Annotated in this window: 55 protein-coding genes (2 of these 55 only partly in view); 24 read left to right on the plus strand and 31 right to left on the minus strand. The window is 48.7% G+C overall.

The window, feature by feature from the left end; all coding sequences use genetic code 11:
• The 3 genes in view from OIK42_RS01645 to OIK42_RS01655 are tightly spaced (at most 34 nt apart) and all read right to left on the minus strand, a layout consistent with a single transcriptional unit that may run on beyond the window.
• A protein-coding gene (locus OIK42_RS01645) for an acyl carrier protein (RefSeq protein WP_273637815.1) crosses the window boundary here: on the minus strand, positions 1–35 show its 5' portion. The gene continues 220 nt to the left of window position 1, outside the view; only the first 35 of its 255 coding nucleotides appear in the window; its start codon is at positions 33–35; the stop codon falls past the left edge of the window.
• Positions 36–45: 10 nt separating this feature from the next.
• Positions 46–852: a lysophospholipid acyltransferase family protein gene (locus tag OIK42_RS01650; RefSeq protein ID WP_273637817.1), complete on the minus strand. Its 807-nt coding sequence runs from the start codon at positions 850–852 to the stop codon at positions 46–48.
• 34 nt (positions 853–886) lie between these two features.
• Positions 887–1,828 (minus strand): chorismate transformation FkbO/Hyg5 family protein, encoded by a 942-nt coding sequence (locus OIK42_RS01655; RefSeq protein WP_273637819.1) that lies wholly within the window; start codon positions 1,826–1,828, stop codon positions 887–889.
• Between the two features lie 258 nt (positions 1,829–2,086).
• Here OIK42_RS01655 and OIK42_RS01660 point away from each other — a divergent pair, with 258 nt between their 5' ends.
• A complete protein-coding gene (locus OIK42_RS01660; RefSeq protein ID WP_273637821.1) occupies positions 2,087–3,457 on the plus strand; it encodes an AMP-binding protein in 1,371 nt (456 codons plus the stop codon).
• A 162-nt stretch (positions 3,458–3,619) separates the two neighbouring features.
• Here OIK42_RS01660 and OIK42_RS01665 read toward each other — a convergent pair whose 3' ends face one another.
• From OIK42_RS01665 to OIK42_RS01710, 10 genes are read right to left on the minus strand one after another with little or no spacing between them, the layout of a single operon-like run.
• On the minus strand, positions 3,620–4,855 hold the full coding sequence (locus OIK42_RS01665) for a beta-ketoacyl-ACP synthase (protein WP_273637823.1): 1,236 nt from the start codon (positions 4,853–4,855) through the stop codon (positions 3,620–3,622).
• Between the two features lie 12 nt (positions 4,856–4,867).
• Complete coding sequence (locus tag OIK42_RS01670; RefSeq protein ID WP_273637824.1) at positions 4,868–5,320, minus strand: hotdog family protein; 453 nt, start codon at positions 5,318–5,320, stop codon at positions 4,868–4,870.
• Complete coding sequence (locus tag OIK42_RS01675) at positions 5,320–6,324, minus strand: lysophospholipid acyltransferase family protein (protein WP_273637825.1); 1,005 nt, start codon at positions 6,322–6,324, stop codon at positions 5,320–5,322. The genes OIK42_RS01670 and OIK42_RS01675 overlap by 1 nt, the downstream gene beginning before the upstream one ends.
• 5 nt (positions 6,325–6,329) lie before the next feature.
• Complete coding sequence (locus tag OIK42_RS01680; RefSeq protein ID WP_273637827.1) at positions 6,330–7,079, minus strand: glycosyltransferase family 2 protein; 750 nt, start codon at positions 7,077–7,079, stop codon at positions 6,330–6,332.
• A complete protein-coding gene (locus tag OIK42_RS01685) occupies positions 7,076–7,462 on the minus strand; it encodes an ApeI family dehydratase (protein WP_273637829.1) in 387 nt (128 codons plus the stop codon). Before OIK42_RS01685 ends, OIK42_RS01680 begins: the two co-directional genes overlap by 4 nt.
• Entirely contained in the window at positions 7,455–8,045 is a 591-nt protein-coding gene (locus OIK42_RS01690; protein WP_273637831.1) for a COG4648 family protein, read from the minus strand. The genes OIK42_RS01685 and OIK42_RS01690 overlap by 8 nt, the downstream gene beginning before the upstream one ends.
• Positions 8,045–9,616, minus strand: coding sequence for an NAD(P)/FAD-dependent oxidoreductase (locus tag OIK42_RS01695; protein ID WP_273637833.1), 1,572 nt, complete (start codon positions 9,614–9,616; stop codon positions 8,045–8,047). Before OIK42_RS01695 ends, OIK42_RS01690 begins: the two co-directional genes overlap by 1 nt.
• A 7-nt stretch (positions 9,617–9,623) precedes the next feature.
• Complete coding sequence (locus OIK42_RS01700; RefSeq protein ID WP_273637835.1) at positions 9,624–10,436, minus strand: beta-ketoacyl synthase chain length factor; 813 nt, start codon at positions 10,434–10,436, stop codon at positions 9,624–9,626.
• A 1-nt stretch (position 10,437) separates the two neighbouring features.
• Positions 10,438–11,616, minus strand: coding sequence for a beta-ketoacyl-ACP synthase (locus OIK42_RS01705; RefSeq protein WP_273637836.1), 1,179 nt, complete (start codon positions 11,614–11,616; stop codon positions 10,438–10,440).
• 55 nt (positions 11,617–11,671) lie between these two features.
• Positions 11,672–11,935, minus strand: a complete 264-nt coding sequence (locus tag OIK42_RS01710; RefSeq protein WP_273637838.1) for a phosphopantetheine-binding protein — start codon at positions 11,933–11,935, stop codon at positions 11,672–11,674.
• Between the two features lie 89 nt (positions 11,936–12,024).
• On the opposite strand from OIK42_RS01710, the gene OIK42_RS01715 reads away from it, so the two are divergent.
• Both OIK42_RS01715 and OIK42_RS01720 read left to right on the plus strand, forming a co-directional pair.
• Positions 12,025–12,813: a 4'-phosphopantetheinyl transferase family protein gene (locus OIK42_RS01715; RefSeq protein ID WP_374211834.1), complete on the plus strand. Its 789-nt coding sequence runs from the start codon at positions 12,025–12,027 to the stop codon at positions 12,811–12,813.
• Positions 12,814–12,902: 89 nt separating this feature from the next.
• Positions 12,903–13,817: a MaoC family dehydratase gene (locus tag OIK42_RS01720; protein ID WP_273637842.1), complete on the plus strand. Its 915-nt coding sequence runs from the start codon at positions 12,903–12,905 to the stop codon at positions 13,815–13,817.
• Between the two features lie 25 nt (positions 13,818–13,842).
• Here the strand turns inward: OIK42_RS01720 and OIK42_RS01725 are convergent, their stop codons facing one another.
• Both OIK42_RS01725 and OIK42_RS01730 read right to left on the minus strand, forming a co-directional pair.
• Entirely contained in the window at positions 13,843–14,058 is a 216-nt protein-coding gene (locus OIK42_RS01725; RefSeq protein ID WP_273637843.1) for a hypothetical protein, read from the minus strand.
• Entirely contained in the window at positions 14,058–14,297 is a 240-nt protein-coding gene (locus OIK42_RS01730; protein ID WP_273637844.1) for a hypothetical protein, read from the minus strand. The genes OIK42_RS01725 and OIK42_RS01730 overlap by 1 nt, the downstream gene beginning before the upstream one ends.
• 583 nt (positions 14,298–14,880) lie before the next feature.
• Between OIK42_RS01730 and katG the strand changes: the two genes are divergently transcribed.
• Entirely contained in the window at positions 14,881–17,127 is a 2,247-nt protein-coding gene (gene katG, locus OIK42_RS01735; RefSeq protein ID WP_273637845.1) for a catalase/peroxidase HPI, read from the plus strand.
• 220 nt (positions 17,128–17,347) lie between these two features.
• The gene (locus OIK42_RS01740; protein ID WP_273637846.1) at positions 17,348–17,539 is read left to right on the plus strand and encodes a hypothetical protein; all 192 of its coding nucleotides are present in this window, start codon (positions 17,348–17,350) and stop codon (positions 17,537–17,539) included.
• 266 nt (positions 17,540–17,805) lie between these two features.
• Here OIK42_RS01740 and OIK42_RS01745 read toward each other — a convergent pair whose 3' ends face one another.
• Positions 17,806–18,189, minus strand: coding sequence for a DUF3224 domain-containing protein (locus OIK42_RS01745; RefSeq protein ID WP_273637848.1), 384 nt, complete (start codon positions 18,187–18,189; stop codon positions 17,806–17,808).
• An 88-nt stretch (positions 18,190–18,277) separates the two neighbouring features.
• Between OIK42_RS01745 and OIK42_RS01750 the strand changes: the two genes are divergently transcribed.
• Complete coding sequence (locus tag OIK42_RS01750) at positions 18,278–19,084, plus strand: AraC family transcriptional regulator (RefSeq protein WP_273637850.1); 807 nt, start codon at positions 18,278–18,280, stop codon at positions 19,082–19,084.
• Between the two features lie 187 nt (positions 19,085–19,271).
• Here the strand turns inward: OIK42_RS01750 and OIK42_RS01755 are convergent, their stop codons facing one another.
• Positions 19,272–19,799: an NADPH-dependent FMN reductase gene (locus OIK42_RS01755; RefSeq protein ID WP_273637852.1), complete on the minus strand. Its 528-nt coding sequence runs from the start codon at positions 19,797–19,799 to the stop codon at positions 19,272–19,274.
• Between the two features lie 682 nt (positions 19,800–20,481).
• On the opposite strand from OIK42_RS01755, the gene OIK42_RS01760 reads away from it, so the two are divergent.
• From OIK42_RS01760 to OIK42_RS01770, 3 genes are read left to right on the plus strand one after another with little or no spacing between them, the layout of a single operon-like run.
• Positions 20,482–21,636, plus strand: coding sequence for an NAD(P) transhydrogenase subunit alpha (locus tag OIK42_RS01760; protein WP_273637854.1), 1,155 nt, complete (start codon positions 20,482–20,484; stop codon positions 21,634–21,636).
• 3 nt (positions 21,637–21,639) lie between these two features.
• Entirely contained in the window at positions 21,640–21,921 is a 282-nt protein-coding gene (locus OIK42_RS01765) for an NAD(P) transhydrogenase subunit alpha part 2 (protein ID WP_273637856.1), read from the plus strand.
• A 12-nt stretch (positions 21,922–21,933) separates the two neighbouring features.
• The gene (locus tag OIK42_RS01770) at positions 21,934–23,322 is read left to right on the plus strand and encodes an NAD(P)(+) transhydrogenase (Re/Si-specific) subunit beta (protein ID WP_273637857.1); all 1,389 of its coding nucleotides are present in this window, start codon (positions 21,934–21,936) and stop codon (positions 23,320–23,322) included.
• A 41-nt stretch (positions 23,323–23,363) separates the two neighbouring features.
• Here the strand turns inward: OIK42_RS01770 and glpK are convergent, their stop codons facing one another.
• From glpK to OIK42_RS01785, 3 genes are all read right to left on the minus strand, one after another.
• On the minus strand, positions 23,364–24,860 hold the full coding sequence (glpK, locus tag OIK42_RS01775) for a glycerol kinase GlpK (RefSeq protein WP_273637858.1): 1,497 nt from the start codon (positions 24,858–24,860) through the stop codon (positions 23,364–23,366).
• Positions 24,861–25,002: 142 nt separating this feature from the next.
• Positions 25,003–25,734, minus strand: coding sequence for a MauE/DoxX family redox-associated membrane protein (locus OIK42_RS01780; RefSeq protein ID WP_273637859.1), 732 nt, complete (start codon positions 25,732–25,734; stop codon positions 25,003–25,005).
• A 232-nt stretch (positions 25,735–25,966) separates the two neighbouring features.
• Positions 25,967–26,464 carry an Lrp/AsnC family transcriptional regulator gene (locus OIK42_RS01785; RefSeq protein ID WP_273637861.1) on the minus strand — a complete coding sequence of 166 codons (498 nt, stop codon included), beginning with the start codon at positions 26,462–26,464 and terminating at the stop codon, positions 25,967–25,969.
• Positions 26,465–26,601: 137 nt separating this feature from the next.
• Here OIK42_RS01785 and OIK42_RS01790 point away from each other — a divergent pair, with 137 nt between their 5' ends.
• The 3 genes from OIK42_RS01790 to OIK42_RS01800 are packed head-to-tail and all read left to right on the plus strand — an operon-like array spanning position 26,602 to position 30,529.
• On the plus strand, positions 26,602–27,876 hold the full coding sequence (locus OIK42_RS01790) for a purine-cytosine permease family protein (RefSeq protein WP_273637864.1): 1,275 nt from the start codon (positions 26,602–26,604) through the stop codon (positions 27,874–27,876).
• 3 nt (positions 27,877–27,879) lie between these two features.
• Positions 27,880–29,445, plus strand: a complete 1,566-nt coding sequence (locus OIK42_RS01795; protein ID WP_273637866.1) for a hydantoinase/oxoprolinase N-terminal domain-containing protein — start codon at positions 27,880–27,882, stop codon at positions 29,443–29,445.
• A 1-nt stretch (position 29,446) separates the two neighbouring features.
• Positions 29,447–30,529, plus strand: coding sequence for an S-methyl thiohydantoin desulfurase family protein (locus OIK42_RS01800; RefSeq protein WP_273637868.1), 1,083 nt, complete (start codon positions 29,447–29,449; stop codon positions 30,527–30,529).
• A gap of 9 nt (positions 30,530–30,538) precedes the next feature.
• Here OIK42_RS01800 and OIK42_RS01805 read toward each other — a convergent pair whose 3' ends face one another.
• Positions 30,539–30,916, minus strand: a complete 378-nt coding sequence (locus tag OIK42_RS01805) for a DUF3224 domain-containing protein (protein ID WP_273637870.1) — start codon at positions 30,914–30,916, stop codon at positions 30,539–30,541.
• 293 nt (positions 30,917–31,209) lie between these two features.
• Here OIK42_RS01805 and speA point away from each other — a divergent pair, with 293 nt between their 5' ends.
• Complete coding sequence (gene speA / locus OIK42_RS01810) at positions 31,210–33,138, plus strand: biosynthetic arginine decarboxylase (RefSeq protein WP_273637871.1); 1,929 nt, start codon at positions 31,210–31,212, stop codon at positions 33,136–33,138.
• Position 33,139: 1 nt separating this feature from the next.
• Here the strand turns inward: speA and OIK42_RS01815 are convergent, their stop codons facing one another.
• A complete protein-coding gene (locus tag OIK42_RS01815) occupies positions 33,140–34,297 on the minus strand; it encodes a serine hydrolase domain-containing protein (RefSeq protein ID WP_374211835.1) in 1,158 nt (385 codons plus the stop codon).
• A 198-nt stretch (positions 34,298–34,495) separates the two neighbouring features.
• Here OIK42_RS01815 and OIK42_RS01820 point away from each other — a divergent pair, with 198 nt between their 5' ends.
• Genes OIK42_RS01820 through OIK42_RS01830 form a run of 3 tightly spaced genes read left to right on the plus strand, consistent with a single transcriptional unit; the run spans position 34,496 to position 37,281 of the window.
• Complete coding sequence (locus OIK42_RS01820) at positions 34,496–35,929, plus strand: DNA-3-methyladenine glycosylase 2 family protein (protein ID WP_273637872.1); 1,434 nt, start codon at positions 34,496–34,498, stop codon at positions 35,927–35,929.
• Entirely contained in the window at positions 35,926–36,384 is a 459-nt protein-coding gene (locus OIK42_RS01825; protein WP_273637874.1) for a methylated-DNA--[protein]-cysteine S-methyltransferase, read from the plus strand. Before OIK42_RS01820 ends, OIK42_RS01825 begins: the two co-directional genes overlap by 4 nt.
• Positions 36,385–37,281 (plus strand): DMT family transporter, encoded by an 897-nt coding sequence (locus OIK42_RS01830; protein WP_273637876.1) that lies wholly within the window; start codon positions 36,385–36,387, stop codon positions 37,279–37,281.
• Here the strand turns inward: OIK42_RS01830 and OIK42_RS01835 are convergent.
• Complete coding sequence (locus OIK42_RS01835; RefSeq protein WP_273637877.1) at positions 37,267–38,691, minus strand: sensor domain-containing diguanylate cyclase; 1,425 nt, start codon at positions 38,689–38,691, stop codon at positions 37,267–37,269. The genes OIK42_RS01830 and OIK42_RS01835 overlap by 15 nt on opposite strands.
• Positions 38,692–38,886: 195 nt before the next feature.
• On the opposite strand from OIK42_RS01835, the gene glmU reads away from it, so the two are divergent.
• The 4 genes from glmU to glmS all read left to right on the plus strand — a co-directional run bounded on the left by glmU (position 38,887) and on the right by glmS (position 43,837).
• Positions 38,887–40,257, plus strand: a complete 1,371-nt coding sequence (gene glmU / locus OIK42_RS01840; RefSeq protein WP_273637879.1) for a bifunctional UDP-N-acetylglucosamine diphosphorylase/glucosamine-1-phosphate N-acetyltransferase GlmU — start codon at positions 38,887–38,889, stop codon at positions 40,255–40,257.
• Positions 40,254–41,330, plus strand: coding sequence for a Gfo/Idh/MocA family protein (locus tag OIK42_RS01845; RefSeq protein WP_273637881.1), 1,077 nt, complete (start codon positions 40,254–40,256; stop codon positions 41,328–41,330). Before glmU ends, OIK42_RS01845 begins: the two co-directional genes overlap by 4 nt.
• Positions 41,317–41,862, plus strand: coding sequence for a DUF6942 family protein (locus OIK42_RS01850; protein WP_273637883.1), 546 nt, complete (start codon positions 41,317–41,319; stop codon positions 41,860–41,862). Before OIK42_RS01845 ends, OIK42_RS01850 begins: the two co-directional genes overlap by 14 nt.
• 142 nt (positions 41,863–42,004) lie before the next feature.
• Positions 42,005–43,837 (plus strand): glutamine--fructose-6-phosphate transaminase (isomerizing), encoded by a 1,833-nt coding sequence (gene glmS, locus OIK42_RS01855; protein ID WP_273637884.1) that lies wholly within the window; start codon positions 42,005–42,007, stop codon positions 43,835–43,837.
• Positions 43,838–44,001: 164 nt separating this feature from the next.
• Here the strand turns inward: glmS and OIK42_RS01860 are convergent, their stop codons facing one another.
• From OIK42_RS01860 to OIK42_RS01875, 4 genes are all read right to left on the minus strand, one after another.
• Positions 44,002–45,837: a response regulator receiver domain gene (locus OIK42_RS01860; protein WP_273637886.1), complete on the minus strand. Its 1,836-nt coding sequence runs from the start codon at positions 45,835–45,837 to the stop codon at positions 44,002–44,004.
• Positions 45,830–48,799 carry an ATP-binding protein gene (locus OIK42_RS01865; RefSeq protein ID WP_273637887.1) on the minus strand — a complete coding sequence of 990 codons (2,970 nt, stop codon included), beginning with the start codon at positions 48,797–48,799 and terminating at the stop codon, positions 45,830–45,832. The genes OIK42_RS01860 and OIK42_RS01865 overlap by 8 nt, the downstream gene beginning before the upstream one ends.
• On the minus strand, positions 48,796–49,932 hold the full coding sequence (locus OIK42_RS01870; RefSeq protein ID WP_273637889.1) for a DNA cytosine methyltransferase: 1,137 nt from the start codon (positions 49,930–49,932) through the stop codon (positions 48,796–48,798). The genes OIK42_RS01865 and OIK42_RS01870 overlap by 4 nt, the downstream gene beginning before the upstream one ends.
• Before the next feature lie 315 nt (positions 49,933–50,247).
• A complete protein-coding gene (locus OIK42_RS01875) occupies positions 50,248–51,156 on the minus strand; it encodes a transporter substrate-binding domain-containing protein (RefSeq protein WP_273637891.1) in 909 nt (302 codons plus the stop codon).
• 147 nt (positions 51,157–51,303) lie between these two features.
• Here OIK42_RS01875 and OIK42_RS01880 point away from each other — a divergent pair, with 147 nt between their 5' ends.
• Together OIK42_RS01880 and OIK42_RS01885 are read left to right on the plus strand one after the other, a co-directional pair.
• The gene (locus OIK42_RS01880; RefSeq protein WP_273637893.1) at positions 51,304–51,567 is read left to right on the plus strand and encodes a hypothetical protein; all 264 of its coding nucleotides are present in this window, start codon (positions 51,304–51,306) and stop codon (positions 51,565–51,567) included.
• Positions 51,568–51,667: 100 nt separating this feature from the next.
• Complete coding sequence (locus OIK42_RS01885; RefSeq protein ID WP_273637895.1) at positions 51,668–53,434, plus strand: glycoside hydrolase family 2 protein; 1,767 nt, start codon at positions 51,668–51,670, stop codon at positions 53,432–53,434.
• Positions 53,435–53,493: 59 nt separating this feature from the next.
• On the opposite strand, the gene OIK42_RS01890 is transcribed toward OIK42_RS01885, so the two are convergent.
• A complete protein-coding gene (locus OIK42_RS01890) occupies positions 53,494–54,177 on the minus strand; it encodes a type 1 glutamine amidotransferase domain-containing protein (RefSeq protein WP_273637897.1) in 684 nt (227 codons plus the stop codon).
• Positions 54,178–54,460: 283 nt separating this feature from the next.
• Here OIK42_RS01890 and OIK42_RS01895 point away from each other — a divergent pair, with 283 nt between their 5' ends.
• Entirely contained in the window at positions 54,461–54,709 is a 249-nt protein-coding gene (locus OIK42_RS01895) for a hypothetical protein (protein ID WP_273637899.1), read from the plus strand.
• Positions 54,710–54,785: 76 nt separating this feature from the next.
• Entirely contained in the window at positions 54,786–54,968 is a 183-nt protein-coding gene (locus OIK42_RS01900; RefSeq protein WP_273637900.1) for a hypothetical protein, read from the plus strand.
• Positions 54,969–55,010: 42 nt separating this feature from the next.
• On the opposite strand, the gene OIK42_RS01905 is transcribed toward OIK42_RS01900, so the two are convergent.
• From OIK42_RS01905 to OIK42_RS01915, 3 genes are all read right to left on the minus strand, one after another.
• Complete coding sequence (locus OIK42_RS01905; RefSeq protein ID WP_273637901.1) at positions 55,011–55,709, minus strand: DUF3313 family protein; 699 nt, start codon at positions 55,707–55,709, stop codon at positions 55,011–55,013.
• Between the two features lie 239 nt (positions 55,710–55,948).
• Positions 55,949–57,115, minus strand: a complete 1,167-nt coding sequence (locus OIK42_RS01910; RefSeq protein ID WP_273637903.1) for a serine hydrolase domain-containing protein — start codon at positions 57,113–57,115, stop codon at positions 55,949–55,951.
• Positions 57,116–57,162: 47 nt separating this feature from the next.
• Positions 57,163–57,671: the 3' portion of a M15 family metallopeptidase gene (locus OIK42_RS01915; protein WP_273637905.1), read on the minus strand. The gene runs 238 nt beyond the window's last position; the window shows 509 of its 747 coding nt (coding positions 239–747); its start codon lies beyond the right edge, outside the window; the stop codon is at positions 57,163–57,165.

Consider the following 57,671-nt stretch of genomic DNA (forward strand, 5'->3'; position numbering starts at 1 on the left):
ACTTGTTGAAGAATATTTTCTTTGTCTGCATTCATTGCTAATTCACTAAATCTTGTTGTCAGGGTTTACGTCTTTAGTTGAGGCCGCACTAAGCTGGCGCTCGTAATAATTTTCTAAATGACGCGTGAGTTGTCTGTATTGTTTCGGTCTGGACTGGCTTGTGTCAATACAATCTTCAAGCGTAATCAGCTTTTGAGATGTTAATGTAAAAGCCGGGCCACCAGGGGGAATATCGTACCATTTATCGCCTTTCCTGAGTGCTCTGGGGTGACACTCAATAACGACCGGCATAATGGCGGCATTGACCGCGACCGCCATATTGGCCGCGCCGCGTTTAAAGCGGATGATATTATCGTCCTTGGTGCGAGTGCCTTCCGGAAAGATCAAAATGTTCTCGCCTGCTTGCAGTCTGGCCGCTGCTATAGGCAGCACTTGCTCTGCATGATTGGGGATATAGCCGGCCTGACGGACGACGGCGCCGGTAAAAACACTTTCCCAGACGCTACTTTTTACAAAACAACACATCTGTTCGTTTACTGCCAGCAATAACACCACGTCAATGAGTGAGGGGTGATTGGCAATCACTATATGTCCACAACGGGCTTGTTTCATCGACTCAACGTTAAATTTGTACCTGATAAGGCCAAAAAATCGCATAATTCTGATGAAGGTTAAACAACCTTTGTGAACACTCCAGCGAATCATACGTTGTCTTTTGGCGGCAGGTATAAAAGGCAACGGACTCAGTAAACGAAAAAACACCCCGACAATCAGGGCCCCGAGGCCAAACAGCGCATAGCAAAGCGCCGCGGAACTAATCTGCCAAACCTTACCTAAGCGGGAGAATTGCATAATCAGAGTCCGCCGCTATGACATGGGCGAATAGCTACAGGCAAACACATTCAATTTCGACCAGAAGTTCTTTGCGGCAGATGTCGGCAATGGTAAAGACCATCTGTACACTGGGATAACGCGCCTCAAGCCAGGCTCGCGTAAACGCCACATCATGCGGGTATCGGACATAGACTTTAAAAGTTGAAAGCGAGAGGTTTTCGGGGTTCGCGGTAGTGAGCAGGTGCTCAATGTTGCGCTGCGTTACCTCGAGTTGTTTTTCAAGATCGTTTTCGCCCAGCGTCTGATGGCCAATAATACTCGCTGTTCCCGAAATAAACAGATAGTTTACAGCGTTCAGCGTTAGTGCTGTTGCGCGGGCAAATGACGGACTGCTGATCCCGTACTGACGAGGGTATTCATACGCATTTACCTGTTGATTATTTTTAAAATGTTGTGGTGTTACGTTACTGGCAAATACATATATCACAGCACCGTTTGAATGATGGCCTAGCGCTGACGCTGCCGGAAAGTCCTCAGGTGCCAGCCCGGCCTTTTCAAATGCCTTCAGGCGCCCGGTACAGAACTTTTTATACAGTTCGTCATCGCCGGTGCCTTCGTTGATCGCGGGAAGATAATTCCAAAAGCGGAATGGGTACGAGAAGCCCTGCTCAGTCATCACTGATAACACCGACTCGTATGCATTTTGTGTATTTTTTTGTATATCCTGGCACTCATCTTTACTTAGCCAGTGCGCAAGGCAAATTAAGTCACGGGTTTTTGACCAGTAAGTGTTGCCGGTCCGGCCCCGTTCTGTGGGTTGAGAAACTGTCCAGCGTTCACATGTTGCCATGGATGATGCCGCTTCTTCCAGGCCAGTAGTAATTATTCCGGCTTCAAATGGTTCGCACTGCTTAACAAACGGAATGACCGCCAGAGTGTGGTCGTCTGCGAGTAATTCGTTAACTGGAGCGGAAATGAACTGTTGTTTCAGCATGATAAAACTAAATGTGGTGATACTCTAAAAATCAGCAGATTTTCTGCCTGTAAATGTGAGGAACATCCTGGTGTTGGCAAGGGCTGATCCTGTTTCGATGACCAGCAACGACGCAAATAACGAGCAATCGTTCCTTGATACAATGTTAGTGTTTAATTTTGCGGTAGTTTAAACTAGCGTATATCGAAAATAAAGCGAATACGGTTTTGGACGCAAGGCCGGTCTGTATTCAGGTACACAATTAAAATTATAAGCTTCATGTCAAATACATTCCCCCTGGTCACACGCCAGTCAAACGAACATATTGCCTTTTTAACCCAACCTATTGAAGAACTTGGGCTAAACCGTGGTGTTATCGAAACAAATCAATTTGTTGCGCACGTTTACCTACTGGCTGAGAATTTGCCTGCCGGTGGCTATGCAATTAACCTTTGTGAAAACAGATACCTGTTTATGGTGGGGTTCTGTGCAGCGATTTTGCGCGGTGATGTTAACCTGTTACCACCCAATAAAAACATCGCTACACAAAAACAACTTAGTGAAGACTACCAGGGGTGCTATATCATTCACGATGGCTGTGACATTGACGAGACGATTGCTGCCATTAATGTTGTGGGTGTCTCCTTGACGCCAGGTGATGAAGTAGACTTTGCCATCCCCAGGATTGCTGATGATCAACTGGCCTGCATAAGCTTTACCTCCGGCTCTACGGGGCAGTCTAAGCCAAATTTTAAGTATTGGCATACCTTGCATCGCAGCAGTGCTATCAATTATGCGTTCATGGTGCCGGACTGTCCCCCAACCCTATACCAGTTGGCAACCATGCCCGCGCAGCATATGTGGGGGCTTGAGACATCTGTATTACTGGCCTTGTTCAGCAATATTTGCATGAGCGATGCAAAGCCACTTTTTCCTCAGGACATTTTTGATGCACTCGATGCGTTGCCTGAGCCGCGAATGCTGGCATCTACGCCGGTCCATTTGCGGGCACTGTGTGCCAGTGGGAATGCACCGCAGCCCTTACATTCTGTTTTATGTGCCACTTCGCCATTAACGGTAGAGCTCGCTACGGAGATTGAACAAGCCTTTGCGGCCCCACTACGGGAAGTGTATGGGTGTAGCGAAGTGGGATCCATGGCAGTACGGCGAACGGCAGTGGAGACAAGCTGGCTCAAATTCTCCGGGTTGCACTTCGGGCAACAGGGCAACACCACAACGGTCACTGCCGGGCATTTGCCCCAAGCGACTGTATTACAGGATGTTATTGAGTTTCAGGCCCCCGAGCGCTTTGTCCTGGCTGGTAGGGCGTCAGACCTGGTGAAAATTGCCGGCAAGCGAGGTTCGTTGTTTCACATAAACCAGACTTTATTGCGTTATAAAGGACTGGAAGATGGCATTGTTTTTTATCCGCATGCCGCCACTCAGGTAACCCGACTGGTTGGTATTGTTGCACTCAAGGAAGGAATTAAAAAAGCCGATTTGCTGGACTTTTTAAAGCAACATTTGGACAGCGCCTTTATTCCGCGTCCACTCTATATTGTGGATGCTTTGCCGCGCGAAGCTAACGGAAAACTGCTAAGAAAAAATATTGATGCGTTGCATACTTCGCTCAAGAAACCGCGCTTTTAGCTGCTATAAAAAAGCAGTGAGAAGCCCCCTTTTTATGCTCCGTCAGTGACTAATTAGCAACTGACAGAGCATATGATGACGCTAGCCTCGTGTATTTTTGCAGGCACTCATACAGCCATATATTAACACCACGAATAAGCCCACAAACGAGTTGTACAATACCTACACGCGCTTAATGATTAGTGAGGTATTGATACCACCAAAGGCCAGGTTGTTACTCATAAAGTAGTCAGTATCGATCTCTCTGCATTCATGCTGAATGTAATCCAGCGGCGCGCATTCAGGATCGATATTGTCCAGGTTCAGTGTTGGCGCAAAGCATTTATCTTTCATCATATTGATGGTTGCCCAGACCTCAAAAGAGCCGCAGGCGCCAAGCGTATGGCCGGTGAAACTCTTCAGAGAACTGATCGGTTTGGCCCCGACAACCTGATACGTCGCCTGACTTTCTACAATGTCTCCGTGCTGAGTGGCGGTACCGTGGGCCGACACATAGCCAATTTGCTCTGACGTAACTCCGGCGTCTTCCATGGCTTCGGTCATCACCCGGGTGACCGTTTCAAGATTTGGTTTCACCAGGAATGTGCCATCCGTATTCGTCGCGTAGCCGCTCACCTCAGCCAGAATGTTTGCGCCTCTGGCTTTCGCGTGCTCATAAGATTCCAGGATCAGCGTACAGGCTCCTTCGCCCAATACGAGACCGTCACGATCTGTGTCATAGGGACGGGGCGTGGCTTCCGGTGTGTCGTTTTTGGTGCTTGCCGCAAACAGGGTGTCAAATACCGCCGCCTGGGAAGGGCATAATTCTTCTGCGCCGCCAGCGATCATGACATCCTGCTTACCATACCGAATCGCTTCATAAGCGTAACCAATGGCCTGGCTACCTGCAGTGCATGCGCTTGATGTGGTATACATGCGCCCCTGGGTACCAAAGTACACACTGATATTAACCGCAGCAGTATGGGTCATCATACGCAAATAAGTGCTGCTATTTATGCGCGACGTGGACATATTCTCGAGCATGGGAGCGAACTCCAGCGCCGCCTGACTGCTGCCCGTGGCTGAACCATAAGCAACCCCGGTGGCCTTGGAGCGAATGATCGGATCATCAAGCAGGTTGGCATCAGAAAGCGCACGCTCGGTAGCCAGAACCCCCAGTTGAGCTACTCGGCCCATGCTACGTTTGCGCTTTTTTGTGTAGTGCGGTGGCAGCTCAAAATCATGAACAGGCGCGGCAAGGTAAGTCCCCAGTCCTTCATATTTTTGCCAGTCTTGCATAAAACACACGGCGGACTTTTTCGACTCGATAGTGGATTTGACTTGTGCCCAGTCATTGCCCAGTGCAGAGACAACGCCCGCACCGGTAATCACCACACGCCTGAAATTATTGTTACTCAAGGTACATCCTTTTTATATCTGACGGCGAAATACCGATAAACTGGCAGTCGCCAGACATGTCATTGTTTGTGAATTTTCTTGGTAAGTTTCAATGAAGCAGTCAAAGGTTGCAAGTCCGTCACCCACGATGGCCTTTTCGTCGCAACGCACCGTGTATTGGCCAGCCTCAAAATAACTGCATTCAGCTTTGAAAGCGCGGGTGCCTAACAGGAACCCTAAATGGGGCGATACCAATCCTTGCTGTAACTGGTGACCCGCAATCAGTGCGGCTGTTTGGCCCATATACTCCAAGCCGATCCAGGCCGGTACACCATGGCCTTTTTCAAAAAAGGGTGACGCCTCATCAACCCGCACTCGCGCTGAAGATGATTTTTCATCAACACTGAGTACTTCGTTGATAAGTAACATAGGAGGCCGGTGTGGGATAAGTTCAAACAACCGACTGTCAAAGCGTGAATCAAGCACTACGACACTCCTTCCTGTTTATGGCCGGTTAGCTGTGAATAGTCAGTGCCGGGCTGCCAGAAGTCGTAAAAATTAAAAAACTGATACGGTGACTCCAGGCAGTGCTCTTCGAGTTTATCGGCAAATTGCTGAGCATAGCCCGTAAGGTCTTGCTCGCGTGATTTGCGGCTAATTTCAAGTTTGTCACAGAGCACTGAAACATCGAATAAAACCTTTTGATTCACCTTTGCGCTGCGATAGGCAAACATGAGCTTGACCGGGCAGGCCAGTGCTTTTGCCAGCATATACGGACCAATTGGCAACGGTGCCGTGGCACCCAAAAAATTAACATTAACAGTACGATCGATACCACTAAGGGGAATCCTGTCACCAGCAATAAAGACCCACTCGCCAGCATCAACTTTTTCTTTGAGCATCATGATAGTCGTCACATCAAACTCATCGACCTGAAAGACATTCATCCGCGAGGCATCGTTCTGGCTTTGCATCATTTTGACAAAGTTTCCTGCGTGTTTGTCATAGAGCAGAATGTTGATGACTTTATTGTGATGATTATAGCGGTGCATAAAGCCCCGGCAAAACTCAAGATTGCCAAAGTGTGAGCCGATAATCAGCTGTCCCCGGGCATCGTTTAACAGGTTATTCACCGCTTCCTGCGAGGTCAGGGCAAAGTCGCTTTCTTTAATTTCATCCATCCAGCCGAGAATTTTATCCAGAATTACCTCTGCAAAGCGATGAAAATGCAACAGTACATGCCAGTAATTGGGTTTTCTCGACCATGCTGTGGGGCAGCTGCGATAATGTGCGCGGAGATACTTAAGCGAGGCCTTGCGCTGAGCGGGACGACTCAGCACAAAGTACAGCGCCACCGGATACATGATCAGGGTAAAGATCCAGCGACCAAACATGCGGTAAAGAAAGTACACAAAACGCATACCGGCCAGCGTGCCGGCTTCTTTGGTTTGCGACCAGTGATGCTTTTTATTGTTGTTATTGTTATTCACAACAGTCACGACTTGCCAATCAATGAAGTCAGGCGGAGGTAAAGCAGTCGAGGCAAGCGTATGAGCATGCCAAACATCAGCCTGACGTGAAGTTTAATGAGCATCAGGTTGTCTTTAAGGTAATGAAAATGCGACACGGTGTTTTCATGGTAAATGACTTTGGTCTGAATAAAGTGCAGGTCAATGTCTGCCCAGACGGCTTTGACCAGTAATTCCGGATCAAAATCCATTCGTGGTCCGAGATAGTAATTATCAAACACCCGCTCGATTTGCTTGATTGGATACACTCTGAAGCCACACAACCCATCTTTAATTTTAAATGACAAGGTTTCCAGGGCCACCCAAAAGTCGGTAATTTTACGCCCGTATTTGCGGGCAAAAGGGGCGGTCTCATCAAAGTATGGTTGACCAGAAATAAACGAATCCGGATGCTCTTTGCTGTAATCGAGCAGTTTTTTCGCATCGTTTATATTGTGCTGACCGTCGGCGTCAAGCTGCAGTACATGGCTGAACCCCAATGCACTGGCATGGTAGCACCCGGTGATCACTGACGCCCCTTTACCACGGTTTGTTTGATGTTGGACCAAATGAAAATCAGGGTAATCAGCAAGTAACGCCTTTACGGTTGCAACGCTGTGCTCGCCGCTGCCATCATCAACAACAATGCAGGGTAGGTTAAGCGATGCCAGCGCAGGCAGAAACTTTTCAAACAAGATTTCGTGTTTGTAATGGGGAACGATAATGCAGTATTTCATGGTTTCACAAACTTAAAACTGCCCATCGAAAATGAGTCAGAATCGTTAAAGTAATGGAATTTGATGCTGTTTTTTGCCGTGTTGTAGCTCAATTCAAGCTGCATGGATGTATCAGGCATCACCATGGTCTTGAATTTGACATTGGACAGTTGTTGAAATGCGTCATCATGAACAAACAACGCTCTGGCCAGTTTGCCTGCCCAATCAACCTGCACGACACCGGGCAGTACTTTCTGATCGGGGAAGTGACCATCAAACCAGCTTAACTGGTCAGTCACGTGAAGTGAAATACGCACGCTGTCATCGGCGTTGTCTACGTTAATGATTTGCGGTCCTTCCTGCGGTGTAAACAGGTCGTTTAACGCCTGTGCTTGATTACTCATCGACAATGTTATGCTTCTTTTTATAGTAATTTCGGTATACCAGCTCGATGACAATGAATCCAGCCATCAGCAAGTAGGATAGTAGCCCGTTATACAAAGTCCAGACAGCGAGGCTGGCAAACCAGACCGTCCAGGCTGCCACAGCACTGTTAAGCAATAACAGGCACCCCCAGGCTATGCAGAGCTTTTGCAGGTAACCGCTGGCTTGCGCTGGCGGTTGTTTGCCCCCAGCGACTGCAAACCGTTCAATAAGGTTATGCTCGTCCCGTAGGGACAAAAGAAATATCAGCCCCATAAACGCGCTCATCATTACTGGGTAGCATTTTAGTAGTACGGTGCTGTCGAGAAGTATCATAACACTGCTAAAAACTGCGATCACCGCGGTGATAATCCAGTCACTGCGTTGCCGTTTTTTTCCTGCCACAATAAGCCGCAACAGGGCCATCACCAGCAATAATGCGCCAAACCAATATGGCGCGATGGCATCAATGTTTAAGTACACCAAAAAAGGATAAGCAAGGGTTACCAGCAAAACCAGTATCGGCAGCAAATCCTTTAGCCCGCGCGGCACTCCGGTGCTCATCAGGCCAGCACACTTAACCTGTAATCACCAAGAATAATGCGTTCTTCTTCGCTGATATCGGTTGATGCATCGTCACTTAACATATCTTCAAAGTAGGGCACCACTTTTTCCATAATGGCGATATTCTTGGCCAGGGTTTTAGCAATGTCGACATTGGGTTCCTTCAAAATGTCATTCAACTCGCCCAGGCAGGGCACTAAAAACTGATCCATAAACACACCTTTGGCGGGCAGTACCAAACGTTTTCTGGCGCGTTCGCTAAGCAGCATTTGCATTTTCTGGTTAAGCTGTTGCGTTTTCATTAGATCTGGCGTGATTTTACGCATTGTCTCGATATCGCCGATCGCGTCGGTAAAGAAAAGTAACGCAAAAACACCCCAGTAGTAGGTGTAGTCCCACACCAGCTTAACCGACATCATTTTGCGGTCGCCAAACCCGCCGTACTGGTCTTTATACAGTGAGAGCGTGTTGGTGAAAAAGGCGTCGTAAAACTTATGGAAAAGCACGCTCTCAAAACGAATGTCCTGGCCTTTTAAATCCCGCTCAATGAGGTGCGTAACGAAGGTGTTGTTCAGTGCAATAAAGTCGCTGCCCGGCGAGTAGAAGGGATCTGCAAACGCGCCGGCTTCGCCCGTCATCGCCCAGCCCTCGTCGGAAAACATTTGTTTACAACCGTAGGAGTAGCCCTGCATTAATTTAAAATCAAGCAGTTCTGCGCCTTCGATAGCACTGGCGCAGAGCGGATGCTCCTTTTCAAGCCATGCCATTGTGTCGGCGAATGACTGAATGCCACTGTCGGCAAGTGCCTGATCATCCATCACGATACCAAAACTGGTTGCCCCCGATGCCAGAGGAATTATCCAAATCCAGTAGCCGGGCCCCATTAAATGGTTGGTGCTTAGCCAGCGTTTACCGGGGGCGCATACCCGCTTTTGCCACGCGGCGTTATCAGACCAATCATCAAGGATGACGCGTTTATCGATTCGGAAAAACACCGCATTGCCCTGATGACCTGTGGGAGTCTGCAGTTGTAATTTATTTCTGAGCAGGGCTTGCCGACCGGCAGCGTCTACCAGCCATCGTGCAGTAAACGAATAGGTTTCATTGCCCTGTTTACAATCGACCTTGTGTTGCTTGTCTCCCAGCGATATATCGCCGAGCGTAGCACCATCGACAATACTGACACCTTTGCCAACGAGCAGTTCGTGGAGGTAGTTCTCTAAGGTTCCGCGCTCAATCTGGTAGGCTGGTATGCCGAAAAGTTCGCTGACACCCAGCTCATCGTACTCGCTGAAATCACCGTCTATATTGCCAAAGAAAAGACGCAGCCCGTACTTGCGCAGGTGCTTTGCTTTAAAATGGGCGTCGAGCCCTAACACCTCGGTGAAATAATGAGCGCCAATCTCGACCGTCGATTCACCTACTTTAGCGATGGTATCGTGGACCGGAAACGTATTCTTTTCGATGATCGTAATGCTTACAGAAGGGGTGCGATTAAGAATTTGCAGTGCCAGACTCATTCCGGCGAGGCCGCCGCCGACAATAATAATATCCGTATTAATATGTTTCATAACCTGCCTAAGTACGGGTGAAAGTAACTGACGTGCACTGGCTCAGCGGCATTACCACGGAAGTATTGCCGTTTGATGTGGTGATTAATTCTGCCAGACAGAGCACTTTAGCGCTGGGGTTAGCATTATACATGGCAGTGATATAATCGCTGTCACTGTTTAAAGCAGGCCAGGTTTGCTGGTTTGTTACGTTGACTTGAGCCGTGATTTCAATGCCATCTGTTTCGGCATCGTCGGGTACAATCACCAGCGAAAACGCAAATGATTCCTGGTTGCTCAGAATTGGCCTTAGTACGTCTGCTACCGGTGCATCGTAAAATGTCACCAGCATTGGTTTATGCTCTGTTACGCACTGGATTATGGCTTCGACCAGGGTTAACGACACCGACTCTTCATACCCTGCAACTGAGTTAGCGGCACTCATTGTGCCGGTACTGATCGTCCAGTAACCTGCCGGCGCATTGTGCACCGAGTTGTGGAACTTGGTTGGAGAGAGTTCTTTATGCTCTGAAGCTAAGGTTCTGCACATGTAGTCGGTGAGATCAGTATCGCCCAATCCTGATGCAAACACACAGGTTAGCGTGCAGGGGTCAAGGCTGGCTGACTGAGTTGCCTGCCAGGAGCTTTCCACCGCAAGGCGCACTGGTAATGGCGCACGGCGACGTTCGTTGGCAGGAATTATGGTCGGCTTAGGTCCTTTGTTCTTGGTGTCAGGCAAGGAGGCACCGCTGAGCAGTTGCTGTAGCGCATCCCAACTATCGAAGTAGCTGCCCCAGGCACCCATCCCTGCAATTTTACATTTTAGTTCTTTCGCCTGCATTTTACTCTGACCTGCTAAACAAAAGCGTACAATTATTGCCGCCAAATCCAAAGGAGTTTGTCATTACGTGCTGACATACTCTGTGTTCGTCAGTCGCTTTTATTGACAGGCATAGCGCCTCATCAAGGGTCTCCAGGTTTTTGGAGCCCGGAATAATATTCGTATTGAGGGTATCCATAGCAATAATTGCTTCGGTGATTCCCGCCGCCCCCAGGGTATGTCCCATCCAGGCTTTTGTCGATGAGCATTGGGTAGACGCCGGGAACAGTGCCGAAATTAATTGCCCCTCGATAAGATCATTGGCGCGGCTTGACGTGCCATGCAGGTTGATATAATCAATCTCTGCCGCTTGCCGGTTCGCTTGCCTGAGGGCCTGGGTCATTGACAGTCGGGCACCCAAACCATCGGGATGAGGATGTGACATGTGATAGGCGTCTGAGCTTTCACCGTAACCGGTCAGGCAGATACCACTGCCGTTAGTGTTGTCGCCGGAGCGCTGCAGAACGGCAAAACCTGATGCTTCGCCAAGGTTGATGCCATCGCGGTGTTGGTCAAAAGGCTTGCAAGGATTGGGCGATAACAACTGCAGGGAATTAAAACCATGCAATACACTCAGACACAGCGTATCCACGCCGCCAACCAGCACCGCATCGACTATGCCGGTTTCAAGCCAGCGTGCGCCGGTTGCAAAAACTTTAGCCGAAGAGGAACAGGCAGTATTGATCGTTAATGAAGGGCCGGTAATACCCGTCAAATGCGCGACAAATAAACTCGGCGCGTGGGGGTTGTGGACGAAAGGTTGCTTAAAGGCCTCGGTAAGCGCTCCTGCCTCATTTAGTTGAGTGTACGCCGTTTCGGTGCGATCTATACTGGAGGTACTTGAACCCATGACCAGTCCGACTCTGGCAGCGCCGTACTGGCTGATTAACCCAGAGACTGTCTGGCGAATACTGCCTTGCTCATATCCCAGCGCTGCCAGTGCGTTGTTACGGCTTTGCCATGGGCCGAGGTCATTTACGTCGTTGACCTGTTCGACAAGTCCTATCCAGGTATCAAGGTCTGAACCCGCCAGGTTGTTCTTAATGAGGCCGCTGTCGTGTAGTTTCAGCGCGTTTCTTAAAGCCTTGAGATTTAAACCGGCAGCTGAGCAGGTTTCGTAGTCGATGATATCTATTTTCATTTGATAGGGGCCTTCGGGGACGGTAATACACCTTTACCCAGCGCAGGCCAGCTTCTCACTTATTGTTTTCAACGAACGCCGTCAAGCTTCTTAACGTAGCAAATGCTTCGCGGGTGCCTTCATCTTCAGCTTTGATTTGAACACCGTATTCTTTTGAAATCGCCAGCGAAATTTCCAGTGCATCGATGGAGTCGAGTCCTAGCCCGTCACCGAATAATTGTTCCTCCGGATCGATCTCGTCCGCTTCCATGTCCTCAAGGTTTAAGGCTTCCACCATTAGTTGAGCCATTTTTAATTCGGATTCGGTCTGTGTAGCCATAGTTGATACTGTCCTTACTATGAACGCTTTAATATGAAAAACCGCTAGTTTAAACTAATGTTACAGTAAAAACTATTTCAACGGATTGTATGTTTCCTGGTTTTGTTTGCTCTGCACCAGTACAAACTTTAGGTACCAACGAGGTTCATCTTTGGCTGATCAGGGTCGACGAAATACTACGCAGAAAATGTCTCAACAGCCTGCTTCCTCTGCTCTGTACTGAAGAACAACAAAGGATGGAAAGCTATCGCTCTGAAGCCCGACAGCAATTATTCGTAGTCGGGCGGTCGGCGTTGCGGTTAATCTTAAGCGCGCTCATCACCGGCACAACGCCCGAATCCTTGCGCTTTACAACCAGCTCCCATGGCAAACCGGCCTTGCAAAACAATACCAGCCAATTGCAATTTAATTTGTCACACTCACATGATGCCGTTGTTATTGCTGTAACCAGGGGCGCGGCTATTGGCGTGGATGTTGAGTTTATGAAAGCCCGCCCGACGATGGCAGATATCGCTCAGCATTATTTTCATCGGCAGGAATGGCATAGTGTTAAACAGGCAATCGAAAGTGGCGATAAGCGTCATGCCTTGCAGCAGTTTTATAAGGTCTGGGCCTTAAAAGAAGCGTTCATAAAAGCCGAGGGAAGGGGAATGGCGATACCCGGGGACAGCTTTTATTTTCATCCTATCGACACACCGAGCCCAGCTATGGCTTTGACCGATGACATCACCACGGATGCTACTCATTGGCACTTTCATCACCAGTTTGTTGACTCTCAGTACAGTGTTGCTCTGGCGCTTAACGCAACCGGGTGTGAAGACAAGCTTATTATTAAACAACGACAATTAAGCCCCGGCCTTAGTGTTTGGGCAAGTTAATCATTAACCTATTATAGAATGCTAAATGTTTGAAAGTAGGATAAATTAAACATCACAAGGAATCGCCGCCCAATAAAAAGGAGTGTTTGGTGAAGCAGATTTTTCAATTGGTAAAAGCGGCGACAAAAAAAGCGGACAAACCGCTACTGGAACAGTGGTTTAGTGAGCATGAAAGTATGGCGCTGCCTGAGGTGGCGACTACCCGCTACTTTACCTCTGCCGATTACCGCATCAGGTTAAACGCTTTTAACCAACTGCACGACTGGCATAAACAGTATCTGCATCCATGCTTTCCGCAACTGCTGGGGCTATCACAGCATATTTCGGCTTTATCTCACTCTCATTCACCGTTTTCTTTGATTGGCCTGGTACACGTTGGCAATGAGATCAGACAGTATCAACCACTTAGTAACGAGGAGCTGTGTTTACACTGTTATTTTGACAAAATAACGCCGCATCAATACGGCGTTCAGGTTGATATAAATACTAACGTCAGTCAGGGGGGAAAGCATTGCCAGACGCTGCGCAGCACCTATCTTTACAGGCTACCTTCCATTGACATTCTTAGTCACAGCGCAAAATCAGACCCAGTGCCAGGCAGCGAGAAACTCTTGCCTCTGCCAGAGCACTCTCAATTACAGTTTAAATCTGGGATAGGTCGGCAATATGCGCGAATAAGTGGCGATTATAACCCTATCCATTTAGCTAAATGGAGTGCCAGACTAGCAGGCTTTAAAGATGTTATGGCGCATGGCATGCATGTACTGGCAATGACGTTATCTAAATTAAATCATAACTGGCAATTACCGTTAGAAAAGACAGTCATTGCCAGTCAATTCAGCCGCCCGGTTTTACTGCCATCGTCATTAACACTTAAGAGCTCGGCATTAAATTCAGATCACGCAACGCCGGTTCACTTTGATTTAACTAACCCTTCGGCTCCACGCCGAAGGCAGTCAGTAATGTCCGGAGAAATTAGAAAAATCTGTGTAGCTAAAAGTTAGCGGGGGCTAAGCTTTGTATGTAGCTTTAATTCTTCTCATACTCCTTGGCTTTTGGGTTAGATAACATTTGATCAAGACTCCTGTTGATGATGTCGTCAAACGTTTTACCCATCGCAGCCATTGAGTCTTGTCCAGATTCGCCAAAGCCGATAAGTTCACTATTGGATTTATCCCTGACTTCAATTCTTAGGTTACTGAGAAACATGCGCATATCCCACTGCCACCTATCGAGATAGCTCACTATAAACTCTGCGCTTTCCGGTGCTTGACCTGATCACCATATGCGGCATCTAAACCACGATCATTTAAGATCCGTGAGATATTGATATGTAGGTCGCGTGAGTCTTTGGGTTGATGTTCGACATAAAATTTCCCTTTATAAGCTGAAGAAGCCAGCTGCCGTCCATCCAACGATGTACATCCCCCTAACAAAAGCATAAAAATCAGAGAGAACGGCATTAATAGTTTGATATTTTTCATTTTCTTCCTTGTTATTGTTGGCAAAACCGAAAGGTCTTTGTGGCGCGAAAACTAAGATGTAAGCGCTTAACCGTAGGTAAAATTACCAGCTTAAATGTGGTCAGTCAAAGTTATACCTTTGCAGTGCTCCGGTTATTTTTTATAGGTTAGGGGGGTAGATAATCGGGCAAGTCTGGCGAAGATAAAGACTACTGACCGGATTAATGTATTTAGATCCTCAATAGCAAATGACGAACCGTAAACACCTGATGTCATCGGAATTGTGTGAGTGTCCCAATGATGCTATCGCGAGTTGTCTACTGTCTTTGTTGGCCAGCGTCCTCTGCGGCGATATCGATTCACGTTGGGCGAAATACGACAAAATATTCTAAATATTACTCTTTCTGTATACCAAGAAACCGTAAGTGTCATACGAGTTCAGGGGCGAATTTAGCTAATCTTATATCATCCAGTTAATGCTTGTTTTCGATCTACACTCAGCCCGGCTGCGTACTACTCTTTACATCATTGTACAAACTGAACGATGCAAACTAGGCTTTAACCTCAATAGGTTAAACCGTAATATCAGTAAGGAGCGTGAATAATGGCTGACAGTTCTAAATGTCCAATTGCCGGCGGTAGACAGGTTATACAAAGTAAACGGATCGGTGGTGCAATGGGCACAAGTCCCATGAATGCCGACTGGTGGCCCAACCGACTGCCGGTAGAACTGCTGCACAGCCAATCACCCGATGCTAACCCTTACGGTGCCGATTTTAACTATCCGGCGGCGTTTAACTCGCTGGATATCGAAGCGGTTAAAAAAGATATTTTTGAGATGCTCACCACGTCGCAAGACTTCTGGCCGGCAGATTACGGTAACTATGGCCCGCAAATGATCCGCATGGCGTGGCACGCGGCCGGTACGTACCGGGTGGCGGATGGTCGTGGTGGTACGGCAGAAGGGCTAATCCGTTTTGCGCCGATCAATTCCTGGGAAGATAACGGCAACATCGACAAGTCGATTCGGCTTATTCAGCCGATTAAACAAAAGTACGGCGAGAAGCTCTCCTGGGCCGATTTAATTGTTCTCACCGGTAACTGTGCGCTGGAGCAAATGGGTTTTAAAACCTTTGGCTTTGGTGGCGGGCGCATTGATGCCTGGGAGGCAGATGATGCCTCATACTGGGGGCCTGAAGAAGAAATGGCCACTCAGGACAAGCGCTGGGAAGGTGAGCCAGGCACCGACGAATACGATTTAGAAAACCCGTTGGCCGCATCGCGCCAGTCGTTAATTTATGTGCACCCTGAAGGGCCGTTCTCAAACATGGATCCGCTCTCTTCGGCGCAGGAAATTCGCATTACCTTTGGCCGCATGGCCATGAATGATGAAGAAACCGTGGCCTTAATTGCCGGTGGTCATGCCTTTGGTAAAAGCCACGGTGGCTCAAAGAAATCCCATGTAGGGCCCGAGCCTAATGCCGCGCCTATCGAAGCACAGGGGCTTGGCTGGTTGAACGACAACCAGCACGGCAACGCCGAGCTGACCACCACTAACGGTATTGAAGGCGCGTGGACATCTAACCCAACGCGCTGGGATAACGAATATCTCGAAAATTTATTTAAGTACGAGTGGGAACAAACCACTAGTGAAGCCGGGGGGAAGTCCTGGCGTCCTAAAAACGGCGTCGATGCTGACCGCATTCCCGATGCCCATTTAGAGGGGGTTTCTCACCCGCCAATGATGATGACCAGTGACATTGCGTTGATCACTGATCCAGCCTACCGGGAAATTTGTGAGCGCTTCTTAAAGGATCGGTCGCTGCTGGACGACGCCTTTGCCCGTGCCTGGTATAAACTGACCCACCGCGATATGGGGCCCAAAAACCGCCTGATTGGTGATGAAGTGCCTGAAGAGGAGCTGTCCTGGCAGGATCCGATTCCTGAGTGCGATCACCCGCTGATTAACGAAACTGATGTTAAGCAACTTAAACAACAAATCCTCAGTAGCGGACTGTCAGTTTCGGCACTGGTAAGTGTTGCCTGGGCATCAGCGTCAACCTATCGCAAAACAGATTTTCGTGGTGGTGCCAATGGTGCGCACATCCGTTTAGCGCCGATGAAAAACTGGGAAGTGAATAACCCTGAGCAACTGGCGCAGGTGTTATCAGTATTAGAGGACATTCAGGCCGAGTTTAACGGCAAGCCCGGCGACAAAAAAGTGTCGATGGCTGATCTGATCGTCCTGGCAGGTGCGGCGGCAATCGAGAAAGCGGCCGATGCGGCGGGCACGCCGGTGACCGTACCCTTTATGCCGGGTCGGATGGATGCACTTGAAGAGCAAACCGATGCAGACAATATCGCCGTGCTCGAACCTCTGGTAGATGGTTTTAGAAATTACCGTAAGGGTCAGTACAAAGTGGAAACCGAGCGCATGCTCATCGACAGAGCTTATCTGCTTGATCTTACTGCGCCGGAGCTGACCGCACTGATCGGTGGCCTGCGGGTGTTAGGCACTAATCACGATAATTCTGCCCACGGCGTATTTACAGATAAGGTTGGCGTACTCAGTAACGACTTTTTTGTGAATTTACTGGATATTGAAACCAAGTGGCAGCCGGTGGATGAAGACAAAGAAGTGTTTGAAGGCAAACATTACAAGACCGGTGAAAAAAGATGGACAGCAACGCGCGCCGATCTGGTGTTTGGCTCCGAACCGCAACTACGCCAGGTGGTAACGGCCTTTGGTTCCGAAGGCGGCAATAAACGCTTTGTGGATACCTTTGTTAAGGCATGGCACAAGGTCATGATGGCGGATCGGTTTGAGCTAAAAAATGCACTTTACCGGTAAACGCAAATTCCACGATGGCTTTGGATATCGACAGTCGTTGGGATATCGATAATCTTGCGACACTGATAACAGTGACGTACGTTGAGGGGAGGCCGTGGTAAGACGCGCCGCACCCTCTGCGTTTGCTCTGTGTTTGCTCAGCGTTTATATTGAGGATTGCAGAGTAATGGTAAGGCATGGCAAGCCTGAGCACAGTGTATCTGGCGTTTAACGGAGAAGCATGATGGACATAAATGATGATGAGTTACGGTTACTGCAAAAATACCGTTTACTCGACGTAGGTCATCAGCAAATTGTCGAAAAATTTGTTGATAAAATACTGGCGATGGATCACGACGATAACGAAGCGAGTCTTTCCAATGCAGAGCTGGTAAATTATGCCATTGAGTTAGAGCGGCAAAGCGATGCATGATACGGGCTGCAAACAATAACGCCGTAGCCTGAGATGCTGCAATAACAAACTAAACTACGGGTATCGCAGATTGGAGACTCCTTTAACCGTATACCTCCCCCTTCAACCGCATATCTGCCAGCCACGGTTTACTATTATTGCGGCTTATCAGCAGCACCGTATCGCGGCAAATCATCAGCGAGTTATGGCCGTTTTTTATTCCCGAATTTTAGCCTTCAGCGCCCGGCTTTAACCTATAAAACGAGAATGTGCCCCGGACTTATCGCCTAATTAGCGGTCGAGAGTGTATAGGTTGTCTGGCCATTCAACGACGCGCTGAAATGCCCTGATGCCCCTACCAATGCCGATAAAGGCTCGCAGGAAATAACCCTGAACTTCGCGGAGGCAACGCCATCGCTGAATTGACCATTATGATCAAGCACCAGTTCACAGGGCTGATCATTGATGATGCCCGAGAGATATTCAAAGCCGTTAAACCAGGCATTGTTGTTGTCGGTATAGTGCAGCTGGTAATAGACTTCGCTGGTGCCTGCAATATCCCCTGAATAGGCCTGCTTGACGATAGCATTGTTAAGTTTACTGCCCTGAGGCAGCGTTTTTTGCGGGGTTTCCTGCCAATCTGTAATGGAAAAGGTACCGGTTAACTGCATTGCTGTTCCGTAAACGTTGTTTGTAAGAGAATTAAAGGTTACCACCACTAACGCATCTGGTATTGTAAAAACACGCCAAACACCGCTGATGACAAACCCCAATTTGCAACCTAATCAAAACCCAATAACCGGCGTGTTGCACAGCAACGAGAGCGCAAAGCAATATAACCTGCGACGCTATTATCCGCCGGCACAGCTTAACCATCTGGTTGAGCAATTTTGGTTTGTCGATTGGCAACTCCCTGACGGCCATGGGCATACACAGCAAAACCTGCCGGATCCTAATTTTCACTTAGTTATCGACAAGGGCGTGGCCAGGCTGCTTGGCCCGGTCAGCAAAGTGTATGCGTATCCTATGCACGGCACCGGCAGAATCCTGGGGGTAAAGTTTAACATTGGCGCGTTGGCCAGCTTGCTCACGGCGCCAGTCACTGAGTACGTGGATAAAGAAATTCCCGCCGCCGGATGTTTTGGGTCTAACACAGACAGGTTAGTTGCGCAGCTTGCTGACGCGCCGGATGATGAGGCAATGCTGGCAACCCTGCACCACTTTTTAAGGCCTTTTGACTCACCACCTGACCCGGCGCTGTTACACACCGCCGAAATGCTCGAATTGATAAAACATAATAGCGGGATATCAACGGTGGCGCTCTTGTCGCAATATTCCGGCTATTCGGTAAGAACCCTGCAGCGTAATTTTCAGCACTATGTAGGGCTGTCGCCCAAGTGGTTGGTCAGAAAGTATCGTCTGCACGACGCCCTGGCATCACTGGAGGACCGTCGAACCAGTATCGCCGATGTAGTGGCATTGCTGGATTACAGCGATCAGTCCCACCTTATTCGGGATTTTAAAACCATGCTGGGAGTAACGCCTGGTAGCTATACAAAAGCCTGACCAGAGGTACAAAGACTGGTGGCAAAGGCTATGCAGGTGATAACCAGGCTTTCGCGCAAAAAGTGCTATAAACAAAACAAGGCGTGTAAAATACACGCCTTGTTGAGGCTTAACAGCAGACCGGGTGCTTACTACAAGGCCTTGTTTATTCGGCCCGATTTATTCAGTCAGGCTTATTCAGCCCGGTTTATTCAGCGAGCTTGGCAACCGCGGCTGTTAGTTCGGCAATCAGTGCATCGTCTTTTGGTTTGCCCGTTTCGAGGTCAAACTTGTCGTAAAATGCCGGTACCGAAACCGTCGCTTTTACATTACCGCCAAAATACGGCGCTGAACCTTCCGCTGCGGCCAGTACTGATTTGGCACCAGTTGGGCCCGGAGAAGTTCCCAGATATACCGCAGGCTTATCTTTAAATACTGCGCGATCAATACGCGTTGCCCAGTCGAACAGGTTTTTGTATGCGGCCGGGTAGTGGCCGTTGTGCTCAGCAAACGAGATTACAAAGGCATCTGCTTCAGCGAGATCATTTAAGAACGCCTGCGCGCCTTCAGCCTGGCCAATTTCCTTTTCTTTATCTTCACTGAACATCGGTACATCGTAGTCGTTAATGTCCAGTACTTTGACTTCAGCGTCTTCAACCAGACCGGCCGTATAAGTTGCCAGTGCTTTATTGATTGATGTCGAACTTGTGCTCGCGCCATATGCAACGATTTTCATAAAATTTCCCCGTCTTTTTAAACTGGCGCCAATTATAAATAAGTCGGTTATTTGCAACCATGTGATTAAACATTGGGTTATATTCGATTTTTCAGAATGATATTCACAAACGGTTTAACATTTAGTCGCGATGAGTGGTAGCCCGCAACGGTCTGGTTGTGCTCAAGCATCCTGTGCTCGCGAATGCTATCGCTGCTTGCTTAACAGATTACCGTTAGTGTATCGTACGCAAAGTCTTCATGGATCTGCGCCTTCAGTACCCGCAGGGCTTTGCCCTCCTAGCGTTGCAGTTACGTGGAGTTTTATACTGTAACGACACAGATGGGCAATAATCTCAATGCCTGCGTCGTCATACCTTGCGACTTTTTTGATTTGTAATATAAATAAATCTTATATAAGTAAAAAGTTTCATAAATGGTACTTACGTCCTTATTACACATTTTTTGCTTTCAATTTCGCATTTGTTGCGGCATTATTGGCTTTCGACGTAATCCTTTCCTAAAAATCCAATAAAAATGGAAGATTACAAAATTGATATGTATAAGCCCTGTTTATATTTATTGGCTTGGCAATTTTGTAATAACTGGATCAAGAGCACCTTGTGGCAAACAACAGATACTTGCTTAACCGCTAAACAATAAAGCGGTTGGGTTACTTTTGCCCGTAGGAAAGGAGGACTCTCTTGAAACTCTTAGTTTTAAATGAAGCAAAACACGCTGCTGATGCCAGTTTTGTTGAGCGGCGTTGCGCTGTCACGCCCGCTACTGTGCTACGGTTAACCCGGATGGGCCTGACCGTAATGGTCGATACAGGCGCCGGTGCATTATCAGGTTATTCTGATACTGCGTATACCGATCAAGGGGCCACCATTGTCGATGTTGCCGATACGCTGCCTGCAGCAGATATTGTGCTGTACGTAAATCGACCGCTTCCCACACACCTTGAACAATTCAAACCTAACACGCTGGTGATTGGTCATATCGATCCGTTCTTTCAGCAAGAGCTGGTTGAAAACATGGCTGGAAAAGGACTGTCGACGCTGTCGGTCGAAATGATTCCGCGTTCTTCACGGGCGCAAAAAATGGATGCCTTAAGCTCCCAGGCCAGCCTGGCTGGCTATGTGATGATGATGCAGGCAGCCAATAAACTGCCCAGTATTTTACCCATGATGATGACGCCTTCCGGCACCATTAAACCGGCCAAAGTATTTATTATTGGCGCCGGGGTGGCGGGTTTGCAGGCCATCGCCACCGCAAAACGCCTGGGCGCCAGTGTGCTCGCTTATGATACCCGTCCGGTCGTGGCCGAGCAGGTCGAATCCTTGGGCGGTAAGTTTCTAAAAATCGACATTGGTGAAACCGGTCAAACCAAAGACGGCTATGCCAAAGAGCTCACCGATGAGCAAAAGGCCAGGTTACAGGACGCCCAGCGTGATGCCATTGCCGACTCGGATATTGTGATCACCACAGCCCAGTTATTTGGTCGTAAGCCGCCAGTGTTAATTTCTAAACAAACTCTGGCGTTAATGAAACCGGGCAGTGTGGTGGTCGATATGGCTGCTCAGTCTGGCGGCAATGTAGAGGGCTCGGTACCCGGTGAGGTGGTTAATGTTGAAGGGGTTACCGTAATTGGTACGGGGCACTGGAGTCAGTGTGTGGCCCGCGATGCCACCGATATGTATGCCAATAACCTGTTAAATCTTATTGACGAGTTCTTCGATACCGACAGCAAGCAGTTTGTACTCAACCTCGAAGACGAAATTTTAGCGCAGAGCGTGATTACTCACGGCGGTGAAATCACCAACAGCATGCTTAACAACGCATACACAGGAGGCTAACGCATGGAAACTATTTATCTGATTTTTATTGTTTTACTCGCCGCCTTTTTGGGATTCGAACTTATTCGTAAAGTACCGGCCACACTGCATACGCCGCTTATGTCGGGCTCTAATGCAATTTCCGGCGTAACGCTGGTGGGCGCACTTGTGGCCTCTGGTGCCGATAACGACGTGCTAACAACGGTGCTGGGTACGGCAGCTGTCGCGCTGGCCAGTATCAACGTGGTAGGCGGGTATATGGTGACCGATCGTATGCTCGGTATGTTTAAGAAAAAAGGTAAGTAAGGAGACTATGCGATGAGTTCTAATGCATTGATCATTAATCTTGCCTATGTACTGGCAACCACGTTATTTGTTGTTGGCTTAAAGCTGTTAAGCCATCCCTCATCGGCACGTAAAGGCAATCTGGTCTCTGCCGTGGGTATGTTTATCGCCGTCGTGGTGACACTCATTGACCAGCAGATCATCAGTTATCACTGGATACTTCTGGGGTTTGTCCTGGGCGGTGCCTACGGTGCCTGGAAAGCCAAAACTGTCGAAATGACTCAGATGCCAGAGATGGTATCGCTGTTTAATGGCTTTGGTGGTGCTGCCTCCTTAATCCTGGGCTGGGCGACGGTATCGGGCATGAGTACTATCGCGCTGGCAACCACCGAAGAGCTGCTGTTTGTGACCGTCTTCTTAACCATTCTTATTGGCGGCATTACCTTCTCAGGCTCGTTGATTGCCTGGGGTAAACTGTCAGGTAAGTTATCTTCTAAGGCGTTTATTTTTACCGGCCTGCGTGAGCTGAGTATTGTTCATATTGTGGCATTCTTTGTAGTGGGCTATTTGTTTGCCACCGATCCGGCTAACCCGCTGTGGTTGTATGTGTCGATTGCGCTGGCACTCAGCTTTGGTATTTGGGCGACCATTTCCATTGGTGGTGCGGATATGCCGGTGGTTATTGCGCTGCTAAACTCATATTCCGGTGTGGCAGCCTGTGCGGCAGGCCTGGCGGTGAGCAATACTATTTTGATTGTGACCGGGTTACTGGTCGGGGCGTCAGGGCTGATTCTGACTAATATTATGTGTAAGGCCATGAATCGCTCGTTAATGAACGTTCTGCTGTCGGGTTTTGCAAAACCGGTGGAAATGGGTGAAGCCATCCAGGGCGAAGTCAAAATCATGTCGGCGCAGGATGCTTTCTATGTGCTTGAGGCGGCTCAGTCAGTGCTGGTGGTACCCGGCTATGGTATGGCTGTTGCTCAGGCGCAACATGCGGTGCGTGAAATGCAGTCGCTACTGGAAGAAAACAATTGTACGGTAGAGTATGCCATTCATCCGGTAGCCGGACGCATGCCCGGTCACATGAACGTGTTGCTCGCTGAAGCCGATGTACCTTACGATCAGTTATGCGAAATGGATGATGTGAATCCGCGTATGGAGAACTACGATGTGGTCATTGTTATCGGTGCCAATGACGTAGTGAACCCGGCCGCAAAAGAAATGAAAGGCAGCCCTATCTACGGCATGCCGGTGATCGAAGTCTATCGGGCCAAAACCGTCTTTGTGCTCAAACGTTCGGCCAATGCAGGCTTTGCTGGTGTAGATAATCCACTGTTTTTCAAAGATAATACTCGCATGGTGCTGGGCGACGCCAAAGAAACCATTAACAGTATTATTCGTGAATTTGGCGACGATTAACGGCGCTTACTGCAGGCCTGTGCACTGGCATGGTGTGCAGGCTATTGCGCCATTAGCAATGTTGCCTGTACGGCCTTCTGCCAGCGTACAAGCTGAGTTTCACGATCGCTGTTAGCGGTAGGTGTGAAGGTTTTTTGGCAGGGGGTAGCGGTAGCTAAGTCGTTTAAGCCGGCAATGTCACCGGCTTGCATCGCGGCAAGCAGCGCAGCGCCAAGCGCTGTGGTTTCCATGATGTGAGGCCGCACTACAGGTACATTCAGGGTATCGGCTAAAAACTGGCAAAACCACTCGTTGGCTACCATGCCGCCATCTACTTTCAACCCCGTGGGCGTAACCCCCGACTGACTCATCGCAGTGAGTAAATCATGGGTTTGAAAACATACCGATTCCAGGGTTGCCCGCACAATATCGTCGGCGCTGGTGGCACGGGTAATACCATAAATGGCGCCCCGGGCGTCGGGCTGCCAGTGCGGCGCGCCCAGGCCGGTAAAGGCCGGTACCACCACCAAACCGTGCTCATTACCCACCTGACTGGCAATGGCTTCGCTATCTGCCGCTTTGGCTATCAGGCCAAGTCCGTCACGCAGCCATTGCACGGCGGCGCCAGCCACAAAAATGGCGCCCTCAATGGCATAGTGTGTTTGCCCATGCAAGCGGTAAGCTATGGTAGTTAGTAATCCCGACTGACTCACAGGACAATCCGCTCCGGTGTTCACCAGGGCAAAGCAGCCGGTCCCGTAAGTGGCTTTTACGTTCCCCGGCTGTACGCAGCCCTGACCTATCATGGCAGCCTGTTGGTCGCCTGCAACACCGCTTATGGGTAGGCTTTCCGGTAATATATCCGGCGCGGTCATGCCAAAATCGGCTGCGCAGTCTTTTACCTCCGGCAGCATGGCGGGCGGAATGCCAAACAATGCCAGCAGGGCGTTATCCCAGCAATTTTCACCAATATTGTACAGGCTGGTGCGACTGGCGTTGGTGACATCGGTGGCATGGACCTCTCCGCCTGTGAGCCGCCAGATTAGCCAGCTGTCAACGGTACCAAACAGTAATTTTTCGTTCTGGGCAAGGGCGTTCGCACCGTCAACGTTATCGAGGATCCAGCGTAATTTACTGGCTGAAAAGTAGGGATCTAAACGTAAGCCGGTTTTTTGCTGAACCATGTCTTCATGGGCAGACAGGCTGCGACAGTACTGACTGGTGCGCCGGTCCTGCCATACAATGGCGTTATAAACCGGTTTGCCGCTGTCGCGGTGCCACACCAGTGTGGTCTCGCGCTGATTAACAATGCCAATATGGGTAACCTGTAATCCCTGTTGACGGGCGGCCGCCAACGCCTCGCGAGTCACTGCCAGCACCGACTGCCAGAGCTCTTCAGGATCCTGCTCTACCCAACCATTGCGGGGGTAATATTGGGCAAACTCCTGCTGCGCTGTGTAAGCCATCTCAAACTCAGCGGTAAATACAATGGCTCTGGACGACGTTGTGCCCTGATCAATAGCCAGGTATGCGCGATTGCTGTTGGTTTTGCTGGTCATGGTATTGCCTGTACTACTTATTAACTCTCGCCTAAGTGTAATCGTTAAGGTTGATAATGCTACTCAATCAGCCCGTTGCAACCGCTGCTTTACCGGTGAGTGTTAACGCGCCGGCACGCTCGCCGGCATTAGCAGGTTTGCATCACATCGCTAACATCAGCACACCGGCTGCAATCATAAACAGATTTTCTGACAACGAGACGAAACCTAAGGGCACATTACTGTCGCCACCCACGCAGGCACAGGTTAGTTCGCGTTTGTCCACGTAGACCGCTTTAAACACCGAAACAGCACCCACCGAGCCTATCAGTAACGAAACCGGTGCCACCCACCATGCTGGCAGCTGGGCAATCATGGCGATACCCACATAAGCTTCCAGAAACGGGTACAGGTATCCGTAACGCAGCCAGCGCATGGCCAGTAAATCGTAGGTAATAAATGACTGGGTAAAGCTATAGAGATCTTTGAGTTTTTGCACTGCCAGCAGTGTCATCGACACCGCAATAAACAGTAGCAGCGAGCGCATCGACAATAATGACTCTCCGGCGCCGAACAGCCAGCCGAGGGTCATCAGTGCGGCAACCGCAAAAATAGCGATCACCGGCGTGTAAGTGGTGCCCGTTTGCCCGGCTTCACCTTTACCAAAGTATTCTCTGAGATCGTCATAACCGCCGATACGCTCATCATCAATAAAGGTTTGTGGAGTGGTTTCAACGTTATGCTGTTGTTTAAACTTATCCTTTTCCTGGCGGTCGCTAAGATGATGATCCTCAACCTTATACCCTTTGCGCTCCAACAAATCCTTGGAACGCAGCCCAAACGGGCAGATGTGTTCAGGGGTGACCATTCGATACAGCACAGCTGTTCTACTCATTGTGTAGCTCCCAAATTTGCCAAAAATCTCAGCTAGCGAAGCGGATAACCATGCTCAACGCTTAAGAGCAAGAACGTGTAATATGTTCACAATATCAGGATACATGTTGCACGGTCTGTTGGTTATAGCGTCGTTAACTGCTCGATATGCTTTAATAACAGGGAGTGTCGCAAGAATTGTTCCGTTGTGAGAAAAGAGCATGGCGCGGTAAATTAAATTACCCTGTTAATCGCTACTCCAGCCAGTTGAGTTTTTCCAGCGGGTAACCAAGATACCATTTGGTTCGTTCCAGCACAGGGCGAATGTCGAGGCGGCGAATGCCCAGCTCCGGGCGGCTGCTGAGTTCATCACAGGTGGCTTTTAGCGTGGCCAGATCAGGAAAACAGGTAAACGAGATATAGTCTATGTCGCCGCTAATCCGCAAACAATCCATAAATTCCGGAATGGCTTGAATGGCGTTCTCAAAGGCCGACTTGTGGGGTTCCGTGTTGCTGTGCAGATAAATTTCGACGTAAGCAAGAACGTGCTGGCAAATCCTGTCCAGATCCATTTCGGTATGAAAATTAAAAAAGTAGCCCGCTTCCTGCAGCGCTTTTTTGCGCTGAAAGCACGCGCTTGGCGATAAGCCTACGCGCTCAGCCAGTTCCTGGTTCGACAAGTCCGCTTCCTTGTGTACCGTCGCCAGTATTTTTTTATTGTATTCGTCCAGTTTGAGAGTGCGTTTCGCCACGGTTTGCGCCTGCTAAAAAGATTATTTTGTTTTGGACTCTACTAAAAAATCCAGTTTTTGCAATGACATCAACTACGCGAAGATATTTTGTGAGGCATTGCGTAGACTATTCAGCAAATTCTTCTACGGGCAAGGCATTGGAACAACCATACGCTACCGATACATCCCCGGTCGACGGGCACCATAAAGTTAACTGGCCGCGGGTTGCTGCGGTGTCGGCAATGGTCAGCTTTTCGATTCCGACATTTGTTACCGGTATTGAGTTATTCGCAGCGCTGTCCTGGCAACAGGGACTAATAGCGATGGTGATTGGCGCGCTGCTGCTCACGGTCATTGGCGGGATCATGGGCGATATTGGCGCCGCGACCGGTAAAAACTCTTATCTGCTGGTGCAGCAAACATTTGGTAAGCAAGGCGCCGCCGTGCTCAATGTATTATTCGCGCTGTCGCTGGTAGGTTGGTTTGGGGTTAATCTCGACTTGTTTTCAGCGTCGGTATTGCGCGTTGCAGCAAGCTCTGCACTGCCGGTGCCATCAGCAACAGTCGTAGAAGGCATTGCCGGTGTATGCATGATTATGACGACCGTGGTTGGCTTTAAAATGATCAACCGGCTGTCGGTATTATTGGTGCCGGTGATGATGTGTTTTGCCGCCTGGATGGGGTGGATGTCGCTTCAGGAGACAGCCGCGCCAGCAAGTTTACCGCTTACCGACATCGCAACCACGTACACCATTTCTGATGGGGTGAATATGATTGTCGGTGTGATCATCATTGGCGCGATTATTTTACCGGACATTACCCGTTTCAGCCGCCAGCGACGGGGCGGAATATATACCGCCTTCTGGTCGTATCTGGTGGCGCAGTCGCTGGTATTGCTGATTGCCGCCAATGCAGCTGATAGTTTTCATAGTCATGACATTATCGAGATTATCATGGCCTTAGGGTTAGGCAGCGCCGCCCTGCTTATTGTGGTTGCCGGAAGTTGGGTACTTAATTCGCTCAATTTGTACAGTGCTGAGCTGGCTATCAGCGCTAATTTACCCACCCAGGGGAATCGCTGGGTCACGCTGGCGTTGGGTGTACTGGGGATGCTGGCGGCGTTTGGCAATATTCTGGATTATTTTATTACTTTTCTGGCGGTATTAACGGCGTTGTTTATTCCTGTGGCAGGCATTATCGCGCTCGATATTCACTGGTTGAATCGCCGCGATGACGCTGCCAGTAAGCCTGTGCCGGGGTCGCTTAACAAGGGCGCGGCCTGCGCCTGGGCCGCCGGCGCCATCGTGGCGATTTGTGATCAGTTAACCACGCTGCCCTCGCTCACCACTATTTCGGCGATTGATGCGATGTTGCTGTCGGCGTTGGTCTATGGGCTATGGGGAAAGATTTCGCAACCGGGCAACAGGGGGTAACACGTGCGAATTGGAATTGATGTTGGCGGCACGCACACCGACGCCGTCTTACTCAGCGATAACACCGTGTTGGCGTCGATTAAAACCCTCACCACGGCAGATGTCACCGGCGGGGTGTTTAACGCATTAGGATCATTACTGACACAAAGCGGTTATGCCGCGGCTGATATCGACACCCTGATGATTGGCACGACTCAGTTTACCAATGCGGTGGTTGAGCGTAAGTTTCTTGCACCGGTTGGCATTATCCGCCTTGCGCTGCCAAGTGGTAAAGGGTGCCCGCCACTGACCGACTGGCCTGCTGATTTAGCCGGTGCAGTGGGTGGAAATGTGTATGTTTGTCATGGCGGGTTTCTTTACGATGGTAACCCGCTTGCGCCGGTGAACAGCGCCGAAATTGACAAGGTTATTGCCGATATCAATCAACGGGGTATTCGCTGTGTGGCGATATCATCGCCTTTTTCCACTATGAACCCCGGCCCGGAAGAATGGGTCAGAGAGCGGGTGCTTAAGGCTATCCCGGATGTGCGGGTCACGCTGTCGCATCAGTTAGGCAGCCTCGGCTTACTAGAGCGGGAAAATTCCGCCATCCTCAATGCGTCGTTACTGCCGTTTGCTGACACCGTGGTGAGCGCTCTTCAACAAGCACTCCGCCAGCATAATTTTAACTGCCCGGTATATATCAGCCAGAATGACGGCACGTTAATGAGCACCCGCTTTGTGCGCCAGTTTCCGGCCCTTACCTTTGCCTCCGGGCCGACCAATTCGTTACGCGGCGCCTATAAACTTACCGATACTACAGACGCCATTGTCGTGGATATTGGCGGTACTACCTCCGACATCGGGGTGTTGCAGCGCGGTTTTCCCCGCGAGTCTGGCAGTGTCGTTGATGTAGGCGGCGTACGAACCAATTTCAGGATGCCCGACATCCGCGCCGTAGGCCTCGGCGGTGGCAGTCTGGTAAGTGCTGACGGGTCAACGGTTGGGCCGCAATCCTGCGGCCGTGAACTGGTCACTGAAGCGCTGGTATTTGGCGGTAACACGTTAACCGTTACCGATATTGCGGTGGCCAGTGGGGCGGTCAGCCTTGGCGATCCGACCAGGCTGGCCAATGTACCCAGGGCCACCGTTAACAATGCCGCGGCGCGCATTCAACAACTGCTCAATAGCAATATTGAAATGATGAAACCAAACGCCAAGCCGGTACCGGTGATTCTGGTGGGCGGTGGCGCGGTTATCATCAAGGGTGATTTACCCGCGGCGTCAGTCACACTGCGCCCGGAACATGCCGGTGTGGCCAATGCTATTGGTGCCGCCATTGCTCAGGTTGGCGGCGAGTCCGAATCGTTACAATCATACCGCAGCCAGTCTCGGGAGGCCGCCATCGAACAGGTTAAACAGGCTGCTATCAGCCGTGCTGTGGCGGCCGGCGCTCAGCCTGACACCCTGCGAGTGGTGGATATTGAAGAAACCGACGTCCCCTATATGGATGATGGTATCACCCGGGTACGGGTAAAAGTTGTGGGGGAGCTGGGGTCGCCCGGTAACCCGCTAACAGGAGAGCGGTAATATGAATTCCCTGACAGTCGATGATCTCGAAGCGCTGAGTCTTGGAGCGGTGTTTTTGGCAACCGGAGGCGGTGGCGATCCTTATTTGCCCATGTTGCTGGCCCGCCAGGCGCTGCAAGAATATGGACCGGTAACATTGTTACCGGTAGAGGCTCTGGATGATAACGCCCATATTGTGGCTCTGGGCGCGGTTGGGGCTCCGACAGTGAGTCTTGAGTTGTTACCCTCGGTCGACGAGGCCAGCGAAACGCTACGCGAGTACGAAACCCAAACCGGCCACAAGGTCGATGCTGTCGCGGCCTTTGAAGTGGGAGGCGGTAACTCGCTGTTGCCGATAATGGCTGCGGTAGGGCGTGGTTTGCCGGTCATTGATGGTGACGGCATGGGCCGGGCGTTACCCGAAGCGCAAATGATGACATTTGCTATTGCAGGCGCCAAGCCCACTCCGGCAGTCGCCCGTGATTATGCGGGGAATACGGCGAGCTTCAGCACCTCTGATACGCATACCTATGAGCGCCATATCCGGGCCTTTGCAATGGCCGCCGGAGGTATGATCACTGCCGCAGAGCATCCTATGCGGGGCGCCTTTATAAAGCAGGCAATTATACCGGGTACTATTAGTTTTGCCGTGCAACTCGGACAGTTACTCATGCGCCACCGCGGGCCGGTAGAGCAGATCGTGGCGCCGCTTGAGCAGCTTTTTGCCGATTCAGTGTATGGTGTATGCCGACTGCTTTTTACCGGCAAAGTGGTAGATAAAAGCACCAAAATCGTCGGCGGCTACGATGTAGGGACGGCGCTGATTGATGCTTTCGACAGTACGGAAGCGTCGCTGGAAGTGGCCATTAAAAATGAATATCTGCTGGCACGTCAGCAACACAAGATACTGGCCAGTGTGCCGGATCTCATTATCATCGTTGACTATGATACGTCGCAACCGATCAATGCGGAGCGCCTGAAATTTGGTCAGCGAGTGGGTGTGATGGCGGTGGGTTGCCCGGCTTTTTATCATTGTGATGCCGCGCTGGAAGTTGTTTCGCCGCGCGCCTTCGGCTTTGATCTTGATTATCAGCCGCTGACTTAACAGCCAGGCTCAGGCAAAATCGAATTCGAAATCGTAGTAGTGCTTGCCCTTGATATTTTGAATTTGCATATTGCCATACAAGCCCGCCAGCTCACCCGTTGCCGAATCGGGGACCACGATTATGGTAAGTTTTTGCTTGCCTTTACTCATAGTGCCCATGTGCTGCAACGAAAATGTGCCTTGCTTGTCTTGCAACCGCCCGCGAAATACCTCAAAGGCGACGTAGCTTGCAGAGCCTTTAACGGCAGTACGTTTGCTTAGCATCTGGCCATTTGCAGTGCCGGCCAGCTCACCGCTAAACGATTTGTTAATTAACATGCGGCCCATATCTAGCTCATCCTGCTGTGGGGTTAATTCAACGATAAATTCACCTAACACTCGTTGCATTCCCTGTTACTCCTTTACAATGACTTAACAAATAGCCGAACCCTATCGGATTTTTTATGAAAGTCATGGGTCTGTGTTGATCAATGGTACGGCCAGTTGCGAAATTTAGTCAATGAATTTTTGTCTGATTCGCAATGTGCGTGGCTTACCGATACACTAATCCAGTCGGGTACTTGATGCGTAAAATGTCATAGCGTTAACACCAAAGCCCGTTATAATACGCGCCAAATCATGTCGTGGCAGCATTGCCACTCGAAGGTTGGCTCAAATAATTGCAAAAGGTACTACATACAATGGTTGGAACGTCAGGGAACTGGTCGATAGAAGAAGCCGAACGCATTTATGGCGTTTCCCGGTGGGGAGGTGGTTATTTTCACATTGGCGAAAACGGCAATATTAAAATAACGCCAAACCCGTCAGATCCCTCAGTGCAGATTGATTTCAAAGCGGTTATCGAGGAAATTCATGAGGAAGGCGTACAACTGCCAGTAGTGGTGCGTTTTCACGATATTTTACGCTCGCAGGTTGCCAACCTGAATACCCACTTTCGAAATACCATTAGCGAAGCGGAATACCAGGGTGAGTACCATGGTGTTTATCCGGTTAAGGTTAACCAGATGCGTGAAGTGGTTGAAGAAGTGGTTGATGCCGGTGCGCCATTTAATTATGGCCTCGAAGCGGGCTCGAAGGCCGAGTTACTGACCGTTCTGGCGTTGAACAACAACGAAGACTCCCTGACGGTACTGAATGGTTATAAAGACGAAGAATTTATGCGCTTGGCGCTGCTAGGCCGTAAGTTGGGTCGTCGTATGGTGGTGGTGGTTGAGAAGTACTCTGAACTGTTACTGCTGGTAAGAATAGCCAAGGAACTCAAGATTGATCCAATCATTGGCGTGCGGGCGAAAATGACCGTAAAAGGGCGTGGCAAATGGGAAAGCTCGGGCGGCGACCGTGCCAAGTTTGGATTGAGTTTTGCCGAAATTATAAATACTGCGCGCTATCTGAAAGAGCATGATATGGCGCACTGCTTTAAGCTGTTGCACTTTCATATCGGCAGCCAGCTGACAGACATTCGCTCCGTGAAAGAAGCGATTTCCGAAGGTGGCCGAATTTATGCTGAGCTGCATAAAATGGGCTTCCCGCTGGACTATGTTGATGTGGGCGGTGGCCTGGGTATTGATTACGACGGTACCGCCTCCACCAGTGAATCATCGCGCAATTACAGCATGCAGGAATATGTTTCTGATGTAGTCTACGGCATGAAAGAAATGTGCGATCTTGAAGGGGTTCCGCACCCTAATCTGGTCAGTGAAAGTGGCCGTGCTATTACTGCACATCATAGCTGTGTGATCACCGAAATCATGGGCGAAATTAAGTCAAACAGCGCCGCAATCGACACTGGTCCGAAGGATGGTGAGCACTATTTCGTTAAGAATATGCGCGAAATGATCAGTAATTTTGATCAACAAACCAACATGCAGGAATTGTATAACGATGCCTCCCAATACAAGGAACAGGCGCTGGATGCGTTTAAATTAAGCGTACTGTCGCTTGAGGAACTGGCGAAAATCGAAACCATGTATTGGGAAATCATGACGCGGCTGCAGGCTTATTATGCCCAGGCCGAATATGTGCCCGAAGAATTACAGGAGCTGGATTTTAATCTGTCTTCGCAATACTTGTGCAACTTCTCGGTATTTCAGTCGGCCGCTGACACCTGGGCGATTGATCAGTTATTACCGGTAGTGCCGATTTCACGTTTGCATGAGCGCCCCGAAATTAACTGCTCACTGGTAGATATTACCTGCGACAGCGACGGCAAGATTGATCAGTTTTCAGTAGGGCGTGAAATTACCGACGTGTTACCTATGCACCGCCTTAAGGCGAATGAACCCTACTATATCGGGCTGTTTCTTACCGGTGCTTACCAGGACGTGATGGGCGATATGCACAACTTGTTTGGTCGTCTCAATGAAGTGCATATTTTTAGCTACGATGACGATCCACAAGACTTTTACATAGAAGAAGTCGTAAAGGGCTCATCAGTAGAGGACGTCCTCAGTATTATGCAATACAACCCGAAAGCCATGGCCTACGACATGAAGCGTCTGATCGACAAGCAAGTGTCGGCCGGCGTTATCAAGCCCCGTGAAGGTGTACGCTGGACCGATTTTTACGAAGATTGCTTAAGTGGTTACACGTATTTGAAGACAGCCAAATAACTTATTTACCCAGGCTCTCGTGTCGGGCCTGGTTAAAGTAAGCTTTCCAAAAGTCGGCAGTTGTGGTGTTAATGAGATTAGATTCTGCATTCATCAGCATCACATAGCCGGCTTTGTGTTTAGGCGAGAAGGACACATCGGCACGGTAGCCTTTTACCCAGCCGCCGTGGTAGTTAAGTACTTCGCCAGCATAGTCATACACCCGCCATCCGAGTCCGTAGTGCGCATCTTTCAGATCTTCTCGCCAGCCACGCCGGTAGACTTCCCGGCTGGTGCGAACCCGTGGCGTGGTGACCGCTTCAACCACATCTTCCGGTACCACGGTAGGAAACTCCAGCAACATAGCTTGCAGCCAGCGGGTCATATCGTTAATGCTGGCATTCACTCCTGCTGCGGGGGCAAAGCGATAATAATTACTTTCTACCGGCCCTTCCTGCCAGCGATTGCGGGCAATGGCAATATGCGGCCTCGCCCAACTTTCTGAGGCCAGCAGGCCGCCTTTACCCGCACTGGCTGTTTGCATACCCAGGGGGGTGAGGATCTGCTCTTGTAACTGGCGATGATATGAGGTGTTACGACTCACAAAATACTCTTCAATGGCGCCGAACAAGGCATTTTGATAGGTATAACATTCGCCGGGTGCGCACAGCGGCTGTAAGCCAGCCAACTGACTTAATACACGCTTGAGAGGGTAGTTTGCTTCGATAAGGTTGTCATAGGCATTTGGCATAAAGCCACTGGACTGGCCGAGAATATGGCCAAGGGCAAGATCAGGATTCAGGGTGCCATTTTCGCCCAGGGTATCGCTCAACTCGGTAACCGGTGTATTCCAGTGCAATTGCTGCTGACGCACGAGTTTGGCCATAAGCACCGAAGTAAAGGTTTTTGAGACCGACGCTAAACGAAACACGGTATCTTCGGTGATCGGCTCACCGCCGCGGTGAGTTTTGCCATACACGTAGATAACCGGCGACTTACCCTGTTGGTAAAAGACCATCGCGTAGCCCGGAATATTATACTTTTCGGCTTGTTGTTGGACCTCGGCGGCGTAGTCGGCGAACCATTGCTCGGTAGCGATCACGTCGCGACTTGCAGCGCAACCGAGCAAAAACAACAATGCGACCAGCACATACTGGCGCAGCGAATAAAAATCTGGCAAACGACACTCCCAGGTAACAACACTATAAAGGGATAGAAATAATCAAATCTGTGGCTATTATGCGGTGGCAAGGCGATGCAATCAACTTCACAGACAAAGCGTTAGACGCTTAAAATTAAATAGAGTTCCGATTTCTTCGTATGATAACGCACGAAGCGCGATAGAATAGCACGTTCATTGGTTAAGATGGGATAACGCATGATTAGCGCAACGCAGTCTCAACAATATGCCCGCGCGCGTTTGTCGCGGGATCCGCGCTTTGATGGTTGCTTTTACGTGGCGGTGAGGACGACCGGGATATTTTGCCGGCCAATCTGCCCAGCACGTTTGCCCGCAGAAGCCAATGTTACCTACTATCACTATGCGCAGCAGGCAATTGAACAGGGTTTTCGGCCCTGTCTGCGCTGCCGGCCCGATAGCGCGCCGGGTTCGTTTGCCTGGCAGGGGGTCAATACCACAGTTCAACGCGCCCTTAAGCTACTCAGCAACGAACTGGCAACCCCCATTGCAACAATTGCGACGCGGCTGGGTATCTCCGAACGCTATTTAAACAAGTTGATCAGCGCCGAAGTGGGTGTGTCGCCAAAACGTTTTCAGTTACATAGCCGCTTGTTGTTTGCCAAGCGCTTGTTACAACAAACCAGTATGCCGGTTACCGATATTGCGGTGGCGGCCGGTTTTAGCTCCGAACGGGGGTTACAGAGCCATTTACATACTCAGTTTCGATTAACGCCAACCCAGTTACGGGGGAAACACAATGCTGTTAAAGAGAGTGCAGTTAAAGAGAGCGCTGTTGAAGCCAGCGCGGTTGGGAGCACCGTTATGCAAGTAGTGTTAGCCGCTAAACAGCCCTATAACTGGCCGCAGGTGCGCGATTTTTTGCGGGTCAGAGCGCTGTCAGGGGTTGAGCAGGTCACCGACAGCGCTTATCACCGCCAGTTTTTAATCGATGATAAGCCAGGCGAAGTGGTTGCAACCTATGACGCCGCCAAAGGTGGCTTTATGGTGCGTCTGCTAGTGGCCCACGCCGCGCATATCCAACCCATTCTGACAACGCTGCGCCGGGTGCTGGATGTTGATACCGACCCTGCGCTTGTCAGTGAGGCATTATTGAGCTGTGGTCTGCGTCCTGCGCAAGTAACGCCGGGGCTACGCTTGCCCGGCGTGTGGAGTGTATTTGAAGCTGGCTGTCGGGCAATTGTGGGTCAGCAAGTGAGCGTCGGTGCGGCCATTACCCAACTGCAGCGCATTACCGATACGCTGGGCCTGCCTACGCGAACCGGCAAAGTGTTTCCCAGTGCCGAAGCCGTCGCCGACAATCCACTGGATATGTTAAAAATGCCGGGGGCGCGCAAACAGGCGCTGGTGCGTTTTGCCCAGGCTTGTGTAGCGCGTGACGCAGGTGAACTCACCGACGATGAAATACTGGCAATAAAAGGTATTGGCCCCTGGACATTAGAATACATTAGAATGCGCGGTCGCAGCGATCCGGACCGCTTTTTAAGCAGCGATCTGATTGCCAAACGGCAAGCCGCAAAGTTAGCCATCGATGCCCAAAAAGCGGCGCCCTGGCGCAGTTATTTAACCCTGCAGCTATGGCTGCTGGCCGGTCAGCAACAGGAGGATGCATGAGTCAGGCGTTAAGTTACCTGGAAAGTCCCTGTGGTGTTATTGCCATAGCCGGTGATGACTACGGCCTCACCAGCGTTGCCTTTGTGGAGGACGCTACCCTGCCCGAAAATCCGTCGTTAGTGACGCAGCAATGCTGCAGTCAGTTAGCGGCGTATTTCGCCGGTACATTAAAGGTGTTTAACCTCCCGCTTAATCCTGCGGGAACCGCTTTTCAGCAGCGCGTTTGGCGCCAGCTAAGCGCCATTGAATACGGCCAGACAACCAGTTATGGCACCGTTGCAACGCGGCTTGGGCAGCCTACCGCCTCGCGCGCAGTAGGTATGGCCAACGGTAAAAACCCGTTGGCCATTATTGTGCCCTGTCACCGCGTAATAGGCAGTAACGGTACCCTTACCGGTTACGCTGGCGGACTAACGCGAAAACGTTTTTTATTATCTTTAGAAGGAGCCTTGTAAGTGACATCCCGCGAACTTAGCGCGTTAATTTTGCTGGGCGCCATTTGGGGCGCATCCTTTATGTTTATGCGCGTGGCGGCCCCCGAATTTGGCGTAGTGCCACTGGTAGTATTACGCACCTCACTGGCTGCTCTGGTGTTTGTGCCGTTTTTGCTGGCCCGTGGCGGGGCTCGGCAGATGCTGTCGTTGTGGCGTCCGTTGTGCGTACTCGGCGCTATAAACACCGCCATTCCTTTTGCCCTGTTTAATTTTGCCAGTTTGCATTTACAGGCGGCGGTATTGGCTATCTTAAATGCCACGGCCCCCATGTTTGCAGCCTTCGTGGCGTTTATCTGGCTGAAAGACCGGCTACATGTCAGTGCCGTATGGGGACTGATCATTGGTTTTGGCGGCGTAGTACTGATAAGTCTGGACAAAACAGTCGGGAATCAAATTAGTATCGCGCCGGTGCTCGCGGTGATTGCTGCGGCATGTTGTTATGGCTGGGGCGCCTGCATCATGAAAAAATGGCTGACCGGAGCCAGGCCGGTGGCGGTTGCTGCAGGCAGTCAGTTATGGGCCTCATTGTTACTGGCACCGGTTGCGTTAGCCCAGTTGCCGCCGCAGTGGCCCTCTTCGCTGGCCTGGGTTAATGCCCTGGCGCTGGCGATTGGCGGAACCGGTCTGGCCTATTTATTGTATTTTTATCTTATTGGCTCTGCCGGACCGGCCAAGGCTGTGATGGTGGGGTATTTAGTACCGTTGTTTGGGATTATATGGGGTGTTTTGCTGCTCGATGAAGTGCCCAGCCTATGGGACTTCGCCGGTGGCGGGCTGATCCTGCTGGGCATTACTCTGACCTCGGGTATTGCCCAGCGTATGGTTGTTTTGGTAAAGCGTCGGCTAGTCGTCGATTAACTGCACGCGGACCAGATTTCTACCATCACGTTGAGCCTGGTACAGGGCATCCTCCGCGTGCGCGCTTATTTCATTTAACGGGCGTTTGGAAGCCGAAAATGACACGCCAAAACTGGCTGTTAAGTGCATTTCCGGGTATTCACCGGGCGGTGGTAATATTGCCACACCATGGCGTAACCGGTGGGCGAGTTCCTGCGCTTCGCGGGGACCCATATCCGGCAGTAAAATAACAAACTCGCCACTGCTCCAGCGACCCAGCACATCAATGTCACGCATATGTGCAGTGATAAACTCAGAAACTTTCTCCATGACCTGGTCGCCGGCATTGCGGCCGAACTGATCATTAATATCCATGAAGTGATCGACATCCACCATGATCACGCTCAACGATGAATAGTTTTCTATCAGCGTCTGATAACTGACTTCAATCTGATTGCGATCCGGCAGCCGGTGTGTGTTACGGATAATAAGCTCAGGCTTTAGATCGCGTCTGAAGTAATACAGCAAATTGTAAATAAGTAAAAATAGCGAAAAGATCACCAACAGCAGAGTGACAACGCTAATAATAAAGCCCTGTGATATTTCGGTTTGACGGGCGTCGAGCGGGCTGAGTAAATAGACCGTCCAATTAAACTGCGGAAGCTCCACCTCAGCGATCAGATGGTCACCGCCATCTATATTCACTAACAGGTTATTGAGTGAATTGTTAGCGCGCACATCTCTGGGCAAACTGGCATACCAGGGCAATTCTGACAGGTTGGTGAATTCAGAATATTTAGGAATGAGGTTACTGTCAGACGACAACATAATATCGCCGTTACCGTCTACAAACAAAAAGTCGTAGCCATATTGTCGTTTGTAGGAGCCGAATACGGAGACAAAGCTTTTGAGGCTCTTGCCAACGCCAAAAAAGCCTAAAAATTTGCCGTCGTCATCGTATATTTTTATATCGATATAAAAGTGCGGTTTTTCCCACTTACCAATATCAGCAACGGTATCAGCCTCGCCGTCGCGGTATTTAAAATACCAGGAAACCTCACCTTTAATTAAGCTGAACTTGGAGCCATCGGAATGGTACTGCGTGCGCGTGAGTTCGCTGGCGATAAAAAACGACAGGCCAAACTCTTGCTCAAGTCTTTTTAGCGTTGCGAAAATGTTACTTTCGGGGACAGCGTCGTTCTCCATGAGCGCGACAAGCTCGCGAGATTTGCTCAGCGCCTCTGAGATATGCAATGGCTCAAGTATTTGCGTGACAATTAACGATACTGCCGGTGACAATGACTGCTGTTGTGCTCTGCTCTGTTCGGCAACGATTTTTGAAATACTGAAATGTACTAACGTGACGATAGCAATTACCACAACCGCAAAAAGTAACAAAATACTACGGTGTAAAGTCCTGAATGCATTCACTTGCTTTGCTTTGCTCCATGGTTAAGAAATAACCTGTAGATCGCAATCATACAACTTGCGGTGTTTTTTCGCTACCATTGAAGGGCAATGACAGGCGTACAATTTTGCTTTATGCGACGACCGACTTAATTGCGCGCTGACTTGTGTTGGCACCTTGGTTACACTACTCACAATATCACATCACAAGGACTAATCATGGCATTTTCTGTTGTTGTACTGGCGGCTGGTAAGGGTACAAGAATGAAGTCGGCGCTCCCAAAGGTACTGCATCCTGTAGGCGGTGAACCAATCGTACAGCGAATTATTAATACTGTAGAGTCGCTCGATACACAGGCTGTGCATTTAATTTATGGTCACGGTGGTGATCAGCTAAAAGCCGGTCTTTATGGCAACACCATTAACTGGTGTTTGCAGGCAGAGCAGCTCGGTACAGGGCATGCGGTAATGCAGGCAGCAGAGCATATCAATGATAACGAAGACGTGATGATACTGGTTGGTGATGCACCCTTAATTAAAGCAGCTACCCTGCAGCGCCTGATTGAAACCAAGGCCACCTGTGATTTGGCATTACTCACTGTTAACCTTGATGATCCGAGCGGCATGGGGCGGATTATCCGTCAGGACAACAAGATTGTGGCCATCGTAGAACATAAAGACGCCACTGAAGCACAAAAAACGATCCGCGAAATTAATACCGGCATGATGATGATGGCCGGACGCGATCTGAAACGCTGGCTCAACGCACTTACAAACCACAACGCCCAAGGCGAATACTATTTAACCGACGTGATAGCCATGGCCGCGGCAGAAGGTAAAAACATACAGGCCGCGCAACCTGAACTGCCTGTCGAGGTGGAGGGGGTAAATAACCGTGTGCAGCTGGCGCGTTTGGAGCGCACTTTACAACGCTGGCAAGCCGAAGAACTCATGATGGCAGGCGTGACGCTGGCCGATCCGCAGCGCATTGATATACGCGGAAGCCTCACTACCGGCGAGGATGTGTTTATTGACGTCAATACCGTGGTACAAGGCAAGGTAACGCTGGGCAATAATGTGCGCATTGGTCCCAACTGCATACTCATAGACTGTGATATTGCTGACCACGCGGTGATCGAAGCCAACAGCATAGTTGAACAGGCAAGCGTCGGGCCGCACTGCAGTGTTGGCCCTTTTGCGCGCTTGCGCCCGGGCACGGTACTGGAGACCAAGGCCAAAGTTGGTAACTTTGTTGAGGTGAAAAAAGCGCGCCTGGGTGAAGGCGCTAAAGCGAATCATCTGACTTACTTAGGCGATGCTGACATCGGTGCCCATAGCAATATTGGCGCCGGCACCATTACCTGTAATTACGATGGCGTAAATAAGTCGAAAACCCGTATTGGAGAAAATGCCTTCATTGGCTCGAACTCAGCATTGGTGGCACCGGTTGAGATAGGCGCCGGGGCAACCGTAGCAGCCGGCTCTATTATTACCGCAAAAGTGCCCGATGACGCACTTGCTGTAGCCCGCAGCAAACAACGCAACATCGCTGGCTGGCAACGCCCTGACAAAAAGCCATCAGGGCAGTGAGCATTCGTACTTTAGTGGTGGGCTTTGGCTACGCTGCACAAACCTTTCATGTGCCCTTTTTAGAGGCAATAGACGCGTTTTTTATTGACGGGGTGGTGTCGTCTGACAGCGCGAAAGTTGAGCGCGTCTTACCCGGTGTTAGGGTGTATGACAACCTCGAAACTGCGCTACAACAGGCGCAGTTTGATTTGGTGATCGTTACCACGCCCAATCACCTGCATGCGCCACAGACTGAACTTGCGCTCAGTGCAGGCTGCCATGTGTTAGTCGAAAAGCCGTTCACGTTGTCGGCGTCTGAGGCGCAGACGCTGGTTACCTTAGCCAAACAACAACAGCGTCACCTGTGCGTGTTTCATAACCGGCGTTTTGACGGTGATTTTCTCACCATTAAGCAATTGCTTGCCGAGCTTGCGGTGGGCGAGGTAAAGCGGTTTGAAAATCGCTTCGACCGCTTTCGTCCGCAGCCGCGTAATCGCTGGCGCGAAAACGCCGGGCCGGGCAGCGGTATCTTTTGGGATTTAGGCCCGCACCTGATTGATCAGTGCCTGCAATTATTTGGCCTGCCTGACACAGTGAGTGCATCAATTAATACGCTGCGGGCAGGGGGCGAATCGGATGATGCCTTCGACGTGAATCTGCATTACCCAACATTACAGGCTGTGGTAGGGAGTTCGCCCTTTGAAGCCGCGCCGACATTGCGATTTTCGTTGCAAGGCACCGCTGGCAGCTACCGCAAATACCATCTTGACCCCCAGGAAGCACAGCTTAAAAATCATCGTAAGCCGGGCGACGCAGACTGGGCTATCACGCCCACTGAGCAACATGGCGTATTATACAAAGCAGATAGCCACCAGATTTACCCCACATTAACGGGTGACTACACGGGTTTTTATACCCAACTGGGTAAGGCCCTTGAGCCCGGCGCCACCACGCCAGTGCCGGTACCGGCCGATACCATCGTTAATGTCATCGCCGTGATCGAACTGGCCAAAAAAGCCGCGCTAACAGGCACCAGGTTACCGGTAGATACGGCGAAGCTTAACTCACAGGCAGGTGCGGGTGCATCTGACTAACTCAACCGTGCTGGGGATTGGCGATCCCCAGGCCCGCCTGCGGGTGTATATTGGTAACCGGCCAAACACCGTGATTGAACATGCAACGCCTGGTATTACACCGCTGGTCGCGGGTAATATCTGCCGGATTGGTCAGGACTGCGGTAATGGCTGGCGTAAAGTGTTTAACGTATTTGCCAAACTGGCCTATGCACTGCCTTCCCCGGCGAGCTTTCGCCAGGGGCATCCGCGCTGGCAGGCTTTTCGGGATAATAGTTTGTTGCAGGCAAATTCTGACTGCGCGCTGATGTTTAGCGAGCCAAAGGAGTTCAGCAAGGATGCGATCCACATTATTAGTGGTAAAACCTTTGCCAATACCCTGCATATTGCGCCGTCTTTGCACTGGATAACGCCTGACTTTGCTATCGACGCACAGCGTCACGTTGTGGTGTGCCCCTATTTTGATTACCGGCAGTTATCTAACAGCAAGATCCTGTTTTTGGTTGAACTGTTAGCCGAGTATCAATATTTGCCGCGGCTTTCTGGCAAATAAGTGGTTTACGTTTCATAATGAGCGCAAATTAAAAGTCAGATGCTTGCCTTTGGGTACAGGCCTGTGCGAGCGTCTGACGCCAATAAAGTAATAATCATCAAGGTAAAGCAGAGCAAACAAACCTCTGCTAACGGAGAAATGTATGTGTGGGATCGTTGGCGCAGTTGCCGAGCGTAATGTGGTAGAGATTTTGCTCGAAGGCCTGAAACGGTTGGAATACCGCGGCTACGATTCTGCGGGCGTTGCACTGCTAAGCGCAGATGGCACGATTAACCGGGTTAGACGCACCGGCAAAGTTCAGGCCCTGGTTGATGCGCTAAGCCAACAGGATGCCCTGGGTTCAACGGGCATCGCCCATACCCGCTGGGCGACCCACGGCGGCGTGACCGAAGCCAATGCACACCCCCATTACTCCAGCGACCGCATAGCCGTGGTCCACAACGGTATTATTGAGAATTATCAGTCTTTACGAGAAAACCTGGTAAAACAAGGATATACCTTTACCAGCGACACCGACACCGAAACCATTGCCCACACCGTAAACGAAGCGTTAAAGAACGCAGATTCTTTATTGGCCGCAGTGCAGGCATCAGTTAAGCAATTTCATGGCGCCTACGGTACGGTTATTATGGATCGCACCGATCCGGCAAAGCTGGTGGTGGCCCGTTCAGGCAGCCCGTTAGTGATTGGCTTAGGCCTTGGCGAGAACTTCATTGCCTCTGATCAAATGGCTTTATTACCGGTCACGCGTCGTTTCATCTTTTTGGAAGAAGGTGATGTGGCGGAAATAACCCGTCGCAGTGTGTCGATTTTTGATAAAGACGGCAATGCCGTTGAGCGCGATATTATTGAATCAAGTGTTGAGCATGATGCCGGCGATAAAGCGGGCTACCGCCACTACATGCTCAAAGAAATTCACGAACAGCCGGTGGTGGTGCGTAACACGTTGCAGCATCGTATTGACGACACCGGCTTACTGCCAGATATTTTTGGCAACGGTGCCGATGAGATATTTGCCAAAGTAAAGCACGTGCAAATTGTGGCGTGCGGTACCAGCTATCACGCCGGTATGACTGCGCGATACTGGCTTGAGCAGTATGCCAATATCTCATGTAACATCGAAATAGCCTCGGAGTTTCGTTACCGTAAATCGGTGGTACACCCTGACAGTCTGCTGGTGACCATTTCACAGTCTGGCGAAACCGCCGATACCCTGGCGGCCCTGCGGTTAGCCAAAGAGCTTGGCTATATGGCGAGCCTGACCATCTGCAACGTGCCGGGCTCGTCGCTGGTTCGTGAATCGGATATGGCCTTTATGACCCGCGCCGGTGCTGAAATTGGCGTTGCTTCTACCAAAGCATTCACCACCCAGTTAACCGCTTTTTTGATGCTGACACTGGCTCTGGGCAAACACAACGGTATTGCCAGCAACGACCAAAAGACCATTATTCAGGCGCTGCTCAACTTACCGGCGAAGTTAGAAGAAACCCTGGCCATCACCCAGGGCATTGAGGATTTAGCCGAAGAATTTGCCGATAAAAATCACTCTCTGTTTTTAGGCCGTGGCGATCAGTACCCGATAGCCATGGAAGGGGCGCTAAAGCTCAAAGAAATTTCGTATATTCACGCCGAAGCCTATGCCTCCGGTGAGTTAAAACATGGTCCGCTGGCGCTGATAGACGAAGAAATGCCGGTGATTGTGGTTGCGCCCAACAACGAATTACTCGAAAAGCTCAAATCCAATGTTGAGGAAGTGCGCGCCCGTGGCGGCATTATGTACGTATTTGCAGATAAAGACGCCGCCTTTGCCAGCGACGACACCATGCGGGTGATTAACGTACCACACTGCGATGGCCCGATTGCCCCCATCATTTACACGCTGCCGCTACAGCTACTGTCTTACTATGTGGCGCTGATCAAAGGCACAGATGTCGATCAGCCGCGGAATCTGGCAAAGAGCGTAACGGTGGAGTAGACAGCATTTTCATTTTGCTCTGTTTGTCACATCCAAACTAAGTTGGAAAAGTTATAAACAAGGATGGAAAGTGACAAACAAAGTTGGTAAGCACCATATTCATTACAAATGTTTTAACTTGGTGCCTAATCAATTAATGCAGACGTCATATGTTGAGAAGTTGACTAGGAAACGTAATCGAGACCAATTCTAGATGTGCTGATGCCCACCCTTTGGATGTAATTCAATGCGTAGGCATACCTTAGCTTGCATATTACTGTCACCTCTTTCTGCTCTGTTGATACATTTTCTTCAGTTATTACGAATTGCTTTATTGTTAGCTTCCCGTTCTGAATAACTCCTCCTGATTCAGCTACGAAAGTTTGCCAATTAACTTTGAGATTGGATGGATGTTTCTCATCACCGATACTATTGATTCCTAATGCGACGACTTCACCGTTGTCCTCTATGAAACAGTAACCTCCGCCATTAATATGTTTTGAACTAAGATTATCCGGATTTTCTTTATTGAGTTGGAAAGCAGTAAACGGTAGTAGGGTATTATTTTTACCCCTAAAGGCGATAGAGTTCTGTCCTGGTTGAAGATCACATGCTGGTGTCGCGCAAACCCACCACTGGTCATCCATTTTGAATATATGGCCGCTATCCAGTTGTTCCGGAGTATTACCTTTGGAAGGAAGCGTCGACACATAATTATTGTACTGAGCGATGGCTTTATTGGATTCTTTCTCTTTTCCCAAATCGACTAGATAGTGAGATAAAAAATCTTGGCCATTCTTTAAATCTATTGCAATGATTTGATTTCCAAATTCCACTATTTTGTCTTCAATTAGAAAAGAAAGCCCCTCTGATTGTCTAGTGACATGCTCTCTTAGCTTTTGCTCTCTGAAGATTGATTTCTGGTCGATTAAAATATCTTCTCGACCTCCATTTCGGATATCTCGATAGAAAAGAGCAAAAAGGTTATTTTTCAATAACGCGTCATCTTCTGCATCAACACCAATTCGGTTCAATTCATATCTATATTTTGCTGACAGAAGTCGAGAAGGCGTAGGCTTCCAATCAATTAGCGCATTTTCTAATTCCTCTAATAAGTTTGAGAGTCCTTTATTTATAAAGCAAACAAACCCTCTGGAAGAGCGTATCCATTTAGTATGTTCTTTAAAACTCCAAACCAGGCCTTTAAGGGCCTCGGAAGCTAGCTCATTTTTTAACTGCTCATTAATAAAATTAATTGCCCACAATAAAAAAGTCTTTTTTTGGTGGATATCGAATTTTAAATTCTCTGACAATTGAAATAACGGTGCTAGTGGACCCCTATTAGATAAGTATTCGCCGAGTGCTTTTTTGTACCCTAATTGTCGAGCATATAAATATTGTGATCTGGCGAAACATTCTTGAACTTTCCTTCTGTCAAAATCTCCAGAATCCTCCAAGCCACTTATTAATATCTCGGATTGTTCGATAGATGCTAAGTCATCTTCAGTGTATTGCGTAGCACAACTATCTAAAAGTGACGTAAGACAGGACTCTGCTACATCTTGAAGGTCTGGTTCGTCGGTGTGGACGATTATTAAATTAAAGTGCTGATTAGATAGTACTGAGTGTAGAATTTTTCGAGCTTTATCCCCTCCGAGTCCGGTAGAGGCTCCTTCTAGATTGTAATCTAAAACTAATAGATCAGATTGATGTAAGTGGGTTGCCAACTGTGGTGCTGTTTCTACACTATTGTCTGAGTGGTCACTATCAACTGCATCGTGTATATCAATCACAAAGCCAGGATTTCTTTCTCGAAATTTTTTAATTACCTCAAATGGTCCCATTGCTTTCGTTCTCCATAGCTTCCGCTGTGAAATAACATCTTGCTGGGAATCTTTTATATTACCATCGAGTTGTGCGTTAAAGATCTCTTCCCATGTGGGATATTGGTCATCAACTATCAGTACTGACCTAAGTGGCTTAATGAATGCCTCATTAACCAAATCTGCAAAGTTATTCAAAATAGACTCCCTTTAAATCAATGATGAAATTTGCACCATCTAATATTTTGAATTTTGATTCCTTGGCATAGAGGATAGAGTGCCCACTAGCCATCAAATTTACTCGACACAAGTACAACCCAATACCGCGACCACCGCTCGATTTCCTAGTAAAAAACATTTTGAACAAATTTTGTTGATCTAACTCATCTATTCCAGGCCCGTTATCGGAAACGATGACCTTACTGTCACGAATAGAAAGGAGAACTTGAGGATTCTCAGTACCTGAGTTTACTAACCAATAAACGCTATTATTTACTAAATTGACAAAAACCGGGAGTAAGCGTGAAGGTAGCTCATCAACTTTCAAGCGTTGAAACTCTTCTGTTGCAGTTATCCTTATAGCCCTGGAGCGAATTACCGTATCGAAGAAGCCCTGCAAATAATTCAGAATCTCTTCACCTGAAATAATCCTTCTAGTGCGAGATCCAGATATTTTTAGTGGTGATAAAAACTCGAGCTGATGGCTGAGTGCTTCGAATCCTTCTACCACTAAACGTGTACCAGGAATATCTCCGTTACTCTTGATCTGTCGAATACCTTCTCGGATCATTCTTTCATTACTGTTTAGCTCGTGCCCGAGTATTTCAACTGTAACGCCCAATTGTGCTAGTTGATTGATTCGATTTAAATCGTCTTTAAGTGCAATATTTTCTGCGATTCCCTGCCGAGCAATTAATTCGATATTGATGTTTTCACTCATCAATTCGAGTGACTCTAAATATGGTTGAAATGTGTCTTCATTCTCGGTATCCAAAATAGAATGAATGTTGCCCATTTCCACGAGCGCTTTGTCCAGACTAAGACGTCCAGCTCGTACTTGTTCAACTAGGGGTAAGGCTAATCCATGGAACTGTTTATTACGCTCGTCAAATAGCATTTCAACACGTTTACTTTCCGTTTCCTGAATTGTATTTATGGCCTTTTTCCAACTTCGTAGCCGAGCCTGAATTCTGCTAGCATGGCTTTGCAATTGTTTGTGAGCAAGTTCTTCAGGTTTAGATGGCTTAATTTTTTCAATTGCTTCTGTCCGAACCGCTTCGAGTGTCTTTACTCTTTCTTGTATTGTTGAATACAAACGACGGAATGCCCGGTAATCGTCTTCAGACGCTCCTAATCTTGCAGGTGCGCCGGTGATTCTGAGGTCGCTTAGTTGATCATTAATCTTGTTGATAAGCTCTTGCGTGTTATCTAGGTCTTGTTCGTTTTCGACCTTGAATTCAGAATTTACTTCACAGGTTTCGTCATACAAGCTATTTATTTTGGGTAAATTTCGTTTTAACCGCCCTCTAAATGCCTTTGCATTCTTTTTAGCTAACTCTTTGCGTTGTTGTTCAGCTCTTTCTTTTTCATTTTTTTCTTGAATATCAGGCAGTAATTCATCTCTTAGTTCTGATGCTTGACCGAAATATTCATAAGCCGCCTTTCTTAGTATATTAATGACGATCAGCTTTATTGCCTTCGCACTAGCATTATCAATAAACCCTTCTCTTCCAGCTTTATCTCTCAAATTAGGGTTTTGCTCTCGAGAAATGGAAATTCGACCAAACATTCTTCTTGCGTTCCAAAATTCCCGTCCGGCAGAAATGCTTCTGCGAGTTTCAATTTCAAAGAAGTCATTGTCTACACGGCCATATGGTAGTACACGCAATCCATTTCGGAACACCAAAAAGCCGCTGTGTTTGTCTGCTAAATCCCTAAACCTAGCAAACTGCTCATCTGATAATGTTGAGCTATTGCGAACTTGCTCAAAGGTGGCTGCATGCAATCCGAATTTACCTATGTAAGTTGTGGGACCTTTTGGAATTTTTAAATCTTTTGGTGGGTTAATGACATACTCAGAGCCTAGTTTGCGCCATTCTCCGAAGGCTTTTATTTGACCTCGGAAAACTCCATTTTCATCTACATTTCCGCTTATCACATGTTCCATTTCTTCAGTAATAGAGCGGTTTAGTAAAGATCTTTCGTCTTCAATTATTGCTTCACATGTATAGCTATCCCAAATTCGAACCTCATAAGTGAATTCGGGATCAAACGAATTTTCTTCGTTTGATATACTGTCTACAAAAGGATCTGTGAAAGCCGAGAGTGTGGCAAAAAATTGCTTGCGTATTTCCTTGGTGGAAGGGCTTGGGTCCGCGCTTCTTAATTGAGCCTTTATATCATCATTAATTTCCGACACGAGTAATGCTGTGCCATGACCGCTTTTATCTTGCCAGACAGACCATGGTTGAAAGTGCTTTTCTTCGAAGTATGCACTTATAATCGTTTCTGCAATTGCATCTGATGGTTTAACTGAATCTGGCGTATTTTCTAATGTGAGTTTGTCGAAGGTAGTCCATGCAAGTTCTAAACGTTTTGTTCGTTCAAGGTCTTCTGGTGTTCCCCATATGTTTTCAGTTAAACGTTCGAACATATCTGGAAGTAGATTGATCAACTCATTGGGGGATGCAAAACGTGTTATGGGAACTTCTAAATCAGATAACAGCAGATATGGGTTCTCAAACACTCGCCAATCTATTAGTGCAGCAATAAAGTCATGATTTTTGCGCTTGCTTACTATGAGAAGTAACGGGCCTAAATTGGCGGAAGAAAGCCTGCCTATTCCCTTCTGTCCCTGCTTTGTTCTTTTCGGTAAGCCGTCCCTATCTTCCTCATTGTCTGCTTTTGTATCGAACTTAGATTCTGTGCCTACTACGAGCCAGCGGTCAATGAATTCTTCGTAACTCATCCCGTGCCCATCATCGAAAAGAGCCGCTACTGGTGATTCCCCGTCGAAGATGTGTAACGATACATTTCTTGCGTATGCGTCGTAAGAGTTTTTCCATAACTCCGATATGGCTGTTGGACAATCTGCAATTTGCTCGCGACCTAAGTGATCGACTGTCCTTGCTTGCGTACGGAATGAACGAGTCTCAATCATGCCAGTTCATACCCTGATTGTTTGATATGCATCTGCTTTTCGTCCTTAAAGTCTTTGGAATCAAATATATGAGCTTTGATATATTCGAGCAAATATTTACCCAGTTCAACGGGCACCGCATTTCCAATTTGTTTTCCCGCTGCCGTCAGCCCTCCACAAAAGGAATAACTATCAGGAAATGTTTGGATTCGCGCTGCTTGACGAACTGTAATTCCATGGTGTTCAGTCGGGTGTACAAATCGGCCCTTTGACGGGTTTATGCAAGCCGTTGTCATAGTTGGTGCGGGTTGCTCAGGATCTATTCGTCCATAAACATCTTTATGACCATCATGGTCTTTGTGACAATTCAATATCCGACCAGAATCTTTTCTGCTTCCACCGTTTAGCGGAGTTCTTTTGAATGCCTCAATGAGCTCGTATCCATGATTCATATGAATATTGTTTTCATCATCAGCTGACGTTGAACGAAAAGCAGTTTTACATGAAACCCAAGGCAATAAGCCATTTCCCAATTTTTTAGGGTCAGTATGAGTGGGCTTGGGAGGCCACTGAACTCTCGAAATATCTGCTTTATCTCGTACGCCTAGTATAAATACGCGTTTTCTGCGTTGTGGTACTCCAAAGTCTCTGGCATCTAAAGTGACTGGTTGGAAAACATGGTACCCAGCCTTTTTACCTTCCTGATAAAATTTATCGAGATATTCTCGATGGCGAGGCCATAGAATGCCTGGAACGTTCTCCATGAGGAAAACTCGAGGTTGTAGTGCTTTAACGAATTCAAAATATGCTAATACAAGTTCATTACGAGGATCGTTTACACCTGCATTTAATATGCGGTGAGTTGAAAACCCTTGGCAAGGGGGCCCGCCAAGTAGAAGATCGCAATTTTTGTTTTTGAATCTGGCTTTTTGGAGTTCGATAGGGTCGTAGTCTAAGATGCTGTCGTTTAATACAGAAGTGTACTTGCCGCCCTCCAGCTTTAAGATATTGTTTTGGTATGTTTGAACTGCGTATTTATCGTTTTCAATCGCGAAGTCTATTGCGAAGCCAGCTTTAATTGCAGCGAGAGAAAAGCCCCCAGCCCCAGCAAATAGGTCAACTGCCATAAGCTTTCTATTATTTTTTGTTTGCATCAACTTTTATCATTTTAAATAACAATCGCGAAGTTTTCGTTTTATCTCCATCATAATGCACTACTGATCGCACAGCAAACAGTGAATGAATTAGCTGCCATTTGGATACCTAAAAATGATTTAACACCTTTTATTAGTTCTACAAAGGGGGGGAGTTCGAAAATCAAAGTTTACATTCCATATTTAAGGTGTGTACAAAGGGAACATTGCTGATAATTCATCAGGCCAAAGGAGTTTTCTAGCTCATTAGTTTGACCGTGTTTTTTGCCATATGTGCCGTGAGTGGAATTTGGTTAAAGGTAAACTGGCAAACGCTTAACGTAGGTTTTTGAGCAAGGGAAGGTGGCTCATTTTTTCCAGGTATTCCTGAGGCAGGGTGTTATTTTCCAATGTAAAAACAATGGTGTCTGGCTGCCTTAGTTGGGCTGTAATCTGCGGGAAGTGCGATTCAAAGAGTGCTTCGAGTACGCCGTTATTGGTGATGGTTACTAATCCCTCCCGAAGACGTTTGATCACTTTTGTATGTTTGTGGCTGAGGTGAAACAACACCGGGTGCGGGTAATAAATCATATGATTCGGTGCAATGGTTAACACATCGCCGCCTTTTTTGCTTTGCAGGGTTTGTTGATCAATCTCGATTCTGCCCAGAGGAAAAAGCTCAAAACGTTTGTTGGCCGTCATGTTAAATAAGCGCGTTAAGCGGGCCTCCGTAACATTAAAACCATTGTGTCGGTAGATGGCGACATCGGTCCAGCCCGGCCCTTGTCCAATAGTGTATTGTTTTAGCGCTTCTAAGTTCGTTACCTGATTTAATGCCGGTAAGTTATCCTGGTGAACAATAATACTGCGTAACCCTAATACGCCATTAAATATTGGGTATTCAATTACCGCGAGGTCGGTATTGATAGGGTTATAGGGGCTTGCCCATAACCACACGTCGGGGCTCTCTTCTGCGTGCTTAATTAATCTTTCAATGGTGTAACCCGACTCCAGGGTAATAATGGAGTAATCGCCATACTCAGCTTCGGTGGCTTCCATTACTGCGTTTAAAACATCGAGTTCGTAGTCTGAGCGTAATTTTAACTGGCTATTGTATAAAAAGTGCAGCTCATCGGCGTGCAGCTGCTGTGCCCATGCCGCCATAACCATACTGAGTCCGTAAACGACTAGTGATAGCTTAAGGTAAGTACTTATCCTGGAAATAAGATGTTGAACACCGCTCATACTACTACTGAAACCTTGTGATTAAACCTGAAACGATACCACTGACATGGTCAGCCAAATTCATACATCCTGATACGCCCCTCTTCCAATGTTAGTCCTTCATTGATTTGGACTTCTGCACCTCAGATAGTAGTGCATTATGTCGCTGTGACAAAATATCCATATGCATTGCCGTATATTCTAACAGCCATCTTGCCGGACTCGTCGAGCCTTAAAGAGTTACACGTATTGTATACGTTTTTTAGTACGCCCAGAAAGTTCATTTACTACGTTACTATGATTAAAATCACCGTTGTGACCCCTTCGCCCGCCATTAATATCAGGCATTCGTTAATGCATGGCTTCCTGGGCGATACATTTGCTTCATCTTCAGTGGAAGCTGGTAGCGACGAACAGGCAGATAATCACTAAATTCCGTATTTAAACCATAATTGTTAAATAAATGATAATAGTTTTAATATTTATTGATCTTTGGGTACTTTGCTCAGACCAATTTAAGAACGGGCCTATCATGAAAACGTGTTTGTTTATTATTCTGTGTGTTGTTGCGTCGCGGCCGCTAGCTGCTGAACTGTTACAAAACGCACCAAACCGAAAGCAAATGCAGTTACTTGGTCAATGGGATGCCATCGTTGACCCGTTTGATGTTGGAGATAAAAGAAAGTTTTACACCTTTAATGGCCCCGCTGGGGCGAATGTTCTGCAGGAATTTAATTTTAACAATGCTATGAAGCTGCATGTGCCCGGCGACTGGAACACTCAGGATGAACGTTTGTTTTGGTATGAAGGCAGTGTTTGGTACCACAAAACATTCATCGCCGCGCCCGAGCCTGACAAGCAATACCTGCTTTACTTCGATGCTGTGAATTACCTGGCTACCGTTTATGTAAACGGAGAACAGGTAGGACAACACGAAGGTGGATTCACGCCTTTTCAGTTTAACGTGACTGAAGTGCTCACCGCCGGTAGCAACACTGTCGTGGTAAAAGTCAACAACCGACGTGAGCCCGACTATATCCCTACCATGAGCACTGACTGGTGGAATTACGGTGGTATTACGCGGCCAGTCAGGCTAATTGAACTCAACGCAACTTACATTGATGATTATCAGGTTTATTATGCCGGCCACAATAGTATTGCTGTGAAGATCGGGCTGGCCGGTGAGCAAACTCACAATCAGCAAGTAACACTGAGCGTACCGGAGTTGGGCATTAACCGGGTGTTCACGACCAATCAGGAAGGTAAAATTTACACCACCATTAACGCCGAGCCTCAACTGTGGTCACCTGATAACCCCCATTTGTATAACGTTGAGCTGACACTGGCAACGACGACATTACACGACAACATTGGCTTTCGAACCATTGAGGTAAGGGGGAATGACATTTTGCTCAATGGCGAATCCGTGTTTTTACGCGGTATTGCGATTCACGAGGAAAAGCCATTCGGTGACGGCCGGGCATGGAGCAAGGAAGACGCCAGAACATTGCTGGGCTGGGCCAAAGAACTGGGATGTAACTATGTGCGGTTCGCTCACTATCCGCACAATGAGAATATGCTTCGGATGGCCGATGAACTCGGTCTCATGGTGTGGGCTGAAATTCCGGTTTACTGGGATATTCAGTTCGACAATCCTGCCGTGCTGAGCAAAGCGAAGCAGCAATTTGGTGAAATGCTTAGCCGGGATAAAAACCGCGCCGCTGTGATTTTGTGGTCTATTGCTAACGAAACACCCAATACACCAGTGCGGACCGCATTTTTATCGGAGTTGGCTGAGACTGTTCGTGAGACAGACCCAACGCGGCTGGTAACAGCGGCAATTAATACCCAAACGACAACCGCGAATGGCCGCCTGATAGACGAAGACTTCGCCGGTGTTGTGGATGTGATTGGCATTAACAGTTACTGCGGCTGGTATTATGATAGCCCGGAAACCTGTGCAACCTACCGTTGGCAATCGGCCTTTGATAAACCCACTATTGTTAGTGAGTTTGGTGCCGGTGCGCGGCAGGGGTGGCATGATACCGACGACACTGTATTCAGTGAGGAATACCAAAGCCGGGTGTACAAAAATAATTTAGTGATGCTGGAAAATATGCCTGACTTACGGGGGGTATCACCGTGGCTATTAAAAGATTTCCGTGCTGCACGTCGGCCTCTGGCGGGGGTGCAGGATTATTGGAACCGCAAAGGCTTGCTGAGTGAACAAGGCATCAGGAAGCAAGCTTGGTACATAATGCGGGACTGGTACCAGCAGAAGCAACAGGCCGGGCAATAATGAATGACGTGAGCCAACAAAAAAGCCCCTCGTGGAGAGGGGCCTGTGGTTTAATGCTATTACGCCAGTAGTTTAATCAGCGCATCGGCGGCCGGCCGCGACGAGGGCGGGTTCTGGCCGGTAACTAATAAGTCATCGGTGCACACCTTTACGGCAAAGTCGTCGGCTTTTTCAAACTTGCCGCCTCGTTTTGTGAGCTCATCTTCGACAAGATAAGGCACAACGTTGGTCAGCTCCATCGCTGCTTCTTCGCTGTTGGTAAATCCTGTTACGGCCTTGCCATCTACCAGGTATTTGCCGTCCGGTGCTTTGACGTCTTTAAGCACAATCGGCGCATGGCACACAGCGCCTACCGGCTTGTTGGCGGCAATGGTATCTTCAATCAGCTTAATTGAATGCTCGTTGTCTGACAGATCCCACAGCGGGCCATGCCCACCGGGATAAAAGATTGCATCGAATTCTTCAGCGCGTACGTCTTCCAGCGGAATGGTTGAGGAAACCGCACTTCGGGTTAGTTCATCTTTTGTGTAGCGTATGGCATCGTCGGTGAGTGCGTCATCGGCCAGACTGTTCGGATCGATAGGCACTTCGCCACCCAGTGGCGAAGCCAGCGTAATGTTGTAGCCCTTGTCTTTAAACGCATAGTAGGGCGCAGCGAATTCTTCCAGCCACATCCCTGTTTTGTTGCCGGTGTCACCCATGATGTCATGCGATGTCATTACCATAAGCAGGCGTTTAGACATAGTTTCTCCTTGCTGTCGTTTATTAAATCTGTAGTCATTGATTCGTTTGAAAGGCGATGTTAGATCAAGAAATCTTAACGATGCTGTTTGAATTTACGGGATGTAACACCGGGGACTCGTCTATGGCAAAGCAGATGGAGAGTTATGTGGTGATATTAACTCGCAAGCTAACTACGGGACATTAATAAAACCTGATGTCAGTACAGCATCATTTTGAGAAAGAGGGATTTATAATTTTACTCGTGGCCACTCATAACTTAATAGTTCAACACACGAAAACATTATGCAAACACTGACATTAGAACAAGCAGAGCAAGTTGTTGGCGGTGACTCCAGTAGAGAAAACACTCAATTTATTGCAGGTATGATTGCTGGCGCCTTTAGCGGTGGTAACGGATTTGTTATGGGTGCTGCCGGTTGGTTAGCGGGGAAATATCATGACTTTCAGGGCCATGTTTCTGCTAATGGACCAACAGGTGCTCAATCTAACCATCGTACAACAGAACAGTATCGTCAGATGCAGGGCGGATAGCTGAAATAAGGGGCGGTTTCTCGCGAAACCTTCCCTTAAATGCGAAATATGAAAAATACGAATGTAAGGACAACCTATGTGGAAAAAACACCACTTTTGGGATGCAATTTTTACTTTGCTGGCGGCGGTGCTTGGCATTGCGCTGTTTTTTGAACCGGGTTTGATTGCTTACGACATCGTAAGAATTACGGTACTGATTGGCTTAACGGTTTTGCCGGTAAAATATTTACTGAAAATCCGAGCGCTGTCTAAACAATAAATACCCGCTCATTTAACATTAGCGGGCTGAGCCAATCAATAATCAGCTTTGTTTTAACCGCATTAAGTCGTTGTGCAATCTGTCGGCGATGCGTCGGAAGGTTTTACGCCAGGCGATGTTTTGCGCGACGGGAGAGGCACTGTCTACCTGTAAATTGGGATCGCCTTTAATCACCAGCATATTGCCCGGATTAAGTTCCATGCCGTCTTCAATGACGGCCAGTAACTCACCGGTTTTTGAGTTGGCCACGACGGCCTGAAAGGTAATAGACCCCAATCCGTTCCGATGCCCTCTGGATACTACCGTATCGCGATTAGCATCTTTGTAGCGACGTTGATAAGGCATAAAGTTCATCAATCTGAACTCAATTGCCAACACATTATCACCGCCTCGATTAGTCGGTTTAAGGCCACTTTTTTGTTCGAAGGTGAGCTGCGCAAAATCATCAAAATGCTGACAAATTTTATCCATTTCGTCCCAGGTGGAATCATTCCAACTGTTAGTCAGGTCGTTGTTGGCACTTTCATCAACGGTTAATTTATCAAACTGTGTTGGGAAAAATATGACCTCGTCATACTGGCTGAAGTCAGTTTGGGGGTTTACCACAAAGCGGTCGAATCGGGTATTTTGTAATTGTTGCAGGTTGGAATCAGGTACGGCAGTAAACTTAACAGCTTGATCTTCAGTCACAGAACACGCACTTAACACAGACAGGCTGAGTATGATTGTGAATAGTTTCATAAATTTTGCGACCTCTTCCGTTGCAGGTATACGGTGTAATTTGTATGTTAATTAACCATTACAAGTAAGTTACAACTTTGGGTTATGCGGTACAAGCTTTTTTCTCTGTAGCGTGTTACCAAATTTCGCATAAGTTTTATTAATTTTAAGCGCCGGCATATTACTGCGGCGCACAGTATGCAAATTCCTGTTCACGTAAAGCGCCCTGTGCGCCGTTGTCCGCTGGCGGCGTATATCCTTTAGTGCTGCTGGTGGTATGCACTCAGCGTTGTAAGCGCTAATAAAAATACATCGGCACTTTCATCGCCATCAACATTCTTAACAACGGTTACGGCCCGTTGGTGATCGGTACATAAAATCAGCATAGTGATGCCGCCCATGCTGCCTCCGGAGTGCATGACGGCGTTAGGCATAGCGGCCATCATGTGTTGGATCTCAGGGTTCTGTCGATAGGCGTCGCGGTGCCGGTAATTGTTAAAGCCGATATTCCAGCCAACCCCATACTCTACCGCCTGGCCGTCATTTAATGTGGCTTTGCTAAACAGCATTTTAACCGATTCCGTGCTCAGGTATTCGCCGTTAAGGTGCGCCACCGCAAAGCGGGATACGTCGGCAGGTGATGCGATCATGCCCCCGCCCGCCCACTTATAGCTGTGGTCGGTTTGAGGGGAGTTATATAACTTACCCTCATACACGCTGTAGGGTCTCTGACGATGTGCAATGATCGCATATTGGTCATCTAACGCACTGTCGTGCATCGAAAGGGGTGAAAATACTTCCTGCTGAATAATCTGGCCAAAACGGCGCTGATCATCCGCGGCTGCCATTGTCGCGCTTTCCATGACGGCGCTTACTACTGTCCAGCCAAAGGTTGAGTAGGCAAAAGCACTGCCCGGCGCAAAGCTTAAATCGTCTTGTTGAAATAGCGCCAAACTGCTTTGCATGGTGTCAAAAGGTTGGTTGAGCAAAAACTCATTAGCGCCTGCTTTATAGTGACGTATGCCTGCGGTATGTGAGGTCAGTTGTCGTAAGGTGATTGCGGGGTGCTTCGCCGGCCAATCGGGCAGGTAATCGGTAATGGGTTTATCGAGTTCCACGGTGCCTTGTTCTACCATACGCATCAGCGCGGCAGCCGTTATGACCTTGGCGACACTGCCAATGCGCATTTTATGCTGCGGGGTCATCGCTACCTGGTTTTCGAGATCGGCATAGCCATACCCTTTGGCCCAAACCAGGCCGTTTTTATCGGCGACAGCCACGTTGATACCCGGCACGGTATCGCTGGTTACGGCCTTCTCAAAATGCTTGTTGAGCGCAGCAGGCGGCGCATTTTCTTTCGCCGTCACAGTATGAATGCTACCAACACTAAGTAATATCAATAACGGGTACAGAGCTGATGTCGACACGGGCGCTTCCTCTTTTACAATAGGTTTTCGGTACTAGATTACACAGCTTACTTTACCGGAAAATCCCAGTAATTGGTTTTAGGATCTGATTCATGGGTAAAGTGCCACCATTCCATACTGTAAGCGCTGAAGTGATGTTTATGCATGATGCTTTTTAACTGGTAACGATGACGTTTTTGCGTTTCGGTTATTCTCGAATCATCGGTATTTGAAAGCGTGTCGAACATGTCAAACGGTGAGCCCATATCCACTTCTTTATAGCTGCCGTCTGCCTGTACTTGCTCAAGCGTCAGATCGATAGTGTAACCGCGGCTGTGCCCCGAGCGTGCAGCAATATAATCGGGCACTAAATCGGCCTTCTCGATGTTAGGGTAGTAGTCAGATTTGGTGGATTGGTCGCTTATGTCCTGCGCCCAGCGCATAAAATGGGCCACGGCTTGTTCCGGCCGGTAGCAGTCAAATATTTTTAAGCGGTAACCCTGGCCAGCGAGTTCCTCGCTGGCTTGTTTCAGGTCGTTTGCAGCAGCGCGGTGAAGCAGGCATTTTGCTGCCTCGT

The sequence above is a fragment of the Alteromonas gilva genome (genome assembly GCF_028595265.1).
Classification (GTDB): domain Bacteria; phylum Pseudomonadota; class Gammaproteobacteria; order Enterobacterales; family Alteromonadaceae; genus Alteromonas; species Alteromonas gilva.

Coding starts and splice junctions, on each gene's coding strand:
- OIK42_RS01780 (WP_273637859.1), bottom strand. CDS start 25,734: ATGAGTAGAACAGCTGTGCTGTATCGAATGGTCACCCCTGAACACATC.
- OIK42_RS01700 (WP_273637835.1), bottom strand. CDS start 10,436: ATGCAGGCGAAAGAACTAAAATGTAAAATTGCAGGGATGGGTGCCTGG.
- OIK42_RS01825 (WP_273637874.1), top strand. CDS start 35,926: ATGAGTCAGGCGTTAAGTTACCTGGAAAGTCCCTGTGGTGTTATTGCC.
- speA (WP_273637871.1), top strand. CDS start 31,210: ATGGTTGGAACGTCAGGGAACTGGTCGATAGAAGAAGCCGAACGCATT.
- glmS (WP_273637884.1), top strand. CDS start 42,005: ATGTGTGGGATCGTTGGCGCAGTTGCCGAGCGTAATGTGGTAGAGATT.
- OIK42_RS01895 (WP_273637899.1), top strand. CDS start 54,461: ATGCAAACACTGACATTAGAACAAGCAGAGCAAGTTGTTGGCGGTGAC.
- OIK42_RS01745 (WP_273637848.1), bottom strand. CDS start 18,189: ATGCAGTTAACCGGTACCTTTTCCATTACAGATTGGCAGGAAACCCCG.
- OIK42_RS01875 (WP_273637891.1), bottom strand. CDS start 51,156: ATGAGCGGTGTTCAACATCTTATTTCCAGGATAAGTACTTACCTTAAG.
- OIK42_RS01730 (WP_273637844.1), bottom strand. CDS start 14,297: ATGAAAAATATCAAACTATTAATGCCGTTCTCTCTGATTTTTATGCTT.
- OIK42_RS01650 (WP_273637817.1), bottom strand. CDS start 852: ATGCAATTCTCCCGCTTAGGTAAGGTTTGGCAGATTAGTTCCGCGGCG.
- OIK42_RS01805 (WP_273637870.1), bottom strand. CDS start 30,916: ATGCAACGAGTGTTAGGTGAATTTATCGTTGAATTAACCCCACAGCAG.
- OIK42_RS01820 (WP_273637872.1), top strand. CDS start 34,496: ATGATTAGCGCAACGCAGTCTCAACAATATGCCCGCGCGCGTTTGTCG.
- OIK42_RS01690 (WP_273637831.1), bottom strand. CDS start 8,045: ATGAGCACCGGAGTGCCGCGCGGGCTAAAGGATTTGCTGCCGATACTG.
- OIK42_RS01740 (WP_273637846.1), top strand. CDS start 17,348: ATGATGGACATAAATGATGATGAGTTACGGTTACTGCAAAAATACCGT.
- OIK42_RS01685 (WP_273637829.1), bottom strand. CDS start 7,462: ATGAGTAATCAAGCACAGGCGTTAAACGACCTGTTTACACCGCAGGAA.
- OIK42_RS01765 (WP_273637856.1), top strand. CDS start 21,640: ATGGAAACTATTTATCTGATTTTTATTGTTTTACTCGCCGCCTTTTTG.
- OIK42_RS01870 (WP_273637889.1), bottom strand. CDS start 49,932: ATGCAAACAAAAAATAATAGAAAGCTTATGGCAGTTGACCTATTTGCT.
- OIK42_RS01680 (WP_273637827.1), bottom strand. CDS start 7,079: ATGAAATACTGCATTATCGTTCCCCATTACAAACACGAAATCTTGTTT.
- OIK42_RS01800 (WP_273637868.1), top strand. CDS start 29,447: ATGAATTCCCTGACAGTCGATGATCTCGAAGCGCTGAGTCTTGGAGCG.
- OIK42_RS01770 (WP_273637857.1), top strand. CDS start 21,934: ATGAGTTCTAATGCATTGATCATTAATCTTGCCTATGTACTGGCAACC.
- OIK42_RS01715 (WP_374211834.1), top strand. CDS start 12,025: ATGTTTCCTGGTTTTGTTTGCTCTGCACCAGTACAAACTTTAGGTACC.
- OIK42_RS01885 (WP_273637895.1), top strand. CDS start 51,668: ATGAAAACGTGTTTGTTTATTATTCTGTGTGTTGTTGCGTCGCGGCCG.
- OIK42_RS01900 (WP_273637900.1), top strand. CDS start 54,786: ATGTGGAAAAAACACCACTTTTGGGATGCAATTTTTACTTTGCTGGCG.
- OIK42_RS01660 (WP_273637821.1), top strand. CDS start 2,087: ATGTCAAATACATTCCCCCTGGTCACACGCCAGTCAAACGAACATATT.
- OIK42_RS01750 (WP_273637850.1), top strand. CDS start 18,278: ATGACAAACCCCAATTTGCAACCTAATCAAAACCCAATAACCGGCGTG.
- glpK (WP_273637858.1), bottom strand. CDS start 24,860: ATGACCAGCAAAACCAACAGCAATCGCGCATACCTGGCTATTGATCAG.
- OIK42_RS01890 (WP_273637897.1), bottom strand. CDS start 54,177: ATGTCTAAACGCCTGCTTATGGTAATGACATCGCATGACATCATGGGT.
- OIK42_RS01865 (WP_273637887.1), bottom strand. CDS start 48,799: ATGATTGAGACTCGTTCATTCCGTACGCAAGCAAGGACAGTCGATCAC.
- OIK42_RS01755 (WP_273637852.1), bottom strand. CDS start 19,799: ATGAAAATCGTTGCATATGGCGCGAGCACAAGTTCGACATCAATCAAT.
- OIK42_RS01695 (WP_273637833.1), bottom strand. CDS start 9,616: ATGAAACATATTAATACGGATATTATTATTGTCGGCGGCGGCCTCGCC.
- glmU (WP_273637879.1), top strand. CDS start 38,887: ATGGCATTTTCTGTTGTTGTACTGGCGGCTGGTAAGGGTACAAGAATG.
- OIK42_RS01705 (WP_273637836.1), bottom strand. CDS start 11,616: ATGAAAATAGATATCATCGACTACGAAACCTGCTCAGCTGCCGGTTTA.
- katG (WP_273637845.1), top strand. CDS start 14,881: ATGGCTGACAGTTCTAAATGTCCAATTGCCGGCGGTAGACAGGTTATA.
- OIK42_RS01655 (WP_273637819.1), bottom strand. CDS start 1,828: ATGCTGAAACAACAGTTCATTTCCGCTCCAGTTAACGAATTACTCGCA.
- OIK42_RS01710 (WP_273637838.1), bottom strand. CDS start 11,935: ATGGCTACACAGACCGAATCCGAATTAAAAATGGCTCAACTAATGGTG.
- OIK42_RS01905 (WP_273637901.1), bottom strand. CDS start 55,709: ATGAAACTATTCACAATCATACTCAGCCTGTCTGTGTTAAGTGCGTGT.